This window comes from Soonwooa sp. (assembly GCF_030151385.1).
Taxonomy (GTDB): Bacteria; Bacteroidota; Bacteroidia; order Flavobacteriales; family Weeksellaceae; genus Soonwooa.
In genome coordinates, this window is sequence record NZ_JASLDS010000042.1 from 1 (window position 1) to 52,569 (window position 52,569).

General features: G+C 35.0%; 42 protein-coding genes. 18 read left to right on the forward strand and 24 right to left on the reverse strand.

Annotated features, from left to right (window positions below; genetic code table 11):
- Positions 1 to 39: 39 nt before the first annotated feature.
- The 4 genes from tsaD to Q1V95_RS07055 all read left to right on the forward strand — a co-directional run bounded on the left by tsaD (position 40) and on the right by Q1V95_RS07055 (position 2,923).
- Complete coding sequence (gene tsaD / locus Q1V95_RS07040; protein WP_300672127.1) at positions 40 to 1,056, forward strand: tRNA (adenosine(37)-N6)-threonylcarbamoyltransferase complex transferase subunit TsaD; 1,017 nt, start codon at positions 40 to 42, stop codon at positions 1,054 to 1,056.
- Positions 1,057 to 1,073: 17 nt separating this feature from the next.
- A complete protein-coding gene (locus tag Q1V95_RS07045; RefSeq protein WP_300672129.1) occupies positions 1,074 to 1,607 on the forward strand; it encodes a hypothetical protein in 534 nt (177 codons plus the stop codon).
- Positions 1,608 to 1,632: 25 nt separating this feature from the next.
- Positions 1,633 to 2,136 carry a MepB family protein gene (locus tag Q1V95_RS07050; protein WP_300672131.1) on the forward strand — a complete coding sequence of 168 codons (504 nt, stop codon included), beginning with the start codon at positions 1,633 to 1,635 and terminating at the stop codon, positions 2,134 to 2,136.
- An 85-nt stretch (positions 2,137 to 2,221) separates the two neighbouring features.
- Positions 2,222 to 2,923, forward strand: coding sequence for an RsmE family RNA methyltransferase (locus Q1V95_RS07055; protein ID WP_300672133.1), 702 nt, complete (start codon positions 2,222 to 2,224; stop codon positions 2,921 to 2,923).
- Between the two features lie 13 nt (positions 2,924 to 2,936).
- Here the strand turns inward: Q1V95_RS07055 and Q1V95_RS07060 are convergent, their stop codons facing one another.
- On the reverse strand, positions 2,937 to 4,475 hold the full coding sequence (locus Q1V95_RS07060) for a tetratricopeptide repeat protein (protein WP_300672135.1): 1,539 nt from the start codon (positions 4,473 to 4,475) through the stop codon (positions 2,937 to 2,939).
- 262 nt (positions 4,476 to 4,737) lie between these two features.
- On the opposite strand from Q1V95_RS07060, the gene Q1V95_RS07065 reads away from it, so the two are divergent.
- The 3 genes from Q1V95_RS07065 to Q1V95_RS07075 all read left to right on the forward strand — a co-directional run bounded on the left by Q1V95_RS07065 (position 4,738) and on the right by Q1V95_RS07075 (position 7,719).
- Positions 4,738 to 6,528 carry a GEVED domain-containing protein gene (locus tag Q1V95_RS07065; protein ID WP_300672137.1) on the forward strand — a complete coding sequence of 597 codons (1,791 nt, stop codon included), beginning with the start codon at positions 4,738 to 4,740 and terminating at the stop codon, positions 6,526 to 6,528.
- A gap of 205 nt (positions 6,529 to 6,733) precedes the next feature.
- Positions 6,734 to 7,228: a metallophosphoesterase family protein gene (locus Q1V95_RS07070; protein WP_300672140.1), complete on the forward strand. Its 495-nt coding sequence runs from the start codon at positions 6,734 to 6,736 to the stop codon at positions 7,226 to 7,228.
- On the forward strand, positions 7,225 to 7,719 hold the full coding sequence (locus Q1V95_RS07075; protein ID WP_300672142.1) for a Smr/MutS family protein: 495 nt from the start codon (positions 7,225 to 7,227) through the stop codon (positions 7,717 to 7,719). The genes Q1V95_RS07070 and Q1V95_RS07075 overlap by 4 nt, the downstream gene beginning before the upstream one ends.
- Before the next feature lie 10 nt (positions 7,720 to 7,729).
- On the opposite strand, the gene Q1V95_RS07080 is transcribed toward Q1V95_RS07075, so the two are convergent.
- Positions 7,730 to 8,278 (reverse strand): YqgE/AlgH family protein, encoded by a 549-nt coding sequence (locus Q1V95_RS07080; RefSeq protein WP_300672144.1) that lies wholly within the window; start codon positions 8,276 to 8,278, stop codon positions 7,730 to 7,732.
- Between the two features lie 78 nt (positions 8,279 to 8,356).
- Here Q1V95_RS07080 and pdxH point away from each other — a divergent pair, with 78 nt between their 5' ends.
- A complete protein-coding gene (gene pdxH / locus Q1V95_RS07085) occupies positions 8,357 to 9,001 on the forward strand; it encodes a pyridoxamine 5'-phosphate oxidase (protein WP_300672146.1) in 645 nt (214 codons plus the stop codon).
- On the opposite strand, the gene Q1V95_RS07090 is transcribed toward pdxH, so the two are convergent.
- A complete protein-coding gene (locus tag Q1V95_RS07090) occupies positions 8,998 to 9,384 on the reverse strand; it encodes a hypothetical protein (RefSeq protein ID WP_300672148.1) in 387 nt (128 codons plus the stop codon). The genes pdxH and Q1V95_RS07090 overlap by 4 nt on opposite strands.
- A 362-nt stretch (positions 9,385 to 9,746) precedes the next feature.
- Between Q1V95_RS07090 and Q1V95_RS07095 the strand changes: the two genes are divergently transcribed.
- A complete protein-coding gene (locus Q1V95_RS07095) occupies positions 9,747 to 10,322 on the forward strand; it encodes an N-acetylmuramoyl-L-alanine amidase (RefSeq protein WP_300672150.1) in 576 nt (191 codons plus the stop codon).
- A gap of 267 nt (positions 10,323 to 10,589) precedes the next feature.
- On the opposite strand, the gene Q1V95_RS07100 is transcribed toward Q1V95_RS07095, so the two are convergent.
- From Q1V95_RS07100 to Q1V95_RS07135, 8 genes are all read right to left on the reverse strand, one after another.
- On the reverse strand, positions 10,590 to 11,123 hold the full coding sequence (locus Q1V95_RS07100) for a hypothetical protein (protein ID WP_300672152.1): 534 nt from the start codon (positions 11,121 to 11,123) through the stop codon (positions 10,590 to 10,592).
- A gap of 114 nt (positions 11,124 to 11,237) precedes the next feature.
- Positions 11,238 to 12,041: an aminotransferase class IV gene (locus Q1V95_RS07105; RefSeq protein ID WP_300672154.1), complete on the reverse strand. Its 804-nt coding sequence runs from the start codon at positions 12,039 to 12,041 to the stop codon at positions 11,238 to 11,240.
- Positions 12,042 to 12,093: 52 nt separating this feature from the next.
- The gene (locus Q1V95_RS07110; RefSeq protein WP_300672155.1) at positions 12,094 to 12,480 is read right to left on the reverse strand and encodes an START-like domain-containing protein; all 387 of its coding nucleotides are present in this window, start codon (positions 12,478 to 12,480) and stop codon (positions 12,094 to 12,096) included.
- A gap of 136 nt (positions 12,481 to 12,616) precedes the next feature.
- Entirely contained in the window at positions 12,617 to 13,813 is a 1,197-nt protein-coding gene (locus tag Q1V95_RS07115) for an aspartate aminotransferase family protein (protein WP_300672203.1), read from the reverse strand.
- A 1,060-nt stretch (positions 13,814 to 14,873) separates the two neighbouring features.
- Complete coding sequence (locus tag Q1V95_RS07120) at positions 14,874 to 16,610, reverse strand: OstA-like protein (RefSeq protein WP_300672157.1); 1,737 nt, start codon at positions 16,608 to 16,610, stop codon at positions 14,874 to 14,876.
- Between the two features lie 3 nt (positions 16,611 to 16,613).
- Complete coding sequence (locus tag Q1V95_RS07125; protein ID WP_300672159.1) at positions 16,614 to 17,087, reverse strand: transcriptional repressor; 474 nt, start codon at positions 17,085 to 17,087, stop codon at positions 16,614 to 16,616.
- Between the two features lie 59 nt (positions 17,088 to 17,146).
- Positions 17,147 to 19,108 (reverse strand): KUP/HAK/KT family potassium transporter, encoded by a 1,962-nt coding sequence (locus tag Q1V95_RS07130; RefSeq protein ID WP_300672161.1) that lies wholly within the window; start codon positions 19,106 to 19,108, stop codon positions 17,147 to 17,149.
- 86 nt (positions 19,109 to 19,194) lie between these two features.
- Positions 19,195 to 19,524 (reverse strand): hypothetical protein, encoded by a 330-nt coding sequence (locus Q1V95_RS07135; protein ID WP_300672163.1) that lies wholly within the window; start codon positions 19,522 to 19,524, stop codon positions 19,195 to 19,197.
- 36 nt (positions 19,525 to 19,560) lie between these two features.
- On the opposite strand from Q1V95_RS07135, the gene Q1V95_RS07140 reads away from it, so the two are divergent.
- The 4 genes from Q1V95_RS07140 to Q1V95_RS07155 all read left to right on the forward strand — a co-directional run bounded on the left by Q1V95_RS07140 (position 19,561) and on the right by Q1V95_RS07155 (position 24,535).
- Entirely contained in the window at positions 19,561 to 19,749 is a 189-nt protein-coding gene (locus Q1V95_RS07140; RefSeq protein WP_300672165.1) for a DUF5522 domain-containing protein, read from the forward strand.
- Positions 19,746 to 20,279, forward strand: coding sequence for a DUF4136 domain-containing protein (locus tag Q1V95_RS07145; RefSeq protein WP_300672167.1), 534 nt, complete (start codon positions 19,746 to 19,748; stop codon positions 20,277 to 20,279). Before Q1V95_RS07140 ends, Q1V95_RS07145 begins: the two co-directional genes overlap by 4 nt.
- Before the next feature lie 265 nt (positions 20,280 to 20,544).
- On the forward strand, positions 20,545 to 23,112 hold the full coding sequence (locus Q1V95_RS07150; protein ID WP_300672169.1) for a thiol protease/hemagglutinin PrtT: 2,568 nt from the start codon (positions 20,545 to 20,547) through the stop codon (positions 23,110 to 23,112).
- 364 nt (positions 23,113 to 23,476) lie between these two features.
- Positions 23,477 to 24,535: a linear amide C-N hydrolase gene (locus tag Q1V95_RS07155; protein WP_300672171.1), complete on the forward strand. Its 1,059-nt coding sequence runs from the start codon at positions 23,477 to 23,479 to the stop codon at positions 24,533 to 24,535.
- Positions 24,536 to 24,766: 231 nt separating this feature from the next.
- On the opposite strand, the gene Q1V95_RS07160 is transcribed toward Q1V95_RS07155, so the two are convergent.
- From Q1V95_RS07160 to Q1V95_RS07170, 3 genes are all read right to left on the reverse strand, one after another.
- The gene (locus Q1V95_RS07160) at positions 24,767 to 26,011 is read right to left on the reverse strand and encodes a chloride channel protein (protein ID WP_300672173.1); all 1,245 of its coding nucleotides are present in this window, start codon (positions 26,009 to 26,011) and stop codon (positions 24,767 to 24,769) included.
- A 191-nt stretch (positions 26,012 to 26,202) separates the two neighbouring features.
- On the reverse strand, positions 26,203 to 28,455 hold the full coding sequence (locus Q1V95_RS07165; protein WP_300672175.1) for a T9SS type A sorting domain-containing protein: 2,253 nt from the start codon (positions 28,453 to 28,455) through the stop codon (positions 26,203 to 26,205).
- Between the two features lie 14 nt (positions 28,456 to 28,469).
- Positions 28,470 to 31,160 (reverse strand): M36 family metallopeptidase, encoded by a 2,691-nt coding sequence (locus Q1V95_RS07170; RefSeq protein ID WP_300672177.1) that lies wholly within the window; start codon positions 31,158 to 31,160, stop codon positions 28,470 to 28,472.
- 310 nt (positions 31,161 to 31,470) lie between these two features.
- On the opposite strand from Q1V95_RS07170, the gene Q1V95_RS07175 reads away from it, so the two are divergent.
- Positions 31,471 to 33,270, forward strand: a complete 1,800-nt coding sequence (locus Q1V95_RS07175; protein WP_300672179.1) for a hypothetical protein — start codon at positions 31,471 to 31,473, stop codon at positions 33,268 to 33,270.
- Positions 33,271 to 33,635: 365 nt separating this feature from the next.
- Here the strand turns inward: Q1V95_RS07175 and Q1V95_RS07180 are convergent, their stop codons facing one another.
- The 3 genes from Q1V95_RS07180 to Q1V95_RS07190 form a co-directional block, all read right to left on the reverse strand.
- Positions 33,636 to 34,046 carry a DUF4269 domain-containing protein gene (locus tag Q1V95_RS07180; protein WP_366143272.1) on the reverse strand — a complete coding sequence of 137 codons (411 nt, stop codon included), beginning with the start codon at positions 34,044 to 34,046 and terminating at the stop codon, positions 33,636 to 33,638.
- Positions 34,018 to 37,905 carry a type II CRISPR RNA-guided endonuclease Cas9 gene (gene cas9, locus Q1V95_RS07185; RefSeq protein ID WP_300672181.1) on the reverse strand — a complete coding sequence of 1,296 codons (3,888 nt, stop codon included), beginning with the start codon at positions 37,903 to 37,905 and terminating at the stop codon, positions 34,018 to 34,020. Before cas9 ends, Q1V95_RS07180 begins: the two co-directional genes overlap by 29 nt.
- Before the next feature lie 321 nt (positions 37,906 to 38,226).
- Positions 38,227 to 38,451 (reverse strand): helix-turn-helix transcriptional regulator, encoded by a 225-nt coding sequence (locus tag Q1V95_RS07190; protein WP_300672183.1) that lies wholly within the window; start codon positions 38,449 to 38,451, stop codon positions 38,227 to 38,229.
- A 395-nt stretch (positions 38,452 to 38,846) separates the two neighbouring features.
- On the opposite strand from Q1V95_RS07190, the gene Q1V95_RS07195 reads away from it, so the two are divergent.
- Together Q1V95_RS07195 and Q1V95_RS07200 are read left to right on the forward strand one after the other, a co-directional pair.
- The gene (locus Q1V95_RS07195; RefSeq protein ID WP_300672184.1) at positions 38,847 to 39,587 is read left to right on the forward strand and encodes an RNA polymerase sigma factor; all 741 of its coding nucleotides are present in this window, start codon (positions 38,847 to 38,849) and stop codon (positions 39,585 to 39,587) included.
- 515 nt (positions 39,588 to 40,102) lie between these two features.
- Positions 40,103 to 41,197 carry a transposase gene (locus Q1V95_RS07200; RefSeq protein WP_300672186.1) on the forward strand — a complete coding sequence of 365 codons (1,095 nt, stop codon included), beginning with the start codon at positions 40,103 to 40,105 and terminating at the stop codon, positions 41,195 to 41,197.
- A 1,246-nt stretch (positions 41,198 to 42,443) separates the two neighbouring features.
- On the opposite strand, the gene Q1V95_RS07205 is transcribed toward Q1V95_RS07200, so the two are convergent.
- The 3 genes from Q1V95_RS07205 to Q1V95_RS07215 all read right to left on the reverse strand — a co-directional run bounded on the left by Q1V95_RS07205 (position 42,444) and on the right by Q1V95_RS07215 (position 45,457).
- Complete coding sequence (locus tag Q1V95_RS07205) at positions 42,444 to 43,142, reverse strand: hypothetical protein (protein WP_300672188.1); 699 nt, start codon at positions 43,140 to 43,142, stop codon at positions 42,444 to 42,446.
- Positions 43,143 to 43,156: 14 nt separating this feature from the next.
- Positions 43,157 to 43,531, reverse strand: coding sequence for a DUF779 domain-containing protein (locus Q1V95_RS07210; protein WP_300672191.1), 375 nt, complete (start codon positions 43,529 to 43,531; stop codon positions 43,157 to 43,159).
- A gap of 417 nt (positions 43,532 to 43,948) precedes the next feature.
- Positions 43,949 to 45,457 carry an aldehyde dehydrogenase family protein gene (locus Q1V95_RS07215; protein ID WP_300672193.1) on the reverse strand — a complete coding sequence of 503 codons (1,509 nt, stop codon included), beginning with the start codon at positions 45,455 to 45,457 and terminating at the stop codon, positions 43,949 to 43,951.
- 250 nt (positions 45,458 to 45,707) lie between these two features.
- Here Q1V95_RS07215 and Q1V95_RS07220 point away from each other — a divergent pair, with 250 nt between their 5' ends.
- Together Q1V95_RS07220 and Q1V95_RS07225 are read left to right on the forward strand one after the other, a co-directional pair.
- A complete protein-coding gene (locus Q1V95_RS07220) occupies positions 45,708 to 46,631 on the forward strand; it encodes an AraC family transcriptional regulator (RefSeq protein WP_300672195.1) in 924 nt (307 codons plus the stop codon).
- A gap of 152 nt (positions 46,632 to 46,783) precedes the next feature.
- On the forward strand, positions 46,784 to 47,533 hold the full coding sequence (locus tag Q1V95_RS07225; protein ID WP_300672197.1) for a hypothetical protein: 750 nt from the start codon (positions 46,784 to 46,786) through the stop codon (positions 47,531 to 47,533).
- Between the two features lie 90 nt (positions 47,534 to 47,623).
- Here the strand turns inward: Q1V95_RS07225 and Q1V95_RS07230 are convergent, their stop codons facing one another.
- From Q1V95_RS07230 to Q1V95_RS07245, 4 genes are all read right to left on the reverse strand, one after another.
- Positions 47,624 to 48,148 carry a hypothetical protein gene (locus Q1V95_RS07230; RefSeq protein WP_300672198.1) on the reverse strand — a complete coding sequence of 175 codons (525 nt, stop codon included), beginning with the start codon at positions 48,146 to 48,148 and terminating at the stop codon, positions 47,624 to 47,626.
- On the reverse strand, positions 48,145 to 48,807 hold the full coding sequence (locus tag Q1V95_RS07235) for an RNA methyltransferase (protein WP_300672199.1): 663 nt from the start codon (positions 48,805 to 48,807) through the stop codon (positions 48,145 to 48,147). The genes Q1V95_RS07230 and Q1V95_RS07235 overlap by 4 nt, the downstream gene beginning before the upstream one ends.
- A gap of 142 nt (positions 48,808 to 48,949) precedes the next feature.
- The gene (yidC, locus tag Q1V95_RS07240; RefSeq protein WP_300672201.1) at positions 48,950 to 50,737 is read right to left on the reverse strand and encodes a membrane protein insertase YidC; all 1,788 of its coding nucleotides are present in this window, start codon (positions 50,735 to 50,737) and stop codon (positions 48,950 to 48,952) included.
- A gap of 179 nt (positions 50,738 to 50,916) precedes the next feature.
- Positions 50,917 to 52,530 carry a CTP synthase gene (locus tag Q1V95_RS07245; protein WP_300672207.1) on the reverse strand — a complete coding sequence of 538 codons (1,614 nt, stop codon included), beginning with the start codon at positions 52,528 to 52,530 and terminating at the stop codon, positions 50,917 to 50,919.
- Positions 52,531 to 52,569 lie beyond the last annotated feature (39 nt).

Genomic DNA, 52,569 nt, shown 5'->3' on the forward strand with positions numbered 1-52,569 from the left:
TGATTTGTGTTTTGTTTATTTTCTAACTTTGCCATTCTTATGAGCGAAACAATTATTTTAGGAATTGAGTCATCTTGCGACGACACTTCTGCTGCAATTATCAAAGGAAATCAAATTTTATCCAACATTGCTGCCAACCAATCTATTCATAATGAATATGGCGGCGTTGTGCCAGAGTTAGCTTCCAGAGCGCATCAGCAAAACATAATTCCTGTGGTTACAAAGTCTTTTTCAAAAGCAAATATACAACAAAATGATATTTGCGCCATAGGTTTTACACGAGGACCAGGACTTTTAGGTTCACTTTTGGTCGGAACCTCCTTTGCTAAATCTTTGGCAATGAGTCTCAATGTACCTTTAATTGAAGTTAACCACTTACAAGCACACATTTTGGCGCACTTTATCGACGACGCTAATCCTACACCACCGAAGTTTCCTTTTTTGTGTTTAACCGTTAGTGGTGGACATACGATGATTGTTTTGGTGAAGGACTATTTCGATATGGAAATTATCGGAAAAACAATTGACGACGCCGCTGGCGAAGCTTTTGATAAAATCGGAAAAATATTTGACCTCGATTATCCTGCGGGACCAATCATTGATAAACTCGCTAAAGAAGGCAATCCAGACGCTTTTCAGTTTAACAAGCCAAAACTAGACAATTATGATTATTCGTTTAGCGGTATTAAAACTTCTGTTTTGTATTTCATTCAAAAAGAGATTAAGAAAAACCCGAATTTTATCCAAGAGAATCTAAATGATCTTTGTGCATCGATACAAAAAGCGATTATTGAAATCTTGATGAAGAAATTAGAAAAAGCGGCAAAAGATCTTAACATCAAAGAAGTTGCAATTGCTGGCGGTGTTTCAGCTAACTCTGCTTTGCGTCAAGCAATGCAAGCGAATCAGGAGAGATTAGGTTGGAACATCTACATCCCGAAATTTGAATACACAACCGACAACGCTGCGATGATTGCAATGGTTGCAAAGTTAAAATACGAGCGGGGCGAATTCACCGACCTACGTACAACTGCAACTTCAAAGTATGATTTGTAGTCATTTTTCCTAAAAAGATGAAGCCAGAAATAATCTTGCTTTTTATTTTATGCTTTTGCATATCTTGTCAAAAAAGCGACGAGCAAAATATTTGCGACAACATTCTTACACAGGTTATTGATTCTAAATCAATAAATACTTACAACTGCAATAATGAAAAAGATGTTGGTGAAGAAAAAACAATTTTCGTGAATGAAAATTTAGGAAATTACGTTGAAAATGATTTAGAATTTATTCCAAAAAATTACACAACCGACAAAACTAAGTCTCAAAAAATCAGTATTAATCAAAACAATACTAATCTTTTAAAACTAAAAAGCTTAGCAGACATTCCAAAAGTTGAAAACAGAGACCAGTATTTATCGTCGCTCAAAAATTACTATGGAACTTTCAATTTTGGAAATCTATATTTGGATAAAAACCATGAAAATGCAATAATTCCTTTATATTATAGTTGCAATTCGCATAGTACAACTTCCTATTTACTTTATCTAAAAAAAGTAAACAAAAATTGGAAAATCATCCATGTAAAACAACTTTGGATTTCGTAAACATTTGAATTTTAGAAAAGACAACATGAAGATTGAAATACTAAATCGATTAGAAAAAGAAGTTTTTGAAAAAATTGGTTATAAAATTTCTGATTTAGAACAAGATAATGAATGTGAGGAGTATTTGGGATATAATTTTCGAGTTAAAGATTTTAATATAAAATTTCGAAAAGCAAAAGTTACTCCCAAAAAAGTTGGCCAATTTGTAACCCTTTGGAAAAGAAATCCACAAGGCGAAACCGAAGCTTTTAATACTAATGATGATTTTGATTTCTACATCATTGCATCAGAATCTGAAAATCGTTTCGGCATTTTTTTATTTCCAAAATTGGCTTTAGTAAAAAATAAAATTCTTTCCACGGAAAACGCAGAAGGAAAAAGAGGTTTTAGATTATATCCTGTTTGGGATCTTCCGACCAACAAACAAGCGGAAAAAACCAAGCTTTGGCAATCAGAATTCTTTGTTAATTTTGCGGACAGCAAGGATAAGATTTTAAACCAAATAAATAGAATTTTTGATTTTAAGTAATCTCTAAAACATTTCTCAATTGCGCATTTTTAAGTAATTTTGTTCTTCCGAAAATGCTTCTAAATTTAACATCTAATACACCACAATGAAACTTTTCTACGGCGATATATTTCCTGAAATCAAAATTAACGAAGAAGAACAGCAACACATCACCAAAGTGCTTCGCATAAGAGAAGGCGAAGAAATCTATTTGACTGATGGTTTGGGAAATTTGGCTTTTGGAACTTTAAAATTGGAAGGTAAAAAAGCAAGTTTGGACGTTATTGAAATCAAAGAAAAACAAACAGAATTTGCACCAAAACTTCATATTGCGATTGCGCCAACCAAGAACATCGACCGCATCGAATTCTTTATTGAAAAGGCAACAGAAATGGGCATTTCGGAGATTACTTTAATTAACACCGAAAAGACGGAAAGAAAAAACCTTAACATTGACAAACTGAGAAAGCAAAGCATTGCGGCGTCCAAGCAGAGTTTGAGATTTCACTTTCCTGTGTTAAATGATTTGACGAAGTTTTCTGATTTTATAAAAATATTGAATCCAGAAACAAGTTTCGTAGCGCATTGCCATGAAAATTTGGAACGAATGGATTTAAAAACAATTCAAAATTCTAATTTACAAAGCGTTACATTTCTCATTGGACCAGAAGGTGACTTTTCGGAAAAAGAAATCCAAATGCTTGCTGACAAAGGCATCAAAGCAGTCAGTCTTGGACATCAGCGTCTAAGAACCGAAACCGCAGGAATTTTTGTAGCCGCTTGGAATTACAATTTGTCGATAAAATAGTTTTAAGAAAAAACTAAAAACTTAAAAGATAATTTGTAAGGTTTTGATTCTCGTCGATTCCTAATTTTTTACGCAATCTGTGACGTGCAATCGTAATGCTGTTATAGCTTTGTTGCGTGATGGCAGAAATTTCTTTACTAGAAAGATTCATTTTTAGAAAAGCACAAAGTCGAATTTCATTTCGGGTTAAATCTGGATATTTTGCTAATAATTTTTTATAAAAATCTTCATGCGTTTCTTTGAAGAGTTTTTCGAACTCGCCATCATTAAAACGTCCAGGATTATTCTTAAGATCGCCAATAATCTGCGTGATGAGATGTTTGGTTTTAGTACCAGAACTTTCCTTTACCTCTTGCAATCTTTTAGAAGTATTATCCAAAATTTCGCGCGTTTGGATTGCTTTCAGATTCTTTTCGGTAATCTCTCGATTCTTTTCTTCAAGTTGTGTAATTAACAGTTCGTTTTCAGCATTTCGTTTTTTGAGTTTCGTCTGTTGCAATTTGTAAAACAAAACAAAAACCAAGACCAACAAAACCAAAGCGACAAATCCTGCCAGCATCAAAATCGTGTACCGATCTTTTGCCGCAGCCAACTCATTATCCTTAGTTTTTTGACGGTATTTTAACTCCAAAATACTAATTTGATCTTTGGACTGTTGCAACAATTTTTTATCATTAAGATCTTTGGTTATATGCAGATAAAACAAAGCCGATTTTGGATCATTTTCGCTTTCGTAAATTGCCGCCAACTCTTCCGAAGTCGCTTTTTTAATCAAATCAAAACGGTGTTCATTACTTATTTTAAAAGCTTCTAAAAGATAAGTCTTCGCTTTGTTTTGGTCTTTCGCAATATTTCGATAACCATAGCCGATATTGTAATTAATTTGGGCAAGATCATAATAGCTTTTATTTTTCTTCGCGAGATCTTCTGCCAGAAAAGTATTTTTGAGCGCATTGTTAAAATCATCCAATTCGAAATAGACCAAACCAATATTTTGCAATGACATAATTTGACCAACAGTATCCTTTAACGCGACACTACTTTTGTAAGCATCTCTAAAAGTTGTAATGGCTTTATCAAATTGTTTTTCTTTATGTTCAATAACACCCAAATTATTCGAAATCCTAATACTAATTGTGTCAGGTTTGTTGGTATCTAGCTCTTTGAGTGCTTCTTGGTAAAAACTTTTTGCTTTGTCATTTTGCTTAGACAAGTTATAGACATTCCCAATACCTTTTAGTGGAATATAAAGTTTCTTGATGCCATTTTCGCGCATTACATACAATTCTTCGTTGTAATATTTAAGCGCTAAATCGTAGATTTCCTGTGAGAAGTACACTTGACCAGCAGCATCATAAAGGTCAGTAAGAATATTTGGATTTTTAACTTTGTCAGCATTTTGCAATGCATCTTCGATATATAAAATCGATTTTTGCCCATCTTTGTTTTTAAATTCCATAGCTTTTTGCACCAAACCAGAAACAAAAACTTCTTTTTCGTTTTGGTTAAGCTTCTTCTGACCATAAGCCAGAAAGCCTAAAATCAAAAACACAACAGAAATAATTTTTCGCGAAATAAACTGCATTAAAACCTCAAATAGAATACAAAGTTAGCAATAATAATATGTAATAATTTTGAATGAAAACATTTTTAACCAAAATAAAAGTAAACAGCTATAAATCAATCAGTTAACTCAATGTGAAATATTTTGAAATATATAAATTTTAAATTGTAAAGGTTTTATAAGCACCAAAAAATTGATATTAGATTTATAATTAAGTAATCTTGTATCATAATCGAAAATCCTCATTAATATGAAACGTCACTACTTATCTTTTTTATCACTGCTTGTCGGAGCAGCAGCTTTCGGACAAACACTAATCTCTGAAGGTTTTGAAAATGGAATCCCATCATCTTGGAGTATTAAAAGCACTAGCACAACTGAAACTTGGACATCAAAACCAGCAGGAACTTTCCCATACCTAAAAACAGGTTTAGCATATGTTGAAGTTGATCCCAATACTTCTATCAGTGACGAGTGGTTGATTACACCATCTTTTGATCTTTCTACAGCAACTACACCTGCAGTAGAATTTACGATTGCCGCAAATCCATATTTTTGGGTTGAGCAAGATACTTCAGATTTCTTTATTAAAATATCGACTGATAATGGAACAACTTGGACTCAAATTTGGGATAAAATGCAATACCCAAATACAACCAATGGTTTCATACCTCAAAGAATCAGAATTAACCTTGATCAATACATTGGGAAACAAAATGTAAAAATTGCCTTCCAAAACAAAGCGCACGATGTAGCTCCTGGGACGCTTATTACGGCTGTAATGCTGGATAATATTTCTGTAACAGCGAAAAGAGATCCTTACTGTGTCGCTTATTTTCCAGAAAATAAAGTTACACCTATCACCAATGTGACATTTGCAGGAATTAATAATTCAAGTTCTAACACGACTGATGGATCAGATTCTTATCAAAACTTTACCAATATTGTAGGTGAAGCAAACAAAGAACAAACTTATGAAATCCAAGTAAAAGCCAATTATGCAGGTCCTACAGCGGTATACATTACAGCTTTCATCGACTGGAATGGCAATGGAACTTTTGCTGGTCCAGAAAAAATATTCTTAGGAAAAGTACCTAGTGCATCTACACCTTTGGTAGCTAACATCACAATTCCGACGTACGCAAAACCTGGATTAACAAGAATGCGTATCATAAGCTCGAACTCTATTGCAGCATCAACACCGTGCTTTAGTGGTCAAACAACTCCTGCAGGACAAATTGAAGATTATTCACTTTTAATAAAAGGTGCTTCTGTTGACCCTGTAGATGATGGTTGTTCAATCTTCTATCCAGGTTCTTTTGAGGACGGAACACAGATGCAAAAAGGTGTTATCTCTGCTAATGATTTCGTTATCAAAGCGAACAGAACAATGGACATCAAAAAATTAGAAGTTCCAATTTCGAATACTATTAATGTTGCAGATTTAATTTTCTATAAAGATAATAATGGTCAACCAGGAGAAATTGTTAAAAAGTATAGCAATGTAGCACCATCATTACAAATCTACCAAGTTGACTCGAATGGTTCTAAAGTTTACAAAAATACTTTTGACTTACCAGAAACATTAAGCATTACAACTGGCGCAAATGATACCTTGTATTGGCTAGGAATGACAAATCCTCAAGAATCTACAGAATACAATTACTGGAATACCGCAGACGTTAGAACTAATTCTGTTGCTAAAGTATCCACTAACAATGGTGCAAGTTGGATCGCAGTAAATGTTGATGTTGACGGTGCGTTTAACCTATATGGCGATTGTTCCATGATGGGCACAACAGAAGCTAATGCGCAAAAAGCGTCTTACTTCCCGAATCCTGTAACCGATAAATTGTTTATTAAATCTAAAAAAGATATCGCGAACATTAGCATCTACAATTTTGCAGGCCAAGTTGTAAAATCTAACATCAAGCTAAACAATGAAGAGCTTAATCTAACATCATTACAAAAAGGAAATTACCTTGTGACTTTAAGTTTTGCTGATGGAAGCTCTGATAGCTTTAAAATTATCAAACAATAATTTTTCAATATTATTCTAAAAAGGCTGTTTTACATTTTGTGAGACAGCCTTTTTGCTTTATCATGGATTAAATTTAAAAACAATCAAACATACAAATACAATAAACTATGTACTATATCAAGGACAAGTTTAAAAATCGAAAAAAACAAGAAAACTCAGCAATATCCAATTTTCAAAACTCAAGAAAAAATAAGACCTTTGCAGCATGAAAAGGATTTTGTTACTTTCTGATAGCCATTCTTACATCGACGACCGAATTTTGTCCTACGCCAAAGATGTGGACGAAGTTTGGCATGCTGGCGATTTTGGAAGTATGCAAGTCATCGAAGAACTCGAAAAGCTAAAACCGCTTCGTGGTGTCTATGGCAATATCGACGAGGCCAAAATCCGAACAATTTTTCCAGAAGTCAACACTTTTATGTGCGAGGAGGTCAAAGTCCTTATGATTCATATTGGTGGTTATCCTAACAAATACACGCCACTTGCAAAAAAACATATTGCGAAAGAACAACCACAATTATTTATTTCAGGGCACTCGCATATTCTGAAAGCGATGTACGATGATAAGAATAAATTGCTACATCTTAATTCAGGCGCTTGCGGCAAGCAAGGTTGGCACAAAGTCCGCACTATGATGCGCTTCTCGATTGAAGGAAAAGAAATCAAAGATTTAGAAATTATAGAACTCGGACCAAAATGAAAATCGGCGACGCAGTAAGTATTTTAGACGACGATTTTCGTGGACACATAACATCGGTAAAACCCAATGGTTATGATGTCAAAGACGAATTTGGGTTTGTTTATTTCTTTCCAAAAGACAAAGTTTTGCCTTTAGATAAAAGTTTTTACGATGACATCCAAGTTTCTGTAAAAAAGGAAAATCTAAAACCTGTTTCTAAAAAGCATAAGAAGGAAGCATTTCGCATTGATTTACATTTCGAAAGTCTTGTCAAAAATCCGCAAGATTACGAATCTTTTGAACGTTTGATGATTCAGCGAGAAAAATTACAAGAAGCCATAGAATTTTGTAGAAAACACAAGTTAAAACGTATGATAATCATCCACGGAATTGGCGATGGTATTTTACAAAATATGGTATACGACGTCATCAAAGGCTTAGCCAATGTCGAATATGACGACGATGGATTTTTCTACCATCAATCTGGCAGCATCGAACTTATTTTTAAATAATTCAAAAAAATTAATTCATTGTGACATCATCAGGAGAATTTGCGAAAATTAAAAAATCGCCACCAAGATTTTGCATAATATCGCGCCAAAGCCCTTTATCATTAGGGAAAGTGTAATCGAGGTTATAGACATCAACCACTGTCCAATATTTATTTTTGATTTCCGTTTCCAGCTGCATTCCACCCCATCCAGAATAACCAGCAAAAACTTTCATCTGAGAAATCTCCAAATCTCCATCAACAATCGCAGCCACAACTTTTTGGATATCTTCGGTTACATAGAATTCTTCATTAATCTGACTAAAACTTTCTGTAACTGGTTTACCTTTAATGATAAAGAAAATACGGTCACGTTCCACAGGTCCACCATCATAGACTTCAACTTCAAAACCAAAAATCTCATCAAGCTTTTCACTCATCAATTTATTCTTTTTGTTGAGGATAAGTCCGAACGCACCATGCAAGTCGTGCTCTAGCAATAGCACTACAGAACGCGAAAATATATCGCCAGATGCATCAGGCGTTGAGATTAATAGTTTACCTTTGTAAGAGTTATTCATAACTCAAAACTAAGTAAAATATAATTTTTTAGCAATAATTTTTGAATCAATTGCTAATCAAATATTAATAATTCGACTATGGAAGACCTCCATCAACACAGAAAATCTTACGAGAAAGCCGAACTTACAGAAGAGCAAATCCGTGAAAACCCAATAGAACAGTTTAGAGATTGGTATCTAGATGCCGAAGAAAACCCTTTGGTGGTAGAAGCTAATGCAATGGCAATTTCAACTGTTGAAGCCGATGGATGTCCACGTACAAGAATGGTTTTGTTAAAAGCTTATAATGAGAACGGTTTTATTTTTTATACCAATTACGACAGCCGCAAAGGAAAAGCGATAGAAACAACTCACAAAGCATGTTTACATTTCTTTTGGCCAAGTCTGGAACGTCAAATTATTATTAAAGCGAATCTCGAAAAAATTGCGTCCAATCTTAGTGACGGCTACTTTCATTCGCGTCCTAGAGGAAGTCAAATCGGTGCGTTGGTTTCGCCACAGAGTCAAGAAATTCCGAACCGCGAGTTTTTAGAAAACAGACTTCACAATCTAGAAAAAGAACTCGAGGGTCAAGAAATCCCAAGACCAGAAAATTGGGGTGGTTATCTTGCGAAACCTTATGAAATCGAATTTTGGCAAGGTCGTCCAAACCGACTTCACGATAGGATTATCTACAAATTAGAAAACGAACTGGACTGGATTGTAAAAAGATTAGCGCCCTAACCGCCAAAGGATGGTGGCCAGAAAACATCGCGAAATAGCAATACAGCAAGTCCCATCAATAATACAAAATATAACATCATAAGATAACCAGCAGAATTGTCTGTTTTTATTTTCGATGTTAAAAATTTATGCGCTACAGCGACAAATAAGATGATGGATGCACCAAAATAACCCATTCCAAATACAGCAACGTAACCCCAAGGCATTCCGAGTGGCATGCCTCGGTATGCAAGATATCCCATTGCAGTAATCCCAAAAGCAATTGGAAATGCAAAGAATGAAAACCATTTCAGCGCGGTTTTATTTTTAATAATCGTCTCAAAAGGCATTTGTACAAATTCTAAAATTTTATCAGAAGCAAGGTTTTGTGGTTTGCCTGTCATAACAAACCAACATCTTTGCATTTCAAAAATTAGAAATAATGCACCAAGGAGAATGCAAAAATTGATAGTAAGTTGTGTTAGATAGTATTCTCTCATTGGTCGTTTGGTAAAATCCCGATAAAGCCCAGTCTTGTAAAATTCGTTAGTTCTCGTGATTCCACAAAATAAAATATTAAAAATTTACATCGCGAATGCATTTTTAATAAAATTTAAAAAATGGATAACAGGTTAAAGATGTTTTTTTTTCAATATACCTTTAATGATGCTAGAAGCCGTCTTTTCACATAGTTTAACAATTTTTACAAGAAGTTAACAAGCCATTTCGAATTCTAATCTGCATATTTGTTTTTAAATAAATTAATATGAGAAAACTTTTTACATTGGCAATCGCGACCATTCTTTTGGTAAGCATGTCATTTTCAGGAATTAGCAAGAAAATCATCGTTATTGATGCAGGACATGGTGGAACTGACAATGGCGCAACACACGAAGACCTTCAAGAAAAAGCAATTGTCCTCAATATTGCGAAAAAAATTAAAGAACTTAACAAAGACGAAAACATCGAAATTCTTCTGACACGCGATTCCGACAGTTATCCAAGTCTATCTGAGCGTTCTGCTTATGCTAACGATGTAAAACCAGATTTGTTAATCTCGCTCCACATGAACAAAGCCTTAAAAAACACAGATAGAAAAGGCACAGAAATCTATTATCAAAACAACGAAAATTCTAAAAATATTGCCAGTAAATTGGCTTCATCTTTTGATAATTGCTTGACCAAACATCTTAACCTTCATATACTAAGAGAAACAGCATCTCCTGCAATTTTAGTAGAACTTGGTTTCATTTCCAATGCGGATGATAGAAATTTCTATAGCAGCGAAAAAGGTCAAACCGAAACTGCTGAAAAACTTCTAAAATTCATTTCTCAAAATTAAATCTGTTTGAAAATATTATGATTATCCGTAATTGTGCTTAAGTTATTTTTTTTAACAAAGCTTGTCATTCCGACGTAGGAGGAATCTCTGAGAATGAAATGTTTGAGATTCTTCGCTCCGCTCTGAATGACATTGTTTTCTTAATTTGGGTAATTAAGCCAACAATCAAAAAAATACAAAACAGTCTTTAAAACGAGATGATTTTAAAATAAACAAAAATGCTTCCGAATAATCAGAAGCATTTTTGTATCATTAAATTTAGAAAATTTAAAATGCATAACCAAAGGCAAAACCTAAAGCAGGATAGACTTTATTAAGTTTGTTATCCAAATCCGCTGCATTACCAACGCCACCATAATATCTAAAGATAATATGAGAACCAATTGGTAATTGCTGTCCAAATTGCAACTCATTTAACCAAGATTTACCAACCGCTTCAATTTTAGTTCCGCTAAAAAGATATTTGCTTTGGAACGCCACAAATGTCCCAGCATTGTTCTTTAAAGAATGTCCTTTTTCTTCTCGACGCTCTCTCGAAATATAATAACGCAACTGACCTCTAGCAAACATACTATTGCTATTATTGGTCCATTCGTAAGAAATTCCGTTGCTCCAGAAGTCTATAATACCGCCGTAACCAATATTAACATCTACTAAGAATTTATTTGAAATAGGAATTTCCGAACCGACAGAAATACCTTGTAGTCCAAGCTCAACTTTGTAAATCTGATCCAATTTTGTTTGTGCTGAAAAGAGCTGAGAAAGGAAAATAATTCCCGAAAAAAGTAAAGTTTTCTTCATATTTGTTTTTAAGCTTTGTTAAAATTTAGGTTTGCAAAAAAAAAAAAACTGCGACTTTTAAAATTAAAATATAATTAAAAAAGTCGCAGTTTAAAATATGTTCCTAAATCCTTTCTAGAAACTCGCTTTCCAAGCTTCTAGCATTTCTGTAAATCTTGTGGATTCAAAAGTTTTATTTCTAATTTTCGAAACGGTATAAATTCCTTTTTCATCTGAAATTCGGATAATCTCATCCGATTTTTGAGACTCGAATGCGATAACTTCCGCTTCTTCAATTTCCGCCAATTTATTTTTATGAACGAAAGTCACAAAATTCTCCATCAGTGGCGAAATATAAGCACCTTCCGTTTGCTTCGGAACTTTAATCGTGTTGCCTTGCAAAAACAAAAGATTGCCATAGATACTTCTCGCAATACGTTTGTTGGGATTTAATAAAATCAAATCGTCCAAATCATTGTCCTTTGCGTAGATGCTTGCATAGATATTCTCAGGAGAATGCACGCGGATGTTGCTCAACAAATTTGCGTTGACATTAATCTCTTTAATCATATCCAACTCAATTGATGATTGGACAGACAAAGGATCTGCCATTGTAGCAACCTCAAAATAGAAAGATGTTGTCGCCTTAGGAAGATCAACATTATCTTGCTGACGATAGACCATTAGATTAATAATACCATTCTGAACGCCTTTTTCCAAAACTTCAGTTCTAAACAAGTCTTGAAAAAACTCCAAAGTGTAAGACAACGGAATGTTGAAACGCATTTTTCGCATCGACGCCATCAAAAAGAAATAAGATTCTTCTGACATAATCAAGGTCGAATTTCGAACAAAAAACGACACCCAAACCGCATCACCAAAAAGGAAAGCGCGGTTAACGGTCTGTAGATTGTTTTCTATGTACTCTAACTTTTGCATAATAATAAAAAAACAATGAACGATAAAAATCGTCCATTATAAATTAGTTTGTTTAGGCTGCACCTAATTTTATTTTAAGGTTTTCCACGAGGTTTTCCCAGTATAGACGATTCTCTTCCTCGTCGCCCTCGTCGCAGAAATCTGTAATATTAAGTGACAAATCTTCTGTCAGCTCGTCGATAACAATAGTCAACTCGAAGAAATATTTTGTCCCTTCGTCTTCTTCCCAACGAAAACGCACAAAACTCTCCGGCTTGTAACGGATTAATGTTGCTTTTTCTGCAGGTCCTCCACCCCAACTAAAGAAAAAATCATCTCCTCGCTCAACCACTTCATCGGCAAACCATTCTGACAGACCTTCCGCACTTGCTAAATACTCGTACAATATCTCTGATAGACAGTGCATATTATATTCGTAATGAACTTTCGTTTTTGCCATAAATCGTATTTATAATCAGGGCGCAATATATAAATTAATTTCTTATTTGCAAATGCTTTATGTTGCCGAAAGATAAAAAAAATGACAAAAAAATATGTTTTTTGTCATCTATTCTTTAATTCTGTAAATCTGTGATTTAATAGTTTTTATCTAATTGAAGAACCTCATCAATTGCTTCTAAAATTATGGCGCATCCTTTGGATATTTCTTCGTTCGAAATCGTCAACGGTGGCGAAATTCTTAAAAACTCATTGCGGTAAAGTTGCCAAAAAACAATCAAACCTTTTTCCATACAACGTTTGGCTACTGCAAGGGTAAATTCTGGTGTTCCCAAATCAACCGCCAGCATCAATCCTTTGCCATTTACTTTTTTAATCTGTGGATGAACAAGTAATTTTCTATAAAGTTGCTCCTTTTCGTCTGTCAAGGTCATCAAACCACTTTCTAAAACTTCCTCTAAAGTTGCCAAACTTGCTGCCGCAATTAATGGATTTCCGCCAAAAGTCGTGATATGTCCTAACTTTGGTGAGTGTGATAAACTTTCCATAATCTCGCGAGAACTCATAAACGCACCAACAGGAACGCCACCGCCCATACCTTTCCCCATCACCAAAATATCGGGAACAATGCCATAATGCTCGAATGCGAATAATTTCCCCGTTCTACCAAAGCCTGGCTGAATTTCATCTAATATTAAAAGAGCACCAACTTCTTCGCAACGCTTTTTTAAGTTGATGAAATAATTTTCGGATGGTGTGATAAATCCTGCAGCTCCTTGGATGGTTTCGACAATGACACAAGCCGTTTTTTCTGTTATCTTTTCTAAATCTGCTTGGTTATCATATTCGATGAAGTCTATCATTGGCAACAACGGACGGAATTCTCTTTTGTGAACTTCGTTTCCCGCCACACTCAAAGCACCATGTGTATTTCCGTGATATGCATTTTTGAAAGCGATAATTTCTTCCCGTCCCGTATACCTTTTCGCCAATTTTAATGCGCCGTCAATGGCTTCCGCGCCACTGTTAACCAAATAAGTTACTTCTAAAGGTTCTGGTGTTGCTTCTGCCAAAAGCTGACAAAGCTTAACAGGTGCTTCTTGTGCATATTCGCCATAGACCATCACATGAAGATATTTGTCAGCTTGGTCTTTAATTGCTTTTACAACTTTGGGATGAGAATGCCCCAATGTATTTGCCGAAACGCCTGCCACGAAATCTAAATATGCTCTTCCGTCTTTTCCGTATATGTAACTTCCTTCTGCTCTTTCTACTTCGAATCCTGCTGCATAAGGCGTTGTCTGTGCCTGATATTTAAAAAAATTGTCTTTGATATCCATAGTCTTAATCATAAGTCTTTCGGCTACAAATTTACGACCTAGTTTTTGAATTGACCGAAATTTTGGTTTTAATTGTCTTAAACTACTATTAGATTTTTTTAACCACAAAAGCTTCTAAAGGAAATGCGAAACGTAGACATTGCTTCAAGCGCAAAAAAGGATAATATAAAATATACTTTTGAAAGACATTAGGGTGCTCCGTAGGAGCACAATGTTAATAGTAGTTTTGCGGGAATCAAGTGAGCTCCGTAGGAGCGACCTTATAAATAATTAGTTCGCTCCTACAGAGCTCGCTCGAAAATTAATCCGTTTTTCTATTAACAGGAAATTCCTATGGAATTTTTGAAGCAATGGGTTTCAAATTATGTTGTTCTAACTTAGTTTGCTTTTTCATAAAGAACGGAAATTAGCTTCTGTTTTTTACCACAAAAGATGATAAAATAAAATGCAGAATTTAGGTTTCATATTAAGTTCAAAAAAGGATAATGAAATTATACTTTTGAAAGGCATTGGGGTGCTCCGTAGGAGCACAATGTTAATAGCAGTTTTGCGGGAATCATGTGAGCTCCGTAGGAGCGAGCTGTTAAATTATTAGTTCGCTCCTACGGAGCTCGCTAGAAAATTAATTCGCCTTTCTATTAACAGGCAATTCCTACGGAATTTTCTATTTGCAAAATTTCATGATGCTTTGAGCTTTGTTTATCTCTTTTCAAGTTTCAAGTTTTTTAACCATAAAAGAGACAAAAGAAGTTATGCAATTTGAGAATTGAATATAAGATCAAAAAAGGCTAAAACTTATTGTTTGGTTAAATAAAAATTTGATTTTTAGAAATGGATTTTCGGTTTGGAATTAAATCTTAAAATGGAACGCGAATATGCGCCCCGACGTAGGCGGAACTCCTTTTGCATATGGTAGCTGAGCATAGCCGAAGCGCCATATGCAAAAGAGTGGGAGCCGAAGACGGAAATGGCGCCCAAATAAAAATTCGCAAAAATAAAAAAGCCTGAAAGCATTTTGAAAACTTTCAGGCTTGGATTTTTATGTTTCCAAAACTTATCGCTTCTCGCGAACTGGCGTTTTGGGTTTGTTTTTTTCCTCTTGTTTGAGTCGTTCGGCTTCCGCTTTTTCATACAAGCTGTTATCCGATTCGTAGACTGTCTCGGGATAGTTAGGTGTATCCTCGAAGATGTCTTGATACTTCTGCGGCCTATCTTTTGTGTTCCAATTAAAGTCTGGGAAAAAGCGTTTTTCCTTGGACATAAAACTCATCGGATAGATATCGGATTGCGCACCAACACGGCAAGTCACCGTCTCTAGGCGTTTTTCGATAAAGTCAGCAGCAATCTCGCCACACACCGACACCGCAACACCGATTCTGGTAATTTCTTGTGTTGTTTCGTTTTTATCATCTGCGTAAGCGATAGATTGGGCATTTTGCACAGCGACAGCTTTTTTAATTTGTCCTTTGTCAAAATAAATTCCCATCCATTTACTTTTGATTTGATGAAACTCGTCTTTCATGTTGAGAGAATCCACCTTGCTAATCGCAAAAGCATTACCTATAACCTTGATAGAGTCGATATCTTGCGTCGTGGTATTCATATAAACCATGACTTCGTCGCCTGTCACCTGCTTGGTTCCCGTCCACAAAATTGGTTTCTTCATAAGATGCAAAATTCCGTCCGTTTCATTATAGGACAAGGAATCTGCACGCGCTTGCATATTGGTTTTGAAGATTCGTACTTTTTGATAAGCTCGTAAGAAGCTCTTTTTTTGCTTGGTAGAATCCGCTTTTTGAAAACTCAAAAACTTCTCTGCTGCAATGTACATCGAGTCTTTCTCGAAAATCTTTACCGCATACGGCTTATTGGTTATCATCGCCGAATCTTTAAGCTCGTAGATTTCTCCATAACCACCTTTTATAAAACGTTTTTCTTTGGGATCGTCAAGCTTGATGTTTCCTGTCCCTTTTCCAAAACCTGTATTTCGGTTGTAGATAAGGTCATCGCCTGTCAGAATTTTGTCGTTATAATAAATCCTAGAATTTTTTTTGAGGTGAGAAATTCCTGTTTTACCATCGTAATCTCCCAATTCTGTATAAACATAATTTCGAGGATTTGCTTTACTACGAATGGTAGTCGCCGCTAAAAACCTTGAAATCTGGGTCGCTTGATTGGTTTTGATGTTATCACTTTCGATGGTGTAGTCTTTAGCATCAATTGTAGAATGCCCTACAAAGTCAATATCCTTAGTCGTCACATAATAAGTCGCTGACTTTGTGTACATGATATTTTGACCATCGGTGATTGTTCCACCAGTATTAAAATAGGCGGTATTAGGAACACGATCGTAATAAAGTGTTTCCGTTTTGATGGTTTGCTTTGGATCTGTTAACACCACATTTTTGCGGGCTATTCCACGCTGGGTGTTTCCATCATACTCCATCTCTTCCGCTGTAATCTGCGTTCCATCAGCATTTAACAAAGTTACATTTCCAATTGCTTTTAGGAAGTTTTCTTTTTGATAGAGAACGACCTTGTCAGCAGTAAGAATAGAACCTTGATGCTCGAATTTGACATGCCCCGAAAACACCAAATTTCCTTCATATTGATCAGGCTTTACACCAGACTCATCGGAATGGATATGTTGTACTTTGGAAGCTTGCTCTTGCTGAGATTTTGGCGCAAAAAATGGGTCTCTCGGATCGCTTGTAGCAGGCGTTGTCTGCGCACCTATCCGAAGAAATCCCAAAAGGACAACTAGTAAAGTTAAAAGAAAAGTTTTGTTCATTCCTTATGACTTCTTCTGGCCATAAAAATAAAGTGAATGTGTATCTATTTTTACCCCAAAAGCTTGTTCGATAGATTCTTTAATACCTTGAATTCTTGGGTCGCAAAACTCAATAATCTCTTCAATCTCCTTGTCAGAACCTTCTTTGTAAATCACCAAATGGTCATGTTGCTTGTCAAAGTATGATTTTTCATACGATGATGAGCTTAATGTTTTTTCACCAAACTGATGCTTTCTGATTAGACCTGCGTCCAAGAAAATTTCGATAGTATTGTATATCGTCGCTTTACTAACATGATACTTCTTCTGCATCATGATTAGGTACAAGTCATCAACATTGAAGTGATGATCCAAATTGTATATTTCTTCTAATATTGTATAACGTTCAGGGGTATTTCTAAAACCTTTTTCTAAAAGGTATTGTCTTAATACATCCTTGATTGTTGTTACGTTTAGGTCTTTTTGTGTTGTTTCCATAATCGATTCGATAGACAAAATTACGATTAATTTTTGTAATGTTTGCCTTAACTCAATTTCTAGACTTTTTTGATTTTGTCATGTACATAACCTTGCTCCAATAATGGTGCCGACTCTACAACCACGTTGTGCGAGGCTACACCGTATGCTTGGAAGTCACTACTTCCCATTTTTCTAACGAAATTATAAACATTCATGATCATTTTGTCACGGATATTTAATAAATAATCGTTGATATAGAGGTTATCAATAATAACATATTTGAGGTCAGGTGGTATGTTATGCGCTCGCAAAGACGGATAACTGCTCTTCGACGGAATCATACCATCATCCATCATATCATCCAAGACTTGCCCAAAGTAATCGCTAATTTTTCTATCAATTTTAAATCCTAACTGGAAGTTAATTTTATAAATCGTACCAGGCAGAATTTCTTCAAGATGATATTTGAAAGTATAAGGTTCTTCTTGATTAATAACACTTAGGATAAAATAATGGTCGGCGCGTTTTGGCTGCGACTTAATAATTGAATAAATAATCTTCGACTCTACTTCATCATCTTTTTGTGCACGACTAAAGAATGCAAGATTGGTAGCATATTTCGGAATAGTGTCATCCAACTTCATATCCATAATAGTCGACACATAATTTTTGAGCTTCACAAACTTTACAAATTGTGTTTTTATCTTTCTACCATTATACCAACCATACATGCAAATTCCGATAAAGCCTGCCAGTAATACTGAAATCCAACCACCTTCGAAGAATTTGATAATGTTAGCACTAAAGAATCCTAATTCTATAATTAAGTAAGTTAAACCAAATAAAGCAATCCAAATTTTTGGTGTTCTGGTTTTGAAGAACCAAAATATCAACAAAATAGTTGTCATCAACATTGTCACCGTAATCGAAAGTCCATAAGCAGCTTCCATTCTACCTGATTCTTTGAAGAAAATCACGATAAGCGCACACATAATGAAAATCCCCCAGTTGATTCTAGGGATGTACATTTGCCCTTTAACCCCAGATGGATAATCAATTTTTTGATTTGGCCAAAGATTAATAGACATTGCTTCCGAGAACATGGTAAAGGCTCCTGTAATAACCGACTGACTGGCAATAATCGCTGCAGACGTCGCAATAATAACCCCTGGTAAAATAAACCAATCTGGCATAATCCCAAAGAAAGGATTTTTACCATTAAATACTTCATGATAATTATTTAAAAGCCAAGCACCTTGCCCCAAATAATTAAGAATTAGCATCGCTTTTACAAAAATCCAAGACACACGGATATTGCTTTTTCCGCAGTGTCCAAGGTCAGAGTACAAAGCTTCTGCACCCGTGGTACAAAGGAAAACCGCGCCTAGAATAACGATTGCCGACGGCGAATTGTATATCAGTTTTATCGCATAGATTGGGTTAAAAGCTTTCAAAATATATGGCGCATCCAACAAATGGTAAACCCCTAAAGCTCCCAATGTCAAAAACCAAATTACCATTACTGGACCGAAAAACTTACCAATAAAACTTGTTCCAAATTGTTGAACAATGAAAATCACAAACAAAATAGCAAGCGTAATAGGCACTACTGGCGGTTTGTGCACCACAAGCTCTAGACCTTCAATAGCTGACATCACGGTAAGCGATGGTGTAATAATACTATCTGCCACCAGCGCAGAAGCACCAATAATAGCGATAACATATAGCCATTTTTTACGAATACGTTTTACCAAAGAATAAAGAGAAAGTATTCCACCTTCTCCTTTGTTGTCCGCTCGAAGCGCAATAACGACATATTTAATCGTTGTTTGTAAAGTAATTGTCCAGATAATACAAGACAACGCTCCTTCGATATATTCCTCAGAAATAAATCCTCCAGCTTTACCAGCATTAATAATGGCTTTCATCACGTACAAAGGCGATGTACCGATATCACCGAATACAATACCCAGCGAAACAATAACGCCTAGAAAAGAAAGCTTTTTGATGTCAATATGACTACTTGAAGATTGTGACATTGTTTTAAAAAAATAAAGTGCAAATTTAGATTATTTTAGATATGAAAATCGATATACCTCTTGTTTTTATTCATTAAAAATAAGCCTCATTTCATATATTTAAAAAAAGACCAAAACTTTCTGTTTTTCAAATAGTTAAAATCAAATTCATTCTCATAAGCTTCTCTCTCAAAAGAAATTGACCGATAGGCTTGATACGAATTTTTTAAATAAATAAAGCGCAAAATGTATTCTGTAACATATAAAAAATAAAAAGGAAGGATTAATAATTCTAATTGTTGACGGAGATGTATCTTCTCATGATTAACTAAAACTGGGTTATCACGATCTTCTTTTCTTTGCAGAATAATAAAAGGAAACAACGTAATCCCTGAAATTTTCATACTTTTGAGAAAAGTTCTTAATACAACTATCATATATCAAAGATATATTTTTTGAAAACAATTTAACCTATGTCCAAAATTGAAATCAAAGAAAATGAAGACTTTTATTATAACGAGCAAGGTTACAAAGTTTTTACAGCAAAATTTCATTTAAAAAGAGGTTACTGTTGCAAAAACGGATGCAGACATTGTCCTTATGGTTATGATAAAAAAACGGACACATTTTCTAAAGTTAAAAAAAACAGCGACCAACAATGAAAAAATATCTTTTTATTTTAGGCTTAGCAGTAGCAGGATTGGTAACCTCTTGTAGCCCTTTTCAGGTAAGATCAGATTATTCTGCAACCGCAAATTTTACGGATTACAAAACTTATTTGTTCCGTACAGATGATTTGAAACTAAACGACCTTGACAAAGATCGTGTACTAAACGAATTGGCAAAGCAGGTACAAAGCAAAGGTCTAACAGCATCGCAGACGCCAGACATCATTATCAATGTTAAGGCATCACACAAAAAAGTCCAAGATATCCAATCGTCATCACCTTATGGAATGTATGGTTACTATGGCGGACCTTATGGTTGGGGTGTTGGGATGAACAGAACTTGGACCAGCAATTACAACAGTGGAACTATCGTTGTGGATATGGTAGATGCAAAAACCAATAAATTGGTTTGGCAAGGTGTCGGAAGTGGCATTTCGGTAGATTCTCCAAAATCTAAACAAAAACAAATCCCAGAAGTGGTTGCCGAAATCATGGCCAACTACCCTCCTCAAAAAGGAAAATAAAATTTTAGAATATAATTCTATAAAGCATTATAAAGCTTCGAGTTGTTTCGAAGCTTTTTTTATTTAAGAAAATATTTCGTCAACCTACTTAGACTTCGTGTTTATTTTAACATGAACTAAAATTTAAATTACTTTCATAAAGCTTTTTTTATTAGCTTTGCGATAAGCAATATACTTCGTAAGGAGTTAGATTAAAAATCTCAACAAGACTACAAAGGATATTGCCAAAACTAAAAACAAAAACTAACCATTAAAATTTCAAATTATGAGAAATCTACATTTCCTTGTGGGATTGTTGATGCTATTCAGCATGTCCACATTCGCAAAACAAATCGACGAAAGCACAGCAAAACAAGTTGGCGAATCTTTTTTTGTTAATTCTAAAAAGCTTTCAAAATCCAAGGTTAACCTAAATCTTGTTTACAAATCAAAAGCTAGTGCAGGGAAAAGCCAATCCAATTTTTTCTATGTTTTTAACAACTCAACAGACGGCTTTGTTATTGTAGCAGCAGACGATAATGTTACACCTATTTTGGGATATTCAACAGAAGGAAAATTTAATGTAAACGACATTCCTATTAATACAAAAGAGTGGTTTGATAATTATAAGCTTCAAATTCAATATGTGATTGACCACAACATTCCTGCTTCACAAAAGATTAAAACAGAATGGGCTAACTATATTAACAATATTGCTATTGATAATAAAACAACGAGTGTCAATCCATTACTTACAACAAAATGGAATCAATCTCCTTATTATAACGATGCTTGTCCTTATGATACCGATTTGGCACAGAAGTCTGTCACTGGCTGTGCTGCGACCGCAATGTCACAGATTATGAAATTTTGGAATTATCCTGCAAAAGGCACTGGATTTTACGCCTACAATCATCTGAAATTTGGGACAATTTCTTCTAATTTTAGCGAGCATTCTTATGACTGGAACAGCATGCCTAATGTTGTAACGAGTGCCAATCCTGCTGTTGCTCAACTTAATTATGATGCCGGTGTTAGCCTCAGTATGGATTATAGCCCAGTTGAAAGTGGTGCACATATCCGAAGTGTACAGGATCCTAATATGTTTAGTTTTGATTATGTACTTAAAAACTATTTTGGCTACAAAAATACTTTAGCTACTAAGGAACGAAAAAACTACAACAGCGCAACATGGCTTAATTTGTTAAAAACAGAGTTAGATGCAGGTCGACCAATTCTCTATATTGGTGTTGGTAATAATGGCGGGCATGCATTTGTATGTGATGGTTACGATAATAATAATTTATTACATTTTAACTGGGGATGGGGTGGACAAGCTGATGGCTATTTTGTTGTAGATCAACTCAATCCTGGAAGATACAACTTCTCCGACTTTCAACTTGCAGTTATTGGTGTAGAGCCCAAACCAACGCCTGCTACAGACTACAAGTTAGAAATATTTAGCCACACCCCAACTTTATCAAGCACAGAAATCCCTTTTGGAGATAACTTTTCGATAACAACAGACATGGTAAACTATGGAACAGCTAGTTTCGATGGAAGTTATGGTGCAGCTATTTATGACAGCAACAACAACTTCATTGACTTTTTAGAGGTCAAAACAGCAACTACTTTAATGCCTTTTTATTATCAAACAGGAATAAAATTCAATAAAACGTCATCTACCACATTAATGCCTGGCGACTATTTTGCTAGTATTTTGAGCAGAGCAAATAACGATGGCTGGAAATTTATAGAGCCTCGTAGTTACAGCAACAAGGTTCCTTTCAAAATTAAACATAGTGCTGATATAGAAACAAATTCTGCATTTAGTATCACCAATAACAACGGAAAATTATTGCGCGGAGAACCGGTAAGTATTAATGTTGATATCACAAACAAAGGCAATAGTACATATTACGGCAAATACCAGTTACAATTACTTAACAAAAACGACGGATCTATTGCACAAGTTATCCAAACTGTAGACGAAACCAGCGGCTTACCAAGCAACCAACATTATACTGGTGGAAAAAACTTCGCTGGAACTATTACCGCTCAAAATGGAAGCTATCTATTGAACATTGTATATCAACCTGAAAACTCTAACACTTGGACTCTAGCTGGTAGCACGAGTTTTAAAAACCCAATCGAAGTCATAGTGCAGAAAAAGCCTTTAGCTCCAGATCAATATGAAGTCAATGATAAAGTGGAACAAGCAACTAATTTACCCGTAGTATTTAATAACAATCAGGCTATTATTGCTACAACTAATTCCAATTTTCACAATGATGAGGACGAAGATTATTATAAAGTCAATTTAGATCCTGGTTATAAATACACAATTACTCCAAGTCTTCAAGACATTTCCTTTAGTAAAGATGCTACCGTATATACTGCTTCGGTAATATATGCTTACTCTACAAATGGTGGTGGAGACTGGTCAAAAATTACTACATCCGAAGAAGCCTCTCCCGAAATCATACTTAACAATGGCGGAACTTTAATTTTTGCTGTAAATCAAATGCTCCCAGGTCTAGACGGGACATATTTATTTGATATAGCCATTAACAGAGAAGCAACATTGGCAACCAATAATTCTGTTAGCAATATGGATAACATAAAGCTATATCCAAATCCAGCTAAAGATTTTGTGAATGTTGATTTGTCAAGTATTAAAGAAAAAGTTATTGGATTTAGCATTATTAATAATGCTGGACAAGTTGTAAAAAACATTCCATCAACCAATGATAAAATCACCAAAATATCTTTACAAGGTCTTGTTAAAGGACTTTATTACATCCAAATAGAAACTGAAAAAGACAAAATATCAAAAAAGATCATTGTCCAATAACACCAAATAATTAATATCAATAAGCTTCGAGTTGTCTCGAAGCTTTTTTTATTTAAGAAAATATTTCGTCAACCAGATGATGTATTCAATTAGTTCAATTTCAGCATTAATAAGTAAAAAAACATAAGATTAAAAAAATCAAGAAAATAAACTATAGTAATAAACACTTTTTAAGATTACTACCAACAAGCCAAAACAAATCATTAAAAACAACAAACCAAAAGAATAAAATTAATATCAAATAAATTACATAAAATATTTATTATTAAATTTATAATAAATATCACTGCTTTTAATTACGGATACACCACTTCAATTGCATAACTTTAGGATATTTAAAATCTTTAATTTAAACCCTAAGATTATGAGCAAAAAACTAAGCATTAAAGCAATTTTAGCATTGTCAATTTTGGCAACTTCTAGTTTAACATCTTATCTAGATGCTTGCACAAGATTGGTTTACAAAGGTCCCGAAAATACAGTTATCACCGCAAGATCAATGGACTGGAAAGATGAAATAGATGCCAATATTTGGGCTTTCCCTAGAGGTATCGAACGTAATGGAAATGTTGGAAAAAATTCAGTGAAATGGACTTCGAAATACGGAAGCCTTATCACAAGTGCGTGGGATATTGCAACGACTGACGGCATCAACGAAAAAGGATTGGTGGCTAATGTACTTTGGCTGGTTGAAAGCCAGTATCCGAAATTTAATCCAGAAGGCAAAGACAAAGGCATCACTATTTCTGCTTGGGCGCAATATGTTTTGGATAATTTTGAATCAGTTAAGGAGGCCGTAAATGAACTTAAAAAAGAAGAATTCGTGATTGTCTCAGATTATATCCCAGGAACAACGAAGTTCACAACGCTTCATCTTTCTTTATCGGACGCTTCTGGCGACAATGCGATTTTCGAATATGTGAATGGAAAACTCATGATTCACCATGATGCTTCCTACACTGTAATGACCAACTCGCCGACCTTTGACGAGCAACTTGCTATCAACAAATATTGGTCAAACATTCCTGGGACTATTGTCTTGCCTGGCACCAACAAAGCTGCTGACCGATTTGCTAGAGCAGCTTACTATATCAAAGCTATTCCTCAAACCAGCGATGTTCGTAACTCGATAGCTAGCGTATTTAGTGTTATTAGAAACTGCTCGGTACCTTATGGCATTTCATCAGAAACAGAACCCAATATTTCTTCAACAAGATGGCGCTCAGTAGCGGATCAAAAAAATCTGGTTTACTATTTCGAAACCATAAAAACGCCAAATACATTTTGGGTAGACCTTAAGAAACTTGACTTCAGCAAAAACGCACCTGTCAAACGTCTAAGTCTCAGCAAAAATGAAACTTACGCAGGCGAAACATCCAAAATATTCGTACCTGCAAAAGCCTTTACTTTCATAGGAATTTAATTGTTTTAACTTTATGAGAGCCTGTTTAATATAAATTGTATCACCACAGAAATGAGCATCACCAGTTTGATATACGTAATTAAAAAATATCATCAACTGGAATCTGCCTAGCTATTTTAATTATATTTCTGAAGTTTTAGAATACTTAATTCAAGTAGAAAAGCAAACAACAAATCGCTTTCTGAGACATAACTTAAACAGGCTCTTTAACTTGACCTTAGCTTTAAAAATCTATTTCATCTGATAAGTATAGACATTGTAAGGAAGCAACTTCCCTGCAAAATACCTTGAAATAATACTAGCCATCAAAATCGGAAAAAACAAAACATAGGCATTTGGCGCAAGATTACATACCAAAAACAAAGCTGTAAATGGTGCATAGATAGAAGCAGACAAGGTTGCCGCAGCACCTACCAACATAAAATTGAGATAGATTAAGGAAGTTCCGAAATAATTATTGCAAACATAAGCAAACAAAAATCCCAAAAATGCGCCAACAACAATACTTGGTGCAAATACTCCACCGTCGCCACCAGCTCCCAAAGTTAACGCGGAAGCCAAAGGCTTCAATAACACCAAAGATAATAAAAATACTACTGAAAAATCTTTTGGATGCTCTAACAAAGGCGAAAGCGCATGATAGCTATCACCATACAAAAAAGGAAATGATAACAGCATTAATCCCACCGCAACAGCGCCTAGATTAACTCTTACAAAATTATTATTAATGCCAGAGAAAAAGCTTTTTAGTCGTGTCACCAATAATGTAAAATAAACAGACAAGCAACCACTTAACAAACTTAAAATAACAAAAAATGGAAGTGCCGACCATTTCCATTCGGTAATTTTAAAATTAAGAAAAACCTCAGGTTTTATCATCAACAAGAAAACCCACGATACCAATGCAGCTGTTGTACAACTTATAAAAATACTCTTTGACAACTTTTTCGCGATAACTTCAACAGCAAAAAGCCAGCCTACAATCGGGCTTCCAAAAAGTATCGAAACGCCCGCAACCACACCTGCGCAAATCAACTCCAATTTGTATAGATTGGGCGAAAATCGTTTTTGATACATATTATTTCCAATCGTTGCACTTGCAACTACCGTCGAAACCTCAATACCAGTCGACCCTCCAAATATCACAGTCAAAAAACCATTAACAAAATGCGAAGGTATTTTAAACAGTGGCAAATGATCTTTCCTATGATCAACAGTTTTATAGATTTCGGAAATCCCTTTGTTCTTTCTATTTTTAAACAAATACTTCCTTAAAAAATAAATACTGGTTATTCCAATTGTGGGAAAAATAACAAACAATACCTTTTTCTCGTAAGCCAAATCATACAAAAACTCCTGACAATGGACAGTAATATATTTTAGCAACCAAGCCATACTTGCAGCCAAAACACCAACAACCAAACTCATTACAATTAACCTAAAATAAAAATGCTGCTTTACTTTTTGTCTATCCATACCCAAATTTCTAATTACAAAAGTAAGAGATAGCTAGAATTTTCAGGGTGTTTATTCTAAAAAATTGACATAGACAAGTTCAAGTTTTATAATTGTTTTTGCAGAATTTGATTTAAATAGAATTTACTTAAATAAAAAAGGAGACCGCTCTTACGAGACAGCCTCCAAAACAATTACTTTTAAAGAAAATACTATTTTTTGATAACTTTTTGAGAGTCTACATTTCCATTAACATCAATAGTTTTCACAATATACATACCAGTTGGAAGATTACTAAGATTAAGCTCCACTTTAGACTGACTAGCCTCTTTTTGTACTACTTTCGCACCTGCAACATTATAGATTTCAATACTTCTAATTGCAATTGGTGAACTAATTGTCAAAGTATTAACAAATGGCACTGGATACAACTTTGTCTTTTCTTGCTTTGTTGTATTTTGTGTACCTAACACCGAACAATCCGTCAATAGCTTATACACCATTTCGTTGTCAAGTTTTACCCACATCAAACCTAGATATCCAATATAAGTCGGCGAACCTACAAATGCATAGACATCATTTGTTGTCGTAAATCCAGTGTAATCTGAAGCGACCTCCAGCCAATACTTAGGCGATTGTGCACCATCTAGAAGTAACGATTGATTAAATTTGACATTAACTTTCCATCTTGTATAAACTAAATCGACAGTAGGATCTGGCAAAAATTCTTCCAACTTTTCTCTAGTCGATGTCATCGCTATTTTTTCTGATATAATATCGCCAGGCTCTTGTGTTTCGGCATTATGTTTTCTAAGGTTAAATTCTAACATTCTTGGATTGTTAACCTCAGCTACTGTACTAGCCTCCCATAAATCTAATACAATACCATTAACACCTAGATTTTCATTTGGATTAACCTCCACATCAATAGCAGCAGTCATCATATCTGGAATGAATGGCCCCATTTCGGATGTCATCATATTATCTGTAGGATCATCAGTAGAAACAACAACCTGTGTACACATATCTTGTCTACAATCAGCTTCTAATTGATACACCAATTCATTACGATCGGCAATCTGCCAAGAACCTGTTACATTGTTCTTAACAGTGATGTTTTCGCCAATTTTCAGACTTGGATTAACTTCAACATAGGCAGCATCGCTAAGAAGTTTTAACCATTTTTTTGCACCCAAAGCCCCGTCGGTAAGAATAGGTTTGTCAAATTTAATTTTGTAGGTATATATATTCTTTCCATCTTGGGTAAAGGCAAGTGTTTTGCTTTCGATAGTTCCCTGTATGTTTGACAACACCGTACCCGGCAGTCCGTTGGAATTAGTATTTAATTCTTCAAAATTAATAAAGGTCGCATCCGCCATATTAACTGTAATGCCCTTTATAGTTGAAAACTTACCTACGAACATTGGAATATCAATTGCCAATTCCTGCGCCTTGGCACCACCATTTTCCATAGTGAAAAAACCGCTCATGTTTGGCACTCCAACATTACAAGCATCTCTAATAGAGTTGGTTATCAGACTTGAGGTAATCTCCTCAGAAAAAATAGAATTATCTGCAGAACAATTGCTCTCGTCAGCATGTGTATACCATCTTAACACGCCCGTAAAGTCAGATGTCCACGAAAATTGAGAAGCATCCGAAGTTCTGGCTGTTGTAGCATCTGGTCTCTTTAATGTTGAAAAGACAGTTTCTTTACCAAGTTTGAAATCATAACTTGCACCAGCTATTACAAATATATCGGTGTAAGCTCCCGTTTTTGCAGTGTTTGTAATCAATTCTGATTGTCCATTATTTTTAGGAACAAACATCGCAGTTAGATTTGCACCATTTACCGCAGTATCACAACCTTGAGGTGTAAAAATATTAACGCTATAGTCTTCTACCTGTCCATAGGTATTTCCTAAATTACAACCATCGGTAGCATATACAATCGGGACAAGAGTTGTTTGTCTTTTCATAACTCTCATCCTTGTAGATCCAGGAATTGCATTGCCAGGAATTGTAATATTCGCAACTAATTCTTTCCCATCATTTCCATTAGAGTTGCGTATATAGCCAAGTTCAAAACGTTCTTTTTTCCCTTCTTCATCTTTATAATCAACTGGCCCCAAAATCCCATCTTGGTTAAAGTCGATATACACTGTAAAACTCGCATAATAGTCACCTTCTGTGTTGGCTTGTAATTTAATCTGATAGGTGCGATACTGTCCAACATTGGTACTCAGGTTAGTAAAATCTTCGTAGCCAACATTGGTACTAGAAGCAGTACGATTATTAATTGCGCCAAAAGATACCAGTGTCAAAGCTTCGGGATCACTAACATTGGGGATACAGTAACTAGCTGTTTTTTTCGATTTTGAAATTGGCTTTACTTTTAGTGGCGTTTTTTCAGCAAACATAAAAGCTGATAAAACAACCAACATCATCATAAAATATTTTTTCATAATATTAGAGGAAATTAGTTTTTGATAATTTTCTTAGTTACAACTTCAGCTTTCGTGTAGAATTTGACTACAAAGACTCCTTTTGGCAAATTAGATGTATCAACACTTCTTTTTTGCTGTGAAGCGTCTAATAATTGTGTTGAAACAAGACGACCAGACGTATCGAAAATTTCTGCTTTTGTAACCTCATCTTTTGCCATAATGTAAACAACATCTTTAGTTGGATTAGGGAAAATACTTAGAGCATTACTTGTATTTTCAATAGTTCCAAGAGTTTTACAAGCAGGTGGCAGGTCAAAAGCTTCTGTACCATCCATTCGAGAATCAGACGTCCCTTGTATTGCGCTAAAACCCAATCCTCTCTTGGCGAAAGCTTCCCAAATCATACACTTGTTATCACCATTAAACATCGCCTGATCAGCTTGCAAAATTGCATCACGACCTTCAACAAAACCAGGATTAGGAACCTGAAGTTTTTGACCTTGTAAGACAAGATCCAAAGCCATATTGTTACCACCTTGGTTAGATTTATGATCAGGATTGAAGCCATACTTGTTAACAAACTTCCAATGCATTTCCCACAACATAACTGCCCATAAGTAACCTGTTGGATGTTGCAAATTTGGACCAGGTCCAATCACTTTAAGATAATCGTAAGTATCAGGGTTAACACTCATATCAGTCGTATAGGGTCTTGGACGCAAACCTCCTCCTCCGAAAGCATAACTTCCCATGTTGATTAAATCGGTATCAACTTGACTTGCTTGTTGTGTAAGATTAAGCGCAACATAATCGCTCCAACCTTCATTCATACCTTCTTCACCATTCATTGCGCTATTTGTAATTCTACCAGAAACTGCATGCGTGTATTCATGCAAAATTACTTGGCTATCAAATCCACTGTCTCTTTTTGTAATCGCATAAGTTGTAGACGGAACCGTCACATCAGAAGCTGTATTATTTAGTAGAGATTGTTTTAATTTTGCTCCAATATTTTGTTCAATCCCAACTATTGGAAAATTCAAATTACTGTTATCACCATCGCCTTCAGCAGACAAAAGACCAGTAAATGCAGTGCTAGAATTATTAATAATCATAATAGCTTTGGGATGATATGGCGCAACTTTATGTATTTTATCTGAAAAATTACAAGTTCCTCTATTTACCAAAACGACTTTATCTTGCAATTGACTTCCGTTGACAGGTTCTTCACAAGCATCATGGCTATCTACACCCGAAGCATCATCAACCAAAATCATATCTCCTGTAACACGAGGATCCACGCCATATTTGTAAGCTTTATTGTTGCCGACTATACCAGGATAGATTCCTTTATCATCACCTGTATTAACGTCTATGACACCTGCACCTTCTTTTAAAGTTTCAAAAGTAAAAAAGCAAGTAATCGGATCTCTAAATATACCCGAACTGTAAATCATAAATGCGTTATTAACTGTTCTCGTCTTGCCAAGGCCAGCAACAGTAATGCCCGTTGTAAGTCTTCCCTCACCACTATTAGCCTGAAAACTGCCCGCCTTCGGATTAAAGCCATGATAATACATAATATCATGAATCGAATTAATGGAATAAAACATTTGTGTCGTTGACGCATCGTGATAAGCCACTGGATTATAATCGGTAGAAGAACCTGGATTAGGAAAATCAAATATGAGGTTCTCACCACCATAGGCCTCTTCCTTTAGATACAGAACTCCTAAGCCAGCTAAGAGTCCTCCACTATCAATAATTAGATCACTTGCCGCACCACTTAGATCCGAGCTAACACGTGCATTATTGCCGACTGTATGGTATTTTGTTAGAGGCGTTTCCGCGTTAGGATCTCTTGGAACATTTATTAACTTGTGCCAACCTTCTTTGGAAGCATTCGGATCTGCAACATTTGACATCATTGTAAAAGCATGTTGCGACGGGCTTTGAAAGTTAGCAGGAATAACATTATAAGTACCTGATGTTGCGTCTGCTTTTTTCGACTTGCTGAATTCATCATAAATCCAATCAAAGTCTTTTGAATCATTTTTAAAAACAGATTTACTGGTCGCATGGCTATCCACAAAACATTCATTAACGACAGGCGTTTTTGTTAATAATTGCCCAGAATTAGCATCAATAACCACTTCATACATTGGCAAAAGATCCTTCTCATTAGAAGCTGTTCGAAAAGATGCCAACATCACCCAAGCCAGTTTCAGACCTTTATCCGTTTGATAATAGTTAAGCATCTGATTTTTATCAGAATACAAAACACTACTATCTAAAGCATTAGAATCCTTTAATTGTTGAGGCTTATCTTCCAAATCATGAAGAAGAACAAGCTTTTTAGAATTTTTTGAAGCAAATTTTTGGATTGCTTCTTCAGCTGTTAGACTTGCTTTGGTCGTTTGCGGTGCTTCTATTCTGAAGTTATTATTAAAAGTTAAAACCTTTCTGTCCTTAACCTGAAAGGTTCCATAACTTTGATATACAGGAATACCATTTACGGTTTGCTGAATCTTAACATAATCTGCAACATTGTCACCAATCGTATTTTCGTTAATGACTTTGTACTCAAGATTTGAAAAATTGGCGACACTTGCCTTATTAGCACTTGTATCATTCTTCAAATAACGATCTACAACTTCCAAGGAAGTCTGAGCTTGGATACTACCTGCTGTCAAGGCCAAAAGTAGAATGTAATTTCTTTTCATATTAATCTAATAATTACTTTTTCTAAAATTAATATTAATTGAAAATGAAAAAATGCATCAAAAACCGAGTTAAATATTTGTGGACACTTTATATACACATACAAAATATCTAAAAACCATAAAATCAACCAATTAATACGTAGAATACACACACAAAATATATACACTGTGTATGCTATGTATATAAATTTAACATGAAAAATATTAATATATCAGCACAAAACTACATTAATATTTGTTAATTTGTGACAAATATCAAACATTTAGCAATTACACTATCAATTTGACAACAAACACAACTTCTACTAGAATGAAATCTAATTTATTTTTAAGAACATTAGCAATACTACTTTTATGCCTTTGGAGTTCGGCAAAAGCAAGCACTGTTGAAGAAGATGAGTTAATTGTAAAAACTAGGATATTAATTGTTGATGAAAAATATGCAGAGGCTGAGAAAATCTTAACAAACGCACTTGATGAACAAATCACTGACAATGACTTTAAGGTCAAAATATATTCTAATCTTGTAATGCTCTACGTGATTAGCAATAATTTTGACAAGGCTTTTTACTACGGAAATTTATTGAAAAATCTAGCAGACAACAGTAAAGACAAGTTAGATGATGCCTACTCTAATTATTGTTTTGCCAGAATATATCTTGCCAATAAGTTTCCTGAAAAAACAATTTATTTTGCCAATGTAGCTTTAAAAATTTTAGAAAAATACCCCGCCGAAAACTATTTAAAATCCGAATTATATAGGATTATTTCTAGGTCTTATGTTATGCAAGGAGAAAACATCGAATCTTATAGAGATTATATTTTGAAGCAAATTTATTACATTGACAAAACCAATTTAGACTTGGACAAAAACATCTCCTATACAGATGCTGTGGTAATGTATTCTTCAATTTATCAAAATAGTAAAAACCCCGCGGATATAGAAAAAGCTTTTGAATATGCTGAAAAGTCTTTAAATCTAGTTAATGCCAAGGACACAAAATACCAATCAAATCAAGCAAAAGCAAACGCTTACAATAACTTTGCATCACTCATTGGATCTTTTCCTTACAGAGATTACTCTAAGGAACAAAGACACAACATCGCGAAGAATTACCTCGATCAAGCGATGGCGATTGCCAGTGCTAAAAAATTTAGATCCACGGAAATTGTCTGCTATACAACCTACGCAGAATTGTGCTCTGACAATCCTTGTAAAATTGATAACCTTGAAAAAGCTTACAATCTATCTATCGAAGAGAATCCAAAAAAAACTGATAATATCAAACTCTATATTATTAACACATTAAAAGAACTTTACACCGAAAATAAAAACTATGAAAAAGCTTTAAAATATAGCGAAGAAAGCTTGAATCTAACCAACATTTCCAACGATAACCTTAATAACAATCGAAAAAAGCTTGTTGACGCCTATAGCGACCTCGAACAAAAGAAACTCCAAATTAACCAACTGACAACTACCAACAAAACGAATAATATCCAAAAATTCCTTTTCCTTGGAATGTTGATTTTCGCTTTAGTAGGTTTAGTTTTTATGTTTTATACTTTTAGATACAGACAAAAGCTGAGCAAGCAAAACACAAATATTTTACAAGCCGAAATCAAGGAATCGGAACTTATATTGAGACTCGAAAAAGAAGAAAAAAGCCGTCTAAAAGCCGAACAAGACTTATTATCATTACAACAAGAACAATTACAAAAGCAGGCTTTAGCTGTTTCAATACAATTAAACCATAAAAACAGCTTCATCAAAGAGCTAAAAGAGCAACTAAAAAACACAGATGTCAACATTGACAAAATCCTACGTAGTGAACGTATTACCGAAAACGACTTTACCGAGATTAAAGACGTTCTGCAAGAAGTACATCCCAACTTTTTCAAAAAGCTAAATAGTATTTCTAAAACCAAACTTTCTAACCTCGACCAAAAATATGCGGCATACATCTACATCAATATGGATAATCAGAAAATATCGAATCTACTAAATGTCGATCCACACACAGTTCGTGTAACCAAATACCGATTGAAACAAAAACTTGGTTTAGACAAGACACAAGATTTGCAATTGTTTTTACAAAATTTGATTTAGAAAATAAAGATTTAAAGAAACCTAAAATTTTGGGGTAAATTGAGAAATATAGACTTTGCAAATTTCCTGTACTGCTCTTTCCCGTTGTGATGTAAAATAGAAGCCCTACCAATGATACATTGAGATGTCATTTAGTTTTTATGCTTGCCTCTCAAGAATGTAAATTAAAATCCAATAAAATAATCGAGTACTTAGTGAATTTCCATTTTTCAATCCCGCTTCACAAACGAAAACTAATCTCCTATACTACTCTCAGAAAGGCATCAAAAGGTGGTAGTTATTATCGAACTCCCAGCAATCACAGAAAATATCTTTTTACCTCAGTAAAAAAAATACAAACATTGCTTGTTAAATCGACGCCCAAATTAATGAGTACTTATTTTTAATAATTCGGTATAAGGATTACCTTCTAGACCGAGCAGTAAAGCAAATGCAGGTTCAGTTTTGTAGCCTTGTTTTTTAAGTGTAATGATTTGTTGTCGAAATGCTTCACCATACTTTTTTAGTAGATAATCTTCTATAAGCATGTGTTTGTAAGCCGCTTGCTGTATTGAAGGAACTGCTTGTCCGAAGATTTCAATCTCAAAATCATCAATAAAAAAATTGGCGACAATGGCAGGAAGTTCTCTATCATTTAAATGACGAATGCTAAAATCTTTTTCAGCTTGAAAAGCATCTTCTACAGTTCTTACAAAATCCTTTTGATCTTCCACATAGCAAATAATATCAAGATCACTATTCTGAATATCAATAGCAATAGGAATTGTCCCAACTATCGATTATAGATAAGTTTTGATTTACCCGCTCAACAGCTTCATAAAAGCTTACGACTTTTTCTTGCAGGTTTCCTTTTTCATCTTCATATATCGCAACATGATGATTATTTCCAGTACTTACAAAATCTACGGCAATTCTTTTTCCTTGTTCATCTAAAACCTCTTTCCCCAAATGGTCTTTTTTGTAATGTAGAGCTTCAGCATTACTTATTCCCGTAATTGTCACTGTTTTTACAGTAATACCTTTTGATTTATTAAGCCAAATTGGATTCTTTTCTAAATCAGAGAAAGCTTCTTTAGCATTTCCATTATACTCTTTCAATCGTTGAGTGAGTTTCTCTCGGATTCCTATATCAGTTACTTTGTCAATATTCTTAAAATCTTTGAAATTATCTGAATTAACTGCTTTTCTAATGGTATAACCTACTTCGTACCAAGCTAAGACAACACTTTCTGGAACTTGTTCTGTCTTGTCAGAATTGAGATAGATTGGAGATTTTGTAATTGCATTTTTCCCCGAAAAAGCTTTTTTAACATCTCCTCCATTTTCTTGCAATCGTTCTAACAAAGCCGTTCTATACTTTTTATTTTGTACCTTATTGATAGTTTCAATATCAAACTTAGCGGAGATTTTCTCTTCTTTTGTTTTCAGAAACTTTGCACTTCCATAGATGGTTTCCTTGTGTAATTGTCCTCTCGGCGTCAATTCGGTTTTTGAAATTACACCTCCTTTTTTCTTTATTTTGTTGATGTTCTTAGTAACAACTTTATTCTTTGCTTTGTGAGAAATCAATATTTCTTCAAGATGTATTTTTGCTTCTTTTCTAAAGTTCTTCAGAGGTTCAATAAAAATCCTTTCTTTTTTACCATTGCTTTTCTCGATTACTTTTGTTATCAAATTTTCAATATTTGAAATGATTTTATGCTGCTTATGGCTTTCGTCTTTTCTTGCATTTAGATAATTAAGATACTGAATATGATTATGTGTTGTAAAAGCAACCGTAAGTGCGTCCATTGCATGATGACGATGGTCGTTTCTTTTTGTCCAATCTACAATACGTTCTTTCTCTTCACCTTTTGAGTTTTTAATGATTTCTGTTAATCCTAATTTTTTATATTTATCAAGATTTAATTCCTTCATAGTGTTCACAAGATTCCATTCTTCTCTTAGTTTATCTGTAATTTGCCCAGATGTAGAGACTACAGAATTGGTAATTCCAAAAAGAATTTCTTTGGCTTTCTTGGCAATATATTGTGTATCTCGTAAATCTCTTTCGATAAAACCATCTCCAATATCAGCAGCTTTTTTCTGTAATTTTTCAAATTTGGCCTTAGAAATCTCCTTTTTATCGTAAAGTACATTAATGACGTTTAAGAATTTTTCTAACTGATTTTTTCCTTCATTTTCCAAATAATCGTAAGCCGTTTGATTTCCTTTTTTCAAATTAGCACCTCTCGGAACAAGAACTTTGTTCGAAAAACTATCATCAAAAAAACGCGATTGGGGGACAATATGGTCTATATCATACTTATCCGTGAACAATTCTTCTTTCTTTATCTGATTATCGGTGTACAAATCTTTATAACCATTGTTTGCTAATTCCAAATACAATTTATAACGAATAATATCATTTCGTGATGGTGATTTTATTCCAAATTCATTTTGTAAAACAGATGCATATTTTTGATGAAGAAGAGTTGCTTTATTAATTTCTGATGTCATATCAGCACGTTCCGCAGCATTTTTTTTCAGTTCACGAGCTAATTCTATTCGGATTTCATCAGGTTTTCCGTATTCTTTAGTCACTTCATTTACAAGATTAATCATTTGATTCAGAATCTTTTCTACGACAGGATTTCGAAGTGAATTTTTAGGAAGAATATCCAATTGCTCTTTCAAAACTCTATTTGCTAAATCTTCTTTAGTTAAAGAGTTTTTAGAATGATTATATCCTGCATAAGCGCAAGCCTCACTGTATTTGTGCTCTTTGATGTACGGATAGATTCTTCGCATAGCTTTAGAACTCAAACTTCCATAATCTGGAATAAAACCAATTTCTGCCAACAACTGCGAATGCTCCTTTTTGAAGCCATATTTATCGTGTAAAAGTCTGTACAACGTATCATTTCCAGATGGAGAATCATCACCTTCGTAAGAATACAACAAATGCCAAAGTTGATAAGAGTCTTGTTTTTCGAAATCTTGTCCATCGAGTTGAGCATCAAAATCTAAGATTGTGGTTCTAATTCCAAGTTCTTCAAAGCCTTTCTTTACAAACTCTTTAATCGCAAAAGCGGAGGAAGAAACTTTGGAAACTTTGATATCGTCATCTGCGCTTAATTTAAACTCTTTTGGAAAGTCAAAGCCTTCATTAGCTAAAATCTTTAAGTAAACATCATAAAAGCTTTCGTTTGTTTTATTACCTTCAATATTTTTGAATTTCGATTTCCATTCTTTCCCAGAATATCCAATTAAATCTAAAATCTCTTTTGGAGAAAGATTTCCTTTGATATTTACTTCATTGAAAAGTTCTTCTTTCATTTTTAAATCCAAAGGAAGTTCTTCCTTGGTTTCAATATTTTGAAAGCTTACATTGTTAAGAACCTGCCATATTTTGAACTCTTGAAATAACGGTGACGAGCGTGGTGCAACCTTAGAACCTACGGTTTTCTTTTTTGTTTTTCCATTTTCAGTAACTTCTATTTCACGATTTTCGAATTCGCAAATGCTAATTAATCCTTTCTGTGACCTCAATTTTCTTTGGTAAAAAATAACAATATCACGGATTTCTTCCTTTAAAGCTTTCGTTAATATTGGATGAAACTTAGCTTGAGTTTCCCAAACTCTTTCAAACTCATCCAAATAATCTTGACGGTAAAATACCTGGTTTTTAAGCTTGGTGTGGGGATTTGCTTTTAATTGGTTGTATAAATATTCCCCAACAGTCTGATTATTGAAATATAACTCTTTACTTCTGTCACTGATTGCTCCAAGATAACCGCTGGAATTATTGAGCTTGCTATTGATTTCTTGAAAAACAACAGCAAGCTCTTCTCTATCTAATTGGTTTTTAACCGCTTTCGCTCTCCATTGGTATTTCTCAATTTTCTTCTCTTGTTGAGTCCCAATTTGTTTAACTCCCACTAATGAAAAGGGAATTTCTAAAACTTTCCAAGTTGCATTTCTATTTTTTCCTTGTAACTCTTTATAAAGTTCATTAGTCAAAATTTCTGGGTAGAACTGCTGTTGAAACTTCCATATACTATCAAACTCTGATTGTAAATCGGAACGATAATAATCTGGCAATTGTTTTTTACCTTCTTGCAAAAGTTGATAGGAATATTCTCCTGGTGTTATTTTTTCCTCATAAAGCATCTTAGCAACAGACATTCCATCAATTATCTGTCCTTCATCTTCATTTTTAGCCTTTCGGCTACTTCTATAACCACGCTTCTTGTTGAGTAAAAGCAATACTCGAGCAAACTCGGAAAGTTCTATTTTACCGTTTGCTGACTTCGCACGTAACTGCTGTGTTTGAAAAGTAGAGTTTTTTCCTATTTCAGTAAGTAAATCTCCTTCTTTCAGGATAGAACTTTTCTTTAAAACATCAATTAGGTTTTCTCTCCGTTGCTTGTATCGTTGCAAATTTCTACGAGCACTTCTTGCAAGAGTTCTTCCCGCATTTGTTGTGATAGGTTTTCCTTTTTCAAAGTTTAATTGCTCATCAACAGTGAGTGGATTTACACGTACTCCAAGTTTTATGATTTTATTATTATCAGAGTTCTTATCATCTTCTTGTACCAAAGCCCAGCCAATAGATGAAACTCCCAAATCCAATCCAAGTATATTTTTAGTCATAGTTTTTTTTCTTTTTTAAATCTCCTAAAGATAAATACAAAGTTTTTATAAAAATTACGGTTTTCCATAATGAGCGATAAACAAAAATATTTATCTTTGTACCGAAAGCAATTCACAATAAGGATTATTCCGTTGTGAAAACATTTAGCGCCTCGCCTACCTGCGGGGTATTTTTATTTCCAAATGTTAGCCACCTTGAATCTTCGATTTCATGAATAGTAGACAAAATTGCGAACTAAAACATTCAAAGCGGGGCAACTCGCCTTTTTTTTTTCGCAAAAAAAATCCACCATAAGAGGTGGATTTCAATATTTAGTTTCTTTAATTTATTTTAAAATCAAAAAGTTCCTGCGGATGCACATTTAATCCTTTAGCTAACTCTTGAACTGTAGAGATTCTGAGATCTACTTCGCCTTTTTCTATTTTGCTTATATTGCTATGATCCACATCACACTTTTGAGCTAACTCTCTATAACTCAAATTGAGTTTTTTTCTAAACATCTCAACTCTTTTACCAAAAGCTATTCTAAATTCCAATTTATCCATTACGGTTGACTTTGAATAGACAAAATGATAAGATTCTAATAATTTTTTGTAGTCGAATTAACCTACATTGAAAAAATTATTATATATTTGCTAAATAAGTTACAATAAAGTTAACTTTGCAATACTTCAACAATAATAATCGAAGCTATTGCTTAGATTCTCGACTAGAAAACTGGCACTTTTCACAAAGCAACGGGATGATAAGTAAATTAGCTCACGACCGCGGCGTGGGCTCACTTATCGTTGCTTGGTATGCCAGTACCACTAGTCGGTAAGTTGAGTTCCACGCCCTTTTTATGGGTGCCGGTAAGGATGGGTGTTTTAGAGGAGTTGAGAATTCAGCCTAGGATCAAAGCAGTTTCTTCAAGTAATAATAAGTTTAAAACACACGACTTATGAAAAGAACAAACGCCTTATCTCGCAAACCAACCGATCTTCAGCTGTACGAGCTGCTAAAAAAGGGAGACCCCATTTCCATTAAGCACATCGATGCCCGCTACAGAAGACTTCTCTTCTGGATAGGAAAACAAAAATTAGAGGATGATTTTATCGTCGAAAGCCTTGTCCAAGATGTCTACCTCAAACTATGGCTAAATAGAGATTCTATCGAATCGCCCTTTCATATGCTATGCTTCCTACGCTTTGTCTTGAAAAGAGAATGCATAGGCTACTATAGAGCGCCTAAAAACAAATTCGCACGCCTACAATATTCCATCGAGAGTTTTGAAAACTACCAAGATTACCTTATAGGCTATGATCCGGCACACGATAAAGAAAACTTGCAAAATCAAGAAACCGAACAAGAAAGATTCGACGAAGTAAAGAAAGTACTTGTTCTCTTAGCTCCAAAAAGAAGGCGCCTTATAGAACTTTGCTTAGAATATGGCTTCCAATACAAAGCCATCGCCACAGCTATGGGAAGCAGCGTGACAAGCATAAGCAATGAAGTCACCAAAGCCATCAACGATTTGCAGAAAATAATTAAAGGAAGTTCCAATAACCAAGTTCAAAAAAAAACCGCCACCACTGCAGAACATTCAAAAAAGCTAACAGACCAACAAACAGAAATCATGAAAAGAAGAATGGAGCAAAAAGCATCATTTGCAACAATCGCCAAAGAACTCATCGACCTCTAAACTTTTAGCGTAAAGTAAATTTTTATAATGAGCGTTAAAAAAGTTTACTGTTTGAGTAAGCGATGGATAATAGCGTGGGAACAAGTTTTAAAGTTTTTAGCGAATAATAAAAATTTATAGCATAAAAGTTTAAAGTCTTGATCTTTTGTAACTTTTGTATCAAGACAAATCGACGAAGGAGATTCGCTGATTCCTATAAAATAATAAAAAATACAGAAGCAAAAGTTAGAGAAACAACTTAGCGAAGCGGTTCGCCGATTCTTTAAAAATAATAAATAAGGACATGAAGCAATTTTTCGTTCTTTTTCATCAAGGAAAAAGAACAAAGAACAAATAAAATATTGAGGGTACTTGTATACCCGCAAGGTGAGGTAAAGAACACTCACTAAATACGAAAAACCGTATATACAACGCATGAGTCCTCTTTTTCATCAAGAAAAATCGACAAAAGAGATTCGCTGATTTATGCTAAAAACCAAAAAATGAAAATCAGATAATTTAAACACCAAACAGATATGGAAAAATCAACCCAAATACGAACCCGCAAGATCCAATTACTCATAGACCTTCCCGCTGAGGAAAAAAAAGCAGTTTGGGAAAAACTCTACCGCTATCAAAACTGTTGCTTCAGAGCCGCTAACCTCATTATTTCCAATTTGTATGTTCAAGAAATGATCAAAGACTTCTTCTACCTCACCGAAGAAATCCAATACAAACTAGTGGATGCTAAAAAAGACGAATCTGGAATACTCACTTGGTCACGATCCTATACTACGGCACGAATGGTCTTCGACCGCTTCAAAGGAGAGGTGCCAACCACAATCTTGTCAACATTGAACAATGCCATTCAATCTAATTTTTCTAAATCAAAAAGTGAATATTGGCAAGGCATAAGATCTTTGGAAAATTTCAAAAAAAACATGCCAATTCCTTTTCCTCCAGATTATGTTACCAAAGGGAGATATGATGCGGAAAAGAAAGCCTTTTGCTTTAACATAATGGCTATTCCATTCAAAACATACTTAGGAAAAGACTTTACTGATAAGCGACTCATCTTAGAACGTTTCATTAAGGGAGAAATAAAACTATACACCTCTAGAATCCAACAAAAAGACGGCAAAATATTTTGGTTGGCGGTATTCGAATTTGAGAAAGACCAGCACCACCTAAAGCCCGAAATCATCGCCGAAGCCACCTTATCATTAGAACATCCCATTGTCGTAAAAGCCAATAATAGACGCTTGAACATTGGCTCAAAAGAAGAATTCTTACACCGCAGATTGGCGATACAGGCAAGTCAAAAAAGAATTCAAGACAGCATCACTTATGCCCGTTCAGGAAAGGGCGTTAAAAGAAAACGAAAAGCACTTTACAACATTGAAGATCGAGAAGGCCGTTATGTCAGCAACCGTCTTCATGTTTATAGTAAGCAACTCATCGACTTTTGCATCGAGCAGCAGGCTGGAACCTTGGTGCTCACCAACCAGGAAGACAAGATAGGCATCGCAAAAGAACAAGAGTTCGTCCTCCGCAACTGGAGCTACTATGAACTACAAACCAAAATAAAATACAAAGCCGAAAAAGCCGGCATCGAACTCCTCATTGGCTAAAAACAAAAATTAACGCAACAGAATAGAGGCTAGACTTGAGACCAACAGACACGAGACTAAAAGACATTGATTTATTGTAAAATGTACTATGTAAAATGTATGATGTACTTTAAAGCTATAAACTAGGCTTGAAACCAACCCACATGAGACATTAAACCAGAAACCTGAAACTCTAGAACGACCTAACAACTGTTAAACATTGAAGTTTGAATGGTCTTATTAACAAATAAGAAGTTGAAAAATACCACTATAAAACCCGACCTAGAAATTATTTTCGTTAAGAAAAAACATTAAAAAGACAATGCATTCTACTGCATACTCATTCATCGACCTCTATAAAAAAGCCGTTAAGCGAAAAACTTTGTAGAACGTTAAAACAAAATACTGTTTGAAGCGAAGCAAAACCTAGTGTAACGGTTCGACGACTCAAAAAAAATAATAGATAAAAATGGAGTCAATTTTATTTTGTTTAGTTCGCAAAAGTTTTGAGTAGGCATTTTTTATAAAGTCTTGATCTTTTGTAACTTTTGTATCAAGACAAAAGTTAGAGAAACGACTTAGCGAAGCGGTTCGCCGATTCCTTTAAAAATTATAAATAAGGACATGAGGCAATTTTTCGTTCTTTTTCATCAAGGAAAAAGAACAAGAGATACAAATAAGCGACGAAGATTCGCTGATTCCTCTAAAAAAATAAAAAATACAGAAGCAAAAGTTAAGTTATAAAATAAAAACTCTCGATACACGGCTCAGCGCCATACTCAAACTGACGAACCGTAAAAATGACCTAGGAATAATTTTCATCAAGAAAAGACACTAAAAAGACAACATGTTCAACTGAGCACGCTTCCATCGACATCTATAAAAAAGCCGTTAAGCGAAAAACTTTGTAGAACGTTAAAACAAAATACTGTTTGAAGCGAAGCAAGTTTTATTTTGTTTAGTTCGCAAAAGTTTGAGTAGGCATTTTTTATAAAGTCTTGATCTTTTGTAACTTTTGCATCAAGGCAAAAGCTAGAGAAACAACTTAGCGAAGCGGTTCGCCGATTCCTTAAAAAAAATAAAAAATGCAGAAGCAAAAGTTAAACTAAAGAATAAGAGAACCTCTCGATACACCGCTTATCAGCCACACTCAAGCTGACGCCATTACAATATTGAATACACTTTCATCAACACTTAAAAAAAGCCCCTTCAAGTATAACAACAGTATGGATAAGGCATAGATAAAGTATGAATAAAGTATGAAAACCTAAGACTTAATTCCTAATCGCGCAAAGAAAAGCCTTATAACAATGCTCAGAAACATAACGATTACCACTGTTAGCAACCAATAAAACATACTCGAATTAACATAACTAATCCAGGATGTATCAATAAAAAACTTAGATTCTTGAGGATTATTCTTGCTGTAAAAAACTTCGTAATCACCTTTCTTGATCTGCTTTTTACCCCAATTTTCTAAGGACAGCTGTCTCTGTTCTTGGCTTTTAAAATCGAACATAAAACCATCACGCTCCTCTACCCTTTCATTTTTTTTGTAATAACTCTTAGAATTTACAGAATAGCTATAGTTAACTGCAACATAGGGATGCGCACTTTTACCTCCTACAATACCAGTTGCCAGGCTATCTACAGTGACTTGGCTGGCTTGCATGCTAGGATTCCAAAGTCGGTAATCGTAAATTTTGAGTCTTGGCGAAAAAGACAGTATGCCAATAACAATCATGTAACTGAAGCCTAAAACTAAAGTATAACGCCACCAGTCTGTCCAATTGAATTTTAGATAACCTCCAAATACAAAGATTGTTAATAAAACAGCAATCACTGCTGCATATACCAAATTGCTAATAGGCAAAATAAACAATACTATTCCCCAGATAACGATCATAGGTATTATCCAAATTATCAACATCTGTCCCGCAACCGGAAAATTCTTTATTCCACTCATAAGTCTAAGATAGGTTATTCATTTCTTTTGATGGGCTCTAAATCTTTTAATTCTTCTGGCGTAAAAAGTCGGTAATGAACTTTGAAAGTTTTGCCCAAAGGTGTTTCCAAAGAAAATCCACCCGGACCAAAACCGTCGAGGACATCCAAAGTAAAATGTGAATACTGCCAATACTCGAATAGGTCGCGGTCAATCCAAAATTCGTAGTCTTTGATGTGCCCAATAAGAACATCATTCATTCTAGGGAAAAAGCCGCCTTTCTCAAAGCATTGCGGTTGCGTACCTTCGCAGCAACCTCCTGCTTGATAAAACATCAACGGTCCGTGTTGCGCCTCCAAAGTATTGATAACTTCCATAGCTTTATCTGTTACATCTAATCTCGATATCATCTTTTTAATTTATTTAAAGTTAAATATTATTCTGAAAACAAAAAACCTGACTCTAGTAAAGTCAGGTTAAAAAACACAAATTATTAGACAAATTAAGTTTTAAATTAATACCTATTGAAAAATCAAATTCTTCCTCTTCTTTGTCCGTCTATATCTTTTGTTACCTCATCCGCGTGAGGGCGGAGCACATTGTCGGAGCTCGTTAATCTTGAAGCCAACTTCAATTTCTTTCAGCGACCAAAGTCACAAGGATTAGAATGATGCTTTGGCACACTCAATATCCTTGCTGAAAAGATTAACAGCGACTGTGCGTAGACCGACACTTGGTTGCTTTGACTAAAAAAACACACCAATCACAACTTATTATACTTTATCTAAAGTATGGCAACCAAGTGACACGCCCACAAAAATTGATTTCTAGAAGAAACCTAATTTGTTTTTGTTATATGAGATTAACATATTTTTTGTCTGACGATAGTGGTCTAACATCATTTTGTGGTTTTCGCGTCCGATACCAGACTGCTTGTAACCTCCAAATGGTGCACCTGCTGGATAAGAATGGTATTGGTTAACCCATACTCTACCTGCTTGGATAGCTCTAGGAACTGTATACAGCTGATGTGCATCTCTCGTCCAAACACCTGCTCCCAAACCATAAATCGTATCATTTGCGATAGCAATAGCTTCTGCTTCGTCCTTGAAAGTTGTTACCGCCAACACTGGTCCAAAAATCTCTTCTTGGAAGATTCTCATCTTGTTGTTGCCTTTGAAAAGCGTTGGTTGGATATAGTAGCCATCTTCAATATCACCACCCAAATGGTTAACATCGCCACCAGTTAATACTTCTGCGCCTTCTTCTTTACCCAACTTAATATAAGATACTATTTTATCTTTCTGAATCTTCGAAGCCTGCGCACCCATCATCACCGTCGGATCTAGTGGATTACCAACTTTGATCGCGTTAACTCTTTCAATAACTTTTGCGATAAAGGCATCATAAATATCTTCCTGAATCAACAATCTAGATGGACACGTACAGATCTCGCCTTGGTTAAGGGCAAATAATACTGCACCTTCAATGGCTTTGTCTAGGAACTCATCATCATGGTCCATCACCGAACTAAAGAATACGTTTGGCGATTTACCTCCCAATTCTAAAGTTACGGGAATAATATTTTCGGTTGCATATTGCATTACCAATCTACCAGTCGCTGTAGAACCTGTAAAGGCTGCTTTGGCAACTTTTGGATTGGTTACTAATGGACGACCTAGCTCTGCCCCAAAACCATTAACAATGTTAATAACACCTGCAGGAATCAAATCGCCAATAAGCTCCATAAGAACCATAATAGAAATCGGCGTGCTTTCTGCTGGTTTTAGAACCACGCAGTTACCAGCTGCTAATGCTGGTGCAAGCTTCCAAACCGCCATTAGAATTGGAAAATTCCAAGGGATAATTTGTGCAATAACCCCAAGTGGTTCGTTAACGATTAATGACACTGTATCTTTGTCCAACTCGTTGTGAGAACCTTCTTCTGCACGGATAACACCTGCAAAATATCTAAAGTGGTCAATTGCCAAAGGAATATCTGCCGCAAGGGTTTCACGAACCGCTTTTCCGTTATCCACAGTTTCCACAGAAGCGATGTATTGGAGGTTTTCCTCCATACGATCTGCGATTTTATTCAAAATAATGCTACGTTCTGTAGCCGATGTATTTTTCCAAGTTTCAAAAGCTTTAGAAGCTGTATCAACAGCAAGCTCCAAATCTTCTTTTGTAGAATGAGCCGCTTGGGTAAAGACTTTACCATCAATCGGTGATACAACATCAAAATATTTTCCTAAAACTGGTGCAACAAATTTGCCTCCGATGTAGTTATCATACTTTGCCTTTAATTCTGGTCTTTGTATTGCGTTTATACTCATAATATCTATTGTTTTTAAATTATTTTTAAATGAGATTCACCAATAAGTTAATATTAATCTATAAGATTTTTGTTTTTATTGATGAATCGAAATTAGCTTACTCCATTTCAAAAAAATAGCAGAATCCTACATATTTATAGTAAAATCCTCTTTCTGTTGTCAACTTTATATTTTCGTTAACAAAACATTAGAAGTTTGTTAAAAAATATTTTCTTATTTTTAAGCAATTAGCTTTTTAAAGAAGGACATTATGGCGCTAGGCAAATCATATATTCAGCAACCCGCATTATTAAAGGAAAATCAACTCGGAAGTATTGTAGAAAATAGAACTTCGTACACTTTAAAAAATTGTGAGTTTAATATATATGAGACGCATAGCAATGCTTTTGATGTTAAATTACATTTTAACGATGTTGCTTTTACCGCAATGCTGCGTGGTAAAAAAAGGCTAAAATTGGATGGCAAAACCGACTACTTCGAATATCTTCCTGGCGAGAGCGTTTTGGTTGCACCTGGCGAAACAATGGTCATCGACTTTCCCGAAGCGGACGATGCGCCATCACAATGTTTGTCGCTAAGCCTTAATTCTGAATTCATTGAGAATACGCTTAACCATCTTAACCTTAATGAAGCCAAAGTTGACGAAAGCAGTTCTTGGAAGCTTCAAAATCAGGAATACTATCTTTTTAATACCGCATCGTTAACATCTGCGACCAACAACATCATGCGAATCGCGATGGACGATAACACGCATAAAGATTTGATGGCAGATTTTGCACTGAAAGAACTCCTGATCCGCCTGATGCAAACGCAAGCAAGCACAATGATTCAGTCTCAGCTTTCGAAGAATCAGTCACGTTTGGGATTTGTTGTGGATTATATCAAAAAGAATCTCCACCAAAAACTGAACATCGACCAAATGGCAAAAATGGCTTATGTCAGCAAGTCGAACTTCTTCAAAATGTTTAAAGAAGAATTGGGGATTTCGCCCAATGATTTTATTCTTAAAGAGCGTATTAACCTTGCAAAAGACCTATTAAAAGGACAAAGCAGCATTAAAGAAGTCGCTTTCCAAACGGGTTTTACAGATACCAATTATTTCACAAGAGTTTTTAAACAATATGCTGGCACGACACCAAAATCTTTCCAGAACAACATTTTTGATTTGAGTTGATTTTTTCTTTTTTAAAACAGAGAAAGAGTACTAACATCCTGAAAATCTCGACTACATGCATCAAATTGCTTTAATTTTAAAATTAAATAAGCAATAAAGCATTGTTCAAGTTTTGAGATTTATTCTTATTTTCATTGCTATTAAACACAAGAATGAAAAAAACTATTTTGCTAATCTCAGTTGGAGGAATTATTTTCTTTTTCTTACTTGTGTCAATCATCAATTATTTTGATTCTAAAAAAAGTTTTAAAGAAGCCAATACCCGTCAATATTTAACGGAGATAAAAAAGCAAAACAACTGGACGATTACACGGATAAGCAAAAATAGTTGTGCTTCCCTAGATGAAGATAACACAAAGCCTAATAATTTAGCGCCTGTTTGTTACGATAGTATTACAAAAATTTTCTACGCAGAAACCACCAATCTTAACACACAGTTTGGCGCAAGGATTCCTCGTGAAAATCGAACTTGGATACACTTCACAACGGACGGAAAAATCACCGATTCGGCAAAGTTGGACGAAAAGAATCATCTCATCGGCAAACCTCTCCATACTTTAAATTTGAATGAAAATAAAAATTCTGAATCTAAATTCTACATTTCTAAATACCTCAAATTAAAAGATAACTGGAATCGTGTCAATCCGTTCTACGCTTGGGGAAATCCAAATGGAAATGGTATACAAGTTTTATCGGACGGTATTGCTTTTGTGAATCTAGTGCTAAAAAAAGATACTCTAAAATTCAAAGTCAATGCTAGACAAGATGAATTGAGCACCAGCTCTCAAATTTGGCTTTATGCATCCGACATTACAAAGCTTGAAAATAATGATTTTATTCTCGTAGAAATACTAGGAGATAATGATGAGAATGGATTGTATTTGATTCATCAACAGTTTTAAGAAAGGATAAAAACGCAAGCTTTTGAAGAAAAACGATGCATTCGGTAATGAGAATACAGAAGTATGCTATCAAAAAAGTAGTTTTAAAGCTTACTTACTTTTTTTAGCAAAAAGAAATTTCTTATCCGAAAAATTGTAAAGTGGAACTGTTAAACCTACATTCAGGGTATTTATGGGAAAGTCATCGACTTTATTTAGTCGCATCGAGTAACCAACAAACAATCGAAATGCACTTCCTCCCAATGCAAAGTATGGCATCAATCGAGGTTGAACATTTTTAAAATCAGTATAAAGCAAAAAATCACTACCCAAACAAAGCCCACTTCCAGCAAAAGCAAAACCCAACTTTGGAGCCACATAAAAATGCGAACTATTAAAAATTAACTCCGTACCAAAATTATAATTGTATGACGCAGGATGACGTTGTCTGCCATCATCAAATCTCACCTTCGAATAAGCGAACTCAATATGATGCAATGTTGCAGACTTCACAGCATCACTTGCTTCAAACGAAGCTTGGTAACCAAAAAGCAACACATCATTCTTTGCAAGATTATTTTGACCAAAAACGACAATGCCAGTTGTCATCAAAACTAAGGAGCTTAACTTTCTCATACTTGCTGTGACTTAAGATAATGTTCCAAAATTTCTTGTCCACTTCGGATAGAATTGACGGTCCAGCGGATTTTAGTTTCTAAAAGCTTATCTCCTGTTAATTTGTAATCAATATCAGATTTTATCAATTTTTGTTTGAGGTCGTACATACAAATTGCAGCCGCAACCGATACATTAAAACTTTGTGTAAATCCAAACATTGGAATAGCCAAGGTTTCATCTGCAAAATCCAAAAGCTCGTCTGTTGTACCTTCCCATTCGGTTCCGAAAACCAAAGCCAAAGGCTCGTTGGGTTGATAATCTGGAAGCATCGTCGCATTACGTTCTGGCGATACTGCAACAATCTTGTAACCACGATCACGAACTTTCTGTAATGAAGCAATCTCGCGCGGCATTTTTTCGACATCTACCCAAGTATCAGCGCCTTTTGTCACACGAAGATTGGGATCGAAAACATTCTCTTTTTCTAAAGCAACAACTTTGTGAAATCCGCAAGCTTCAACAGAACGAAGTATTGCCGCAGCATTTCGAAACTGATAGACGTCTTCTACAACTGGCAAAATAAAATCGGAGCTTTCTGGTGCGAAATGTTCAATCTTGCGTAATCGCTCTTCTGTTAAAAATTGTTTGAGATAGTCGTAGGTTGCTTCTAAATTCATGCTGCAAAAGTAGCGTTTTTTTTAATTTTAAAACAGAACACATCAATTCATAAATAGGATAAATAGGAAACAAAACAATCTCGATTTTTAAAACAAAAAAAGCGAAACCTTTCGATTTCGCTTTTAATATGGATAGTTAAGATTATTTCTTATTTTTTCCTTGTTGCTTTTGCTGCTCTTGTGCTTGTTCCATCATCTCTCTCATTCGTTTTTGGAAACGACCTTCAGGTTTTGGCGCTTTTTGTTTGTTCTCTTGGATCTGAGCATGAATTTTCTTTTCATCCAAAATCACATATTTAATCACCAAAATAATAATGATGTTAATCGCGTTTGACACAAAATAATACCAAGAAAGACCAGAGGCAGAAGTATTCAAGAAGAACAAGAATGTTACTGGGAAGATATACATCATCACCTTCATATTCGGCATTCCTTCTTGTTGCGGTTGTTGCATATTACCTGCTGTCATCATCGTATAGATCAAAATAACAACTGTACACGCCAACGCAAAAATACTTAAGTGATCACCTAAAAATGGTATCTTGAAAGGTAATTTAATTAAATCATCATAAGCGGTTAAATCTTCAGCAAACCAGAAACTCTTACCTCTAAGGTCCAACATATTCGGGAAGAAACGGAACAAGGCATAGAATAACGGCACCTGCACCAAGGCTGGAAGACATCCTGCCAATTGGTTGACGCCAGCTTTCCTGTAGACTGCCATCGTCTCTTGTTGCTTCTTCATTGGGTCCGCATCTTTGTACTTTTTGTTAACCTCATCAATCTCTGGACGAATCACCTTCATCATGGCACTCAACTTATGTTGCTTGTACATTACAGGCGAAAGAACAAGTTTAACAATAATCGTCATGATGAAAATTGCCCAACCTGCTGCAATTCCCCAAGATGAAATCAAGTTATACATCGGGATGAAAACATGTCTGTTAAGCGATCCAATGAATGACCATCCTAATGGAAGAATCTCGTCAAAGTTTTTGTTATAAGATTTTAATAAAGGTAAATCCAACGGCAAGAAATACCATGTGAAATCTTGGTTAAACTCGCCACCGTTAAAGGCAACTTGTCCATCATAGTTGAATTTTTTAAGATATTCTCCTGTTTCGATATTTTCTTGGAAACCTTTAGATTGTGTGAAACCATGTTGCGCTTCGATAACCGCTGCGAAGAATTGCTGCTTTACACCAATCCAGTTAAGCGTTTCTTTGGACTCGTCCATGTCAGAACGCGCATCATAATCGTAAGATTTATAATTGTTAAATCCGTAAGTAAACTCTGTATGCGTTTGCTCTTGAGAACGACCTTTTTCGGATTCTCTAACATTGTAATTCCACTTGAAAGTCGCTTTGTTGTCCGAAGTCAAATTCGCTAAACCTTGCGTTCTTACTTTAAAATCTAAAGTATATTTTGGACTTAATGTATAGATAAACTGAATAGTAGCACCACTAAGTTGACTTGTCAAAGTCACAGTATTTCCAGCTACAGTAGGCGTAAACACCAAATCTTTTGTGTTTACAATTTTGCCAGCTTTATCTTTAAACTCAAAACCATATTCAGCATTTTTGTTGCTAAAAAGGTAAAGTGGTTTGTTTTTATTTTTTCCGTCGTAAGCATTAAACTTGTTAAGTCTTACAGAGCTAACTTCACCACCAAGGCTAGAAAATTCTAAGCTAAGTTCATCATTTTTAAGATTAACTGTTTGTATGGCATTCGGCGTAACATTGGTGTTAAGCTCAGTTGCTGGAGTAGCTTTGGCTGCCGTTGTTTGTTCAGTTTTGGCTTTCTTTGCGATATCCTCTTGTTCTGTTGCGGCTTGTCTATTTTGGAAATAGAGCATAAAACCTATCAAAAGTAGAGATAGTACACCGAAGCTAATTAACTGATTTTTGTCCAGTCCGTTGTTCTGTTGCATTCGTAATAATTTGAAAATTCTGAATTCGAAATTCTAAAACTTCTAGCTCTTTTTAATTAAATTTTAAGAGGACAAAAATAAGATTTATTTTTCAGATAACTACTTTTAGCTGACTAATCTTTATCATCCTGATAATAAGACGAATGACCTAAAAAAATACTTTAGGTCATTCGATAATTTTATTTCTTTTTCTTGCTTGCTGCCGTTATCAAAGCTTTGAACAAAGGATGCGGTGTTGCGACCGTCGACTTATATTCTGGATGATATTGGACACCAACATAGAAAGGATGCTCTTTTAACTCGATGGTTTCGGCAAGTCCCGTTTCAGGATTTTGACCAGAAATCATCATCTCTTTATCCTCGAATTCTTTTTTGTAATCAGAATTGAATTCATAACGATGTCTATGTCTTTCCGAAATTGTTTTGGCACCGTAGATTTCTGCTAATCTAGAATTTGGTTTCAGTGCACATTTCCAAGCACCAAGACGCATTGTCCCTCCTTTATCAACAACATTTTTCTGTTCTTCCATAATCGAAATAACAGGATCTGGCGTTGCTGTGTCAAATTCTGTACTGTTAGCTTTTGCATGTCCTAGGACGTTACGAGCAAATTCAACAGTCATAATTTGCATTCCCAAACAAATACCTAAAGTTGGAATATTGTTAACACGTGCATATTCTGCTGCTAAGATTTTTCCTTCGATACCGCGATCGCCAAAACCTGGAGCGATCAACATACCGTCGATATCTTTAAAAGCTTCTTGCAAATTATCTTCTGTCAAATCGCCACTGTAGACCCATTTAACATTAACATCAGTTTCCAAATCTGCGCCAGCGTGGATAAAGGCTTCTGCAATAGATTTGTAAGAATCCTGAAGCGACACATACTTCCCTACCAAAGCGATATTAACATTGCGTTTTGGATTTTTATATTTTTTAAGGAAAGTTTTCCAATCTTTAAGATCGGCTTCTTTATTATAAGGTAAATTTAATTCTTTAAGAACAACCTCATCGAAGTTTTGCTTTTGCAAATCTACAGGCACTTCATAAATCGTGTCCATATCTTTACATTCGATAACGTTTTCTAAAGCCACATTACAGAACTGCGCCAACTTTGCACGTAAGTCTTTCGGGATTTTGTGCTCTGTACGACATACCAAAACATCTGCTTGGATACCGCTTTCCATCAATTGACGAACAGAATGTTGCGACGGTTTTGTTTTTAACTCACCACTTGCAGCCAAATATGGCAACAATGTTAAATGAATCACCATCGAATTATTTTTGCCCAACTCCCACTGTAATTGTCTTACACTTTCGATGTATGGTAAAGACTCGATATCACCTACAGTTCCACCAATTTCGGTGATGATGATGTCGTAATTTTTCTTTGCTAAAATCTTAACTCGACGTTTAATCTCGTTTGTGATATGCGGAATAACTTGCACCGTTTTACCAAGAAACTCGCCGCGACGTTCTTTTTCGATAACTGTTTGATAGATTTTACCAGTTGTTACAGAGTTGTTTTGACTTGTTTGGCTATCAAGAAAACGCTCGTAGTGACCAAGGTCAAGATCGGTTTCGGCACCATCTTCGGTCACATAACATTCGCCATGTTCGTACGGATTAAGCGTTCCAGGATCTATATTAATGTAAGGATCAAGTTTTTGGATAGTAACGTTAAAACCTCTTGATTTCAACAAAAGTCCCAAAGAAGCAGAGACAATTCCTTTACCCAGTGAAGAAGTAACACCGCCTGTTACAAAGATGTACTTCGTTTCTTTTTTACTCATTAGATTAGGTTTGTGCAAAGTTAAAGCATACGGACTAGA

What these genes read in the sequence shown, in the direction of transcription:
- tsaD (WP_300672127.1), top strand. Translation starts at nt 40, where the DNA reads ATGAGCGAAACAATTATTTTAGGAATTGAGTCATCTTGCGACGACACT.
- Q1V95_RS07045 (WP_300672129.1), top strand. Translation starts at nt 1,074, where the DNA reads ATGAAGCCAGAAATAATCTTGCTTTTTATTTTATGCTTTTGCATATCT.
- Q1V95_RS07050 (WP_300672131.1), top strand. Translation starts at nt 1,633, where the DNA reads ATGAAGATTGAAATACTAAATCGATTAGAAAAAGAAGTTTTTGAAAAA.
- Q1V95_RS07055 (WP_300672133.1), top strand. Translation starts at nt 2,222, where the DNA reads ATGAAACTTTTCTACGGCGATATATTTCCTGAAATCAAAATTAACGAA.
- Q1V95_RS07065 (WP_300672137.1), top strand. Translation starts at nt 4,738, where the DNA reads ATGAAACGTCACTACTTATCTTTTTTATCACTGCTTGTCGGAGCAGCA.
- Q1V95_RS07070 (WP_300672140.1), top strand. Translation starts at nt 6,734, where the DNA reads ATGAAAAGGATTTTGTTACTTTCTGATAGCCATTCTTACATCGACGAC.
- Q1V95_RS07075 (WP_300672142.1), top strand. Translation starts at nt 7,225, where the DNA reads ATGAAAATCGGCGACGCAGTAAGTATTTTAGACGACGATTTTCGTGGA.
- Q1V95_RS07080 (WP_300672144.1), bottom strand. Translation starts at nt 8,278, where the DNA reads ATGAATAACTCTTACAAAGGTAAACTATTAATCTCAACGCCTGATGCA.
- pdxH (WP_300672146.1), top strand. Translation starts at nt 8,357, where the DNA reads ATGGAAGACCTCCATCAACACAGAAAATCTTACGAGAAAGCCGAACTT.
- Q1V95_RS07090 (WP_300672148.1), bottom strand. Translation starts at nt 9,384, where the DNA reads ATGACAGGCAAACCACAAAACCTTGCTTCTGATAAAATTTTAGAATTT.
- Q1V95_RS07095 (WP_300672150.1), top strand. Translation starts at nt 9,747, where the DNA reads ATGAGAAAACTTTTTACATTGGCAATCGCGACCATTCTTTTGGTAAGC.
- Q1V95_RS07100 (WP_300672152.1), bottom strand. Translation starts at nt 11,123, where the DNA reads ATGAAGAAAACTTTACTTTTTTCGGGAATTATTTTCCTTTCTCAGCTC.
- Q1V95_RS07105 (WP_300672154.1), bottom strand. Translation starts at nt 12,041, where the DNA reads ATGCAAAAGTTAGAGTACATAGAAAACAATCTACAGACCGTTAACCGC.
- Q1V95_RS07110 (WP_300672155.1), bottom strand. Translation starts at nt 12,480, where the DNA reads ATGGCAAAAACGAAAGTTCATTACGAATATAATATGCACTGTCTATCA.
- Q1V95_RS07120 (WP_300672157.1), bottom strand. Translation starts at nt 16,610, where the DNA reads ATGAACAAAACTTTTCTTTTAACTTTACTAGTTGTCCTTTTGGGATTT.
- Q1V95_RS07125 (WP_300672159.1), bottom strand. Translation starts at nt 17,087, where the DNA reads ATGGAAACAACACAAAAAGACCTAAACGTAACAACAATCAAGGATGTA.
- Q1V95_RS07130 (WP_300672161.1), bottom strand. Translation starts at nt 19,108, where the DNA reads ATGTCACAATCTTCAAGTAGTCATATTGACATCAAAAAGCTTTCTTTT.
- Q1V95_RS07135 (WP_300672163.1), bottom strand. Translation starts at nt 19,524, where the DNA reads ATGATAGTTGTATTAAGAACTTTTCTCAAAAGTATGAAAATTTCAGGG.
- Q1V95_RS07140 (WP_300672165.1), top strand. Translation starts at nt 19,561, where the DNA reads ATGTCCAAAATTGAAATCAAAGAAAATGAAGACTTTTATTATAACGAG.
- Q1V95_RS07145 (WP_300672167.1), top strand. Translation starts at nt 19,746, where the DNA reads ATGAAAAAATATCTTTTTATTTTAGGCTTAGCAGTAGCAGGATTGGTA.
- Q1V95_RS07150 (WP_300672169.1), top strand. Translation starts at nt 20,545, where the DNA reads ATGAGAAATCTACATTTCCTTGTGGGATTGTTGATGCTATTCAGCATG.
- Q1V95_RS07155 (WP_300672171.1), top strand. Translation starts at nt 23,477, where the DNA reads ATGAGCAAAAAACTAAGCATTAAAGCAATTTTAGCATTGTCAATTTTG.
- Q1V95_RS07160 (WP_300672173.1), bottom strand. Translation starts at nt 26,011, where the DNA reads ATGGATAGACAAAAAGTAAAGCAGCATTTTTATTTTAGGTTAATTGTA.
- Q1V95_RS07165 (WP_300672175.1), bottom strand. Translation starts at nt 28,455, where the DNA reads ATGAAAAAATATTTTATGATGATGTTGGTTGTTTTATCAGCTTTTATG.
- Q1V95_RS07170 (WP_300672177.1), bottom strand. Translation starts at nt 31,160, where the DNA reads ATGAAAAGAAATTACATTCTACTTTTGGCCTTGACAGCAGGTAGTATC.
- Q1V95_RS07175 (WP_300672179.1), top strand. Translation starts at nt 31,471, where the DNA reads ATGAAATCTAATTTATTTTTAAGAACATTAGCAATACTACTTTTATGC.
- cas9 (WP_300672181.1), bottom strand. Translation starts at nt 37,905, where the DNA reads ATGACTAAAAATATACTTGGATTGGATTTGGGAGTTTCATCTATTGGC.
- Q1V95_RS07190 (WP_300672183.1), bottom strand. Translation starts at nt 38,451, where the DNA reads ATGGATAAATTGGAATTTAGAATAGCTTTTGGTAAAAGAGTTGAGATG.
- Q1V95_RS07195 (WP_300672184.1), top strand. Translation starts at nt 38,847, where the DNA reads ATGAAAAGAACAAACGCCTTATCTCGCAAACCAACCGATCTTCAGCTG.
- Q1V95_RS07200 (WP_300672186.1), top strand. Translation starts at nt 40,103, where the DNA reads ATGGAAAAATCAACCCAAATACGAACCCGCAAGATCCAATTACTCATA.
- Q1V95_RS07205 (WP_300672188.1), bottom strand. Translation starts at nt 43,142, where the DNA reads ATGAGTGGAATAAAGAATTTTCCGGTTGCGGGACAGATGTTGATAATT.
- Q1V95_RS07210 (WP_300672191.1), bottom strand. Translation starts at nt 43,531, where the DNA reads ATGATATCGAGATTAGATGTAACAGATAAAGCTATGGAAGTTATCAAT.
- Q1V95_RS07215 (WP_300672193.1), bottom strand. Translation starts at nt 45,457, where the DNA reads ATGAGTATAAACGCAATACAAAGACCAGAATTAAAGGCAAAGTATGAT.
- Q1V95_RS07220 (WP_300672195.1), top strand. Translation starts at nt 45,708, where the DNA reads ATGGCGCTAGGCAAATCATATATTCAGCAACCCGCATTATTAAAGGAA.
- Q1V95_RS07225 (WP_300672197.1), top strand. Translation starts at nt 46,784, where the DNA reads ATGAAAAAAACTATTTTGCTAATCTCAGTTGGAGGAATTATTTTCTTT.
- Q1V95_RS07230 (WP_300672198.1), bottom strand. Translation starts at nt 48,148, where the DNA reads ATGAGAAAGTTAAGCTCCTTAGTTTTGATGACAACTGGCATTGTCGTT.
- Q1V95_RS07235 (WP_300672199.1), bottom strand. Translation starts at nt 48,807, where the DNA reads ATGAATTTAGAAGCAACCTACGACTATCTCAAACAATTTTTAACAGAA.
- yidC (WP_300672201.1), bottom strand. Translation starts at nt 50,737, where the DNA reads ATGCAACAGAACAACGGACTGGACAAAAATCAGTTAATTAGCTTCGGT.
- Q1V95_RS07245 (WP_300672207.1), bottom strand. Translation starts at nt 52,530, where the DNA reads ATGAGTAAAAAAGAAACGAAGTACATCTTTGTAACAGGCGGTGTTACT.